This is a genomic window from Lichenifustis flavocetrariae, from assembly GCF_026130545.1.
GTDB lineage: Bacteria > Pseudomonadota > Alphaproteobacteria > Rhizobiales > Beijerinckiaceae > Lichenihabitans > Lichenihabitans flavocetrariae.
The window spans coordinates 54802-111794 of record NZ_JAMOIM010000002.1 but is presented as its reverse complement, the minus strand read 5'-3'; the positions used below and the strand labels follow the sequence as shown (position 1 = coordinate 111794).

Annotated in this window: 53 protein-coding genes (2 of these 53 only partly in view); 29 read left to right on the top strand and 24 right to left on the bottom strand. The window is 63.0% G+C overall.

What is annotated here, in order from left to right:
* Positions 1 to 964, bottom strand: partial view of an acyl-CoA dehydrogenase family protein gene (locus M8523_RS03955; protein WP_282583540.1) — the 5' portion only. The gene continues 785 nt to the left of window position 1, outside the view; 964 of the gene's 1749 nt are visible here — the first part of the coding sequence; its start codon is at positions 962 to 964; its stop codon lies beyond the left edge, outside the window.
* A 78-nt stretch (positions 965 to 1042) separates the two neighbouring features.
* Between M8523_RS03955 and M8523_RS03950 the strand changes: the two genes are divergently transcribed.
* Positions 1043 to 2011: an L-threonylcarbamoyladenylate synthase gene (locus M8523_RS03950; protein ID WP_282583539.1), complete on the top strand. Its 969-nt coding sequence runs from the start codon at positions 1043 to 1045 to the stop codon at positions 2009 to 2011.
* Between the two features lie 2 nt (positions 2012 to 2013).
* On the opposite strand, the gene acuI is transcribed toward M8523_RS03950, so the two are convergent.
* Positions 2014 to 3000, bottom strand: a complete 987-nt coding sequence (gene acuI / locus M8523_RS03945) for an acrylyl-CoA reductase (NADPH) (RefSeq protein ID WP_282583538.1) — start codon at positions 2998 to 3000, stop codon at positions 2014 to 2016.
* 171 nt (positions 3001 to 3171) lie between these two features.
* Here acuI and M8523_RS03940 point away from each other — a divergent pair, with 171 nt between their 5' ends.
* A complete protein-coding gene (locus M8523_RS03940; RefSeq protein ID WP_282583537.1) occupies positions 3172 to 3678 on the top strand; it encodes a hypothetical protein in 507 nt (168 codons plus the stop codon).
* A gap of 18 nt (positions 3679 to 3696) precedes the next feature.
* Here the strand turns inward: M8523_RS03940 and M8523_RS03935 are convergent, their stop codons facing one another.
* Entirely contained in the window at positions 3697 to 4263 is a 567-nt protein-coding gene (locus tag M8523_RS03935; RefSeq protein ID WP_282583536.1) for a DUF4337 domain-containing protein, read from the bottom strand.
* Between the two features lie 212 nt (positions 4264 to 4475).
* On the opposite strand from M8523_RS03935, the gene M8523_RS03930 reads away from it, so the two are divergent.
* The 8 genes from M8523_RS03930 (at position 4476) to M8523_RS03895 (ending at position 14849) form a co-directional block, all read left to right on the top strand.
* Positions 4476 to 5174, top strand: coding sequence for a protein-L-isoaspartate O-methyltransferase family protein (locus M8523_RS03930; RefSeq protein ID WP_282583535.1), 699 nt, complete (start codon positions 4476 to 4478; stop codon positions 5172 to 5174).
* A gap of 251 nt (positions 5175 to 5425) precedes the next feature.
* Positions 5426 to 6991 (top strand): TolC family outer membrane protein, encoded by a 1566-nt coding sequence (locus M8523_RS03925; protein ID WP_282583534.1) that lies wholly within the window; start codon positions 5426 to 5428, stop codon positions 6989 to 6991.
* A 257-nt stretch (positions 6992 to 7248) separates the two neighbouring features.
* On the top strand, positions 7249 to 7893 hold the full coding sequence (locus M8523_RS03920) for a PopZ family protein (RefSeq protein ID WP_282583533.1): 645 nt from the start codon (positions 7249 to 7251) through the stop codon (positions 7891 to 7893).
* 11 nt (positions 7894 to 7904) lie between these two features.
* On the top strand, positions 7905 to 10619 hold the full coding sequence (locus tag M8523_RS03915) for a valine--tRNA ligase (RefSeq protein ID WP_282583532.1): 2715 nt from the start codon (positions 7905 to 7907) through the stop codon (positions 10617 to 10619).
* A gap of 743 nt (positions 10620 to 11362) precedes the next feature.
* Entirely contained in the window at positions 11363 to 12187 is an 825-nt protein-coding gene (locus M8523_RS03910; protein WP_282583531.1) for a tetratricopeptide repeat protein, read from the top strand.
* A gap of 52 nt (positions 12188 to 12239) precedes the next feature.
* Positions 12240 to 12938 carry a GNAT family N-acetyltransferase gene (locus tag M8523_RS03905; RefSeq protein WP_282583530.1) on the top strand — a complete coding sequence of 233 codons (699 nt, stop codon included), beginning with the start codon at positions 12240 to 12242 and terminating at the stop codon, positions 12936 to 12938.
* A gap of 153 nt (positions 12939 to 13091) precedes the next feature.
* Positions 13092 to 14096, top strand: coding sequence for a WD40 repeat domain-containing protein (locus M8523_RS03900; protein ID WP_282583529.1), 1005 nt, complete (start codon positions 13092 to 13094; stop codon positions 14094 to 14096).
* 12 nt (positions 14097 to 14108) lie between these two features.
* Positions 14109 to 14849, top strand: coding sequence for an aspartate/glutamate racemase family protein (locus tag M8523_RS03895; protein ID WP_282583528.1), 741 nt, complete (start codon positions 14109 to 14111; stop codon positions 14847 to 14849).
* A gap of 40 nt (positions 14850 to 14889) precedes the next feature.
* Here M8523_RS03895 and accC read toward each other — a convergent pair whose 3' ends face one another.
* The 3 genes from accC to M8523_RS03880 form a co-directional block, all read right to left on the bottom strand.
* Entirely contained in the window at positions 14890 to 16251 is a 1362-nt protein-coding gene (gene accC, locus M8523_RS03890; protein WP_282583527.1) for an acetyl-CoA carboxylase biotin carboxylase subunit, read from the bottom strand.
* 37 nt (positions 16252 to 16288) lie between these two features.
* Entirely contained in the window at positions 16289 to 16798 is a 510-nt protein-coding gene (gene accB, locus M8523_RS03885) for an acetyl-CoA carboxylase biotin carboxyl carrier protein (protein ID WP_282583526.1), read from the bottom strand.
* A gap of 257 nt (positions 16799 to 17055) precedes the next feature.
* Positions 17056 to 17844: a DsbA family protein gene (locus M8523_RS03880; protein ID WP_282583525.1), complete on the bottom strand. Its 789-nt coding sequence runs from the start codon at positions 17842 to 17844 to the stop codon at positions 17056 to 17058.
* A gap of 185 nt (positions 17845 to 18029) precedes the next feature.
* Here M8523_RS03880 and M8523_RS03875 point away from each other — a divergent pair, with 185 nt between their 5' ends.
* Positions 18030 to 19196, top strand: coding sequence for a pyridoxal phosphate-dependent aminotransferase (locus M8523_RS03875; RefSeq protein ID WP_282583524.1), 1167 nt, complete (start codon positions 18030 to 18032; stop codon positions 19194 to 19196).
* A 57-nt stretch (positions 19197 to 19253) separates the two neighbouring features.
* Here M8523_RS03875 and M8523_RS03870 read toward each other — a convergent pair whose 3' ends face one another.
* The gene (locus M8523_RS03870; RefSeq protein WP_282583523.1) at positions 19254 to 22247 is read right to left on the bottom strand and encodes an Rne/Rng family ribonuclease; all 2994 of its coding nucleotides are present in this window, start codon (positions 22245 to 22247) and stop codon (positions 19254 to 19256) included.
* An 864-nt stretch (positions 22248 to 23111) separates the two neighbouring features.
* Here M8523_RS03870 and M8523_RS03865 point away from each other — a divergent pair.
* Positions 23112 to 25079: a peptidoglycan DD-metalloendopeptidase family protein gene (locus tag M8523_RS03865; RefSeq protein WP_428349762.1), complete on the top strand. Its 1968-nt coding sequence runs from the start codon at positions 23112 to 23114 to the stop codon at positions 25077 to 25079.
* Between the two features lie 66 nt (positions 25080 to 25145).
* Positions 25146 to 26102, top strand: a complete 957-nt coding sequence (locus tag M8523_RS03860; RefSeq protein ID WP_282583521.1) for an aminoglycoside phosphotransferase family protein — start codon at positions 25146 to 25148, stop codon at positions 26100 to 26102.
* A 57-nt stretch (positions 26103 to 26159) separates the two neighbouring features.
* Here the strand turns inward: M8523_RS03860 and M8523_RS03855 are convergent, their stop codons facing one another.
* From M8523_RS03855 to M8523_RS03835, 5 genes are all read right to left on the bottom strand, one after another.
* On the bottom strand, positions 26160 to 26645 hold the full coding sequence (locus M8523_RS03855; RefSeq protein ID WP_282583520.1) for a F0F1 ATP synthase subunit B family protein: 486 nt from the start codon (positions 26643 to 26645) through the stop codon (positions 26160 to 26162).
* A 9-nt stretch (positions 26646 to 26654) separates the two neighbouring features.
* Complete coding sequence (locus tag M8523_RS03850) at positions 26655 to 27239, bottom strand: F0F1 ATP synthase subunit B (RefSeq protein ID WP_282583519.1); 585 nt, start codon at positions 27237 to 27239, stop codon at positions 26655 to 26657.
* A 61-nt stretch (positions 27240 to 27300) separates the two neighbouring features.
* Entirely contained in the window at positions 27301 to 27561 is a 261-nt protein-coding gene (locus M8523_RS03845) for a F0F1 ATP synthase subunit C (RefSeq protein ID WP_428349759.1), read from the bottom strand.
* Positions 27562 to 27608: 47 nt separating this feature from the next.
* Positions 27609 to 28367, bottom strand: coding sequence for a F0F1 ATP synthase subunit A (locus tag M8523_RS03840; protein WP_282583518.1), 759 nt, complete (start codon positions 28365 to 28367; stop codon positions 27609 to 27611).
* A 192-nt stretch (positions 28368 to 28559) separates the two neighbouring features.
* A complete protein-coding gene (locus tag M8523_RS03835) occupies positions 28560 to 28880 on the bottom strand; it encodes an AtpZ/AtpI family protein (protein ID WP_282583517.1) in 321 nt (106 codons plus the stop codon).
* Between the two features lie 112 nt (positions 28881 to 28992).
* Here M8523_RS03835 and M8523_RS03830 point away from each other — a divergent pair, with 112 nt between their 5' ends.
* Entirely contained in the window at positions 28993 to 29814 is an 822-nt protein-coding gene (locus tag M8523_RS03830; protein ID WP_282583516.1) for a C13 family peptidase, read from the top strand.
* A 39-nt stretch (positions 29815 to 29853) separates the two neighbouring features.
* Here the strand turns inward: M8523_RS03830 and M8523_RS03825 are convergent, their stop codons facing one another.
* On the bottom strand, positions 29854 to 30486 hold the full coding sequence (locus M8523_RS03825) for an OmpW/AlkL family protein (RefSeq protein WP_282583515.1): 633 nt from the start codon (positions 30484 to 30486) through the stop codon (positions 29854 to 29856).
* Positions 30487 to 30842: 356 nt separating this feature from the next.
* Between M8523_RS03825 and gyrB the strand changes: the two genes are divergently transcribed.
* Both gyrB and M8523_RS03815 read left to right on the top strand, forming a co-directional pair.
* The gene (gene gyrB, locus M8523_RS03820; protein WP_282583514.1) at positions 30843 to 33296 is read left to right on the top strand and encodes a DNA topoisomerase (ATP-hydrolyzing) subunit B; all 2454 of its coding nucleotides are present in this window, start codon (positions 30843 to 30845) and stop codon (positions 33294 to 33296) included.
* A gap of 292 nt (positions 33297 to 33588) precedes the next feature.
* The gene (locus M8523_RS03815) at positions 33589 to 34728 is read left to right on the top strand and encodes an OpgC family protein (protein WP_282583513.1); all 1140 of its coding nucleotides are present in this window, start codon (positions 33589 to 33591) and stop codon (positions 34726 to 34728) included.
* A gap of 37 nt (positions 34729 to 34765) precedes the next feature.
* On the opposite strand, the gene M8523_RS03810 is transcribed toward M8523_RS03815, so the two are convergent.
* The 6 genes from M8523_RS03810 to M8523_RS03785 all read right to left on the bottom strand — a co-directional run bounded on the left by M8523_RS03810 (position 34766) and on the right by M8523_RS03785 (position 40446).
* Positions 34766 to 35989 carry an oxalate decarboxylase family bicupin gene (locus M8523_RS03810; protein ID WP_282583512.1) on the bottom strand — a complete coding sequence of 408 codons (1224 nt, stop codon included), beginning with the start codon at positions 35987 to 35989 and terminating at the stop codon, positions 34766 to 34768.
* A gap of 225 nt (positions 35990 to 36214) precedes the next feature.
* Complete coding sequence (gene lpxK / locus M8523_RS03805; protein WP_282583511.1) at positions 36215 to 37246, bottom strand: tetraacyldisaccharide 4'-kinase; 1032 nt, start codon at positions 37244 to 37246, stop codon at positions 36215 to 36217.
* A complete protein-coding gene (locus M8523_RS03800) occupies positions 37243 to 38547 on the bottom strand; it encodes a 3-deoxy-D-manno-octulosonic acid transferase (RefSeq protein ID WP_282583510.1) in 1305 nt (434 codons plus the stop codon). Before M8523_RS03800 ends, lpxK begins: the two co-directional genes overlap by 4 nt.
* Positions 38544 to 39260, bottom strand: coding sequence for a lysophospholipid acyltransferase family protein (locus tag M8523_RS03795; protein ID WP_282583509.1), 717 nt, complete (start codon positions 39258 to 39260; stop codon positions 38544 to 38546). Before M8523_RS03795 ends, M8523_RS03800 begins: the two co-directional genes overlap by 4 nt.
* 25 nt (positions 39261 to 39285) lie before the next feature.
* On the bottom strand, positions 39286 to 39555 hold the full coding sequence (locus M8523_RS03790) for a DUF4170 domain-containing protein (RefSeq protein ID WP_282583508.1): 270 nt from the start codon (positions 39553 to 39555) through the stop codon (positions 39286 to 39288).
* A gap of 69 nt (positions 39556 to 39624) precedes the next feature.
* Positions 39625 to 40446: a 3'(2'),5'-bisphosphate nucleotidase CysQ gene (locus M8523_RS03785; protein ID WP_282583507.1), complete on the bottom strand. Its 822-nt coding sequence runs from the start codon at positions 40444 to 40446 to the stop codon at positions 39625 to 39627.
* Between the two features lie 303 nt (positions 40447 to 40749).
* On the opposite strand from M8523_RS03785, the gene M8523_RS03780 reads away from it, so the two are divergent.
* Positions 40750 to 41277, top strand: coding sequence for a DUF6101 family protein (locus tag M8523_RS03780; protein WP_282583506.1), 528 nt, complete (start codon positions 40750 to 40752; stop codon positions 41275 to 41277).
* A gap of 31 nt (positions 41278 to 41308) precedes the next feature.
* On the opposite strand, the gene M8523_RS03775 is transcribed toward M8523_RS03780, so the two are convergent.
* The 3 genes from M8523_RS03775 to M8523_RS03765 form a co-directional block, all read right to left on the bottom strand.
* Positions 41309 to 42394, bottom strand: a complete 1086-nt coding sequence (locus tag M8523_RS03775; RefSeq protein ID WP_282583505.1) for an alkene reductase — start codon at positions 42392 to 42394, stop codon at positions 41309 to 41311.
* An 86-nt stretch (positions 42395 to 42480) separates the two neighbouring features.
* Entirely contained in the window at positions 42481 to 44274 is a 1794-nt protein-coding gene (locus M8523_RS03770) for a chloride channel protein (RefSeq protein ID WP_282583504.1), read from the bottom strand.
* A 286-nt stretch (positions 44275 to 44560) separates the two neighbouring features.
* A complete protein-coding gene (locus M8523_RS03765; protein WP_282583503.1) occupies positions 44561 to 45436 on the bottom strand; it encodes an MBL fold metallo-hydrolase in 876 nt (291 codons plus the stop codon).
* Positions 45437 to 45909: 473 nt separating this feature from the next.
* Here M8523_RS03765 and M8523_RS03760 point away from each other — a divergent pair, with 473 nt between their 5' ends.
* Together M8523_RS03760 and M8523_RS03755 are read left to right on the top strand one after the other, a co-directional pair.
* Positions 45910 to 46779, top strand: a complete 870-nt coding sequence (locus M8523_RS03760; protein ID WP_282583502.1) for a 4-(cytidine 5'-diphospho)-2-C-methyl-D-erythritol kinase — start codon at positions 45910 to 45912, stop codon at positions 46777 to 46779.
* A 4-nt stretch (positions 46780 to 46783) separates the two neighbouring features.
* Positions 46784 to 47491, top strand: a complete 708-nt coding sequence (locus tag M8523_RS03755) for an HAD family hydrolase (protein WP_282583501.1) — start codon at positions 46784 to 46786, stop codon at positions 47489 to 47491.
* Positions 47492 to 47565: 74 nt separating this feature from the next.
* Here M8523_RS03755 and M8523_RS03750 read toward each other — a convergent pair whose 3' ends face one another.
* Positions 47566 to 48579 (bottom strand): polyprenyl synthetase family protein, encoded by a 1014-nt coding sequence (locus tag M8523_RS03750; protein WP_282583500.1) that lies wholly within the window; start codon positions 48577 to 48579, stop codon positions 47566 to 47568.
* A gap of 111 nt (positions 48580 to 48690) precedes the next feature.
* Here M8523_RS03750 and M8523_RS03745 point away from each other — a divergent pair, with 111 nt between their 5' ends.
* A complete protein-coding gene (locus M8523_RS03745; protein WP_282583499.1) occupies positions 48691 to 48912 on the top strand; it encodes a putative signal transducing protein in 222 nt (73 codons plus the stop codon).
* Positions 48909 to 49679 carry a tRNA1(Val) (adenine(37)-N6)-methyltransferase gene (locus M8523_RS03740; protein WP_282583498.1) on the top strand — a complete coding sequence of 257 codons (771 nt, stop codon included), beginning with the start codon at positions 48909 to 48911 and terminating at the stop codon, positions 49677 to 49679. Before M8523_RS03745 ends, M8523_RS03740 begins: the two co-directional genes overlap by 4 nt.
* A gap of 37 nt (positions 49680 to 49716) precedes the next feature.
* Here the strand turns inward: M8523_RS03740 and M8523_RS03735 are convergent, their stop codons facing one another.
* Positions 49717 to 50178: a hypothetical protein gene (locus M8523_RS03735; protein ID WP_282583497.1), complete on the bottom strand. Its 462-nt coding sequence runs from the start codon at positions 50176 to 50178 to the stop codon at positions 49717 to 49719.
* 139 nt (positions 50179 to 50317) lie between these two features.
* Here M8523_RS03735 and M8523_RS03730 point away from each other — a divergent pair, with 139 nt between their 5' ends.
* The 8 genes from M8523_RS03730 to M8523_RS03695 all read left to right on the top strand — a co-directional run.
* Positions 50318 to 50758 carry a VOC family protein gene (locus M8523_RS03730; RefSeq protein ID WP_282583496.1) on the top strand — a complete coding sequence of 147 codons (441 nt, stop codon included), beginning with the start codon at positions 50318 to 50320 and terminating at the stop codon, positions 50756 to 50758.
* Positions 50759 to 50847: 89 nt separating this feature from the next.
* Entirely contained in the window at positions 50848 to 51456 is a 609-nt protein-coding gene (locus M8523_RS03725; protein WP_282583495.1) for a TenA family protein, read from the top strand.
* 75 nt (positions 51457 to 51531) lie between these two features.
* Positions 51532 to 52167: a DedA family protein gene (locus tag M8523_RS03720; protein ID WP_282583494.1), complete on the top strand. Its 636-nt coding sequence runs from the start codon at positions 51532 to 51534 to the stop codon at positions 52165 to 52167.
* A gap of 130 nt (positions 52168 to 52297) precedes the next feature.
* Positions 52298 to 53227: an arginase gene (gene rocF, locus M8523_RS03715; RefSeq protein WP_282583493.1), complete on the top strand. Its 930-nt coding sequence runs from the start codon at positions 52298 to 52300 to the stop codon at positions 53225 to 53227.
* 3 nt (positions 53228 to 53230) lie between these two features.
* Positions 53231 to 54292, top strand: a complete 1062-nt coding sequence (gene ocd / locus M8523_RS03710; RefSeq protein ID WP_282583492.1) for an ornithine cyclodeaminase — start codon at positions 53231 to 53233, stop codon at positions 54290 to 54292.
* A gap of 144 nt (positions 54293 to 54436) precedes the next feature.
* Positions 54437 to 55312, top strand: coding sequence for a D-amino-acid transaminase (locus tag M8523_RS03705; RefSeq protein WP_282583491.1), 876 nt, complete (start codon positions 54437 to 54439; stop codon positions 55310 to 55312).
* A gap of 168 nt (positions 55313 to 55480) precedes the next feature.
* The gene (gene osmF, locus M8523_RS03700) at positions 55481 to 56398 is read left to right on the top strand and encodes a glycine betaine ABC transporter substrate-binding protein OsmF (protein WP_282583490.1); all 918 of its coding nucleotides are present in this window, start codon (positions 55481 to 55483) and stop codon (positions 56396 to 56398) included.
* 53 nt (positions 56399 to 56451) lie between these two features.
* Positions 56452 to 56993, top strand: the 5' portion of a protein-coding gene (locus M8523_RS03695; RefSeq protein WP_510182671.1) for an ABC transporter permease. The gene runs 640 nt beyond the window's last position; 542 of the gene's 1182 nt are visible here — the first part of the coding sequence; its start codon is at positions 56452 to 56454; its stop codon lies off the right edge, out of view.

Here is a 56993-nt window from a genome sequence, read left to right as displayed (position 1 = left end):
GTCGGCCACGTCCCTGGCGCCGCTCCCGCGCGAAGGCGAGCGCCTTCTGTGTGGCGTTTTCGGCGGCTGCCACACCTTCCAACCCGACGGCCAGCCGGGCATTGTTCATCATGGTGAACATACAGGCGAGGCCCCTGTGCTCCTCGCCGATCAGAAAGCCCACGGCCCCGCCGGCATCGCCGAACGACATGGTACAGGTCGGGGCGGCATGCATGCCGAGTTTCGACTCGAGCCCGACGCAACGGAGATCGTTGTGCCCGCCAAGCCGGCCCTCGTGGTCGACGAGAACCTTGGGCACTAGAAACAGCGAGATGCCGCGTGTGCCGGCGGGCGCGTCCGGCAGACGGGCGAGCACGAGATGAAGGATGTTCTCCGTCATGTCGTGGTCGCCGTAGGTGATGTAGATTTTCTGACCGAAGATCCTATAGGAGCCGTCCGGTGCCCGCTCGGCGCGGCATCGGAGCGCGCCGAGGTCGGAGCCCGCCTGTGGTTCCGTCAGATTCATTGTTCCGGGCCACGTGCCGGAGACGAGCTTCGGCAGAAATCGCGCCTTGAGGTCATCCGACGCATGTCGGTGCACCGCCTCGATGGCGCCGCTCGTCAACAGACCGGCCAGCGCGAAGGCGAGGTTCGCGCCCGACCAGATCTCGAAACAGGCCGCGCCGAGGGATTGCGAAAGGCCGGAGCCACCCGACTCCTCGGGGGCCGTGAGCCCGTTCCAGCCCCCTGCCGTCCAGGTCTCGTAGGCTTCCCGCCATCCCGGTGCGGTGCGGACCCCTTCGGGGCCTAGAGATACGCCATGCCGGTCGCCCACCCGATCGAGTGGCGCCAGCACCTCCTGGGCGAGTGCCGCGGCCTGCTCCAGCACGGGTTCCGCCTCCTCGGTCTCGGCCGGAAGATTGTTGGCGGCTCTCGTCTGGCTCATCGTGGCCAGGAGATCTGCAATCGGGGCGCGGTAGGTCACGCGAGGTCCTCATTTGCGTTTTGCCGCATCATAGCGTCTTTACCGGCGCGACTTGAGGATTTGGCGAGCGCTGCGACAATGAAGATGGCAACCCGCCACTGGCCGGCCAGTCCTGACACGATCGCGGCGGCGGCGGTTCTGCTGCGCCAGGGACGGCTCGTGGCATTTCCGACCGAAACGGTCTATGGCCTGGGCGCCGATGCGTGCTCAGGCGAGGCCGTCGCGCGCATCTATGAGGCGAAGGGTCGACCACGTTTCAACCCGCTGATCGCCCACGTGGCCGATCTCGATCAGGCGCTGGGGCAGGGGCGCTTTGACCGAGATGCCTTGGCTCTCGCGCAAGCGTTCTGGCCCGGCCCCCTGACGCTTATCGTGCCGGTTGCCGCGACCTGCACGGTCAGCCACCTCGCGCGATCCGGACTCGATAGCGTGGCGCTGCGCGTGCCCGATCATCCGGTTGCCATGAGCCTTCTGCGCGAGGCCGGCGTGCCGGTCGCCGCGCCCTCCGCCAACCGGTCCGGCAGGATCAGCCCGACATCGGCGGATCATGTCATGGGGGATCTCAAGGGCCGCATTGACGTCGTGCTCGACGGTGGGGTGACGGCGGTGGGGCTCGAATCGACCATTCTGGCATGTCTTGGCGATGGCATCCGCTTGCTTCGGCCAGGCGGCCTCAAGCGCGCCGCCATCGAAGCCGTGCTGGGACGGGCCTTGAATGTGCCGACGGATCTGGATCCCGTGGTGGCGCCCGGCATGATGGCGTCGCATTACGCGCCCCAAGCGGCTGTCCGACTCGACGCGGTCTCGGTCGGCGTCGGCGAAGCCGTGCTTGATTTCGGCGGCAGATTCTCTGGCGTCACGACCGGCCTGCGCCTCGATCTGTCGGATCGCGGCGATCTCACCGAGGCGGCCGCAAACCTGTTCTGCCATCTGCATCGGCTGGACGATGCCGGCGCCACCCGGATTGCCGTGGCGCCGGTGCCGGTTGACGGCCTCGGCGAAGCCATCAACGATCGGCTGCGTCGGGCCGCCGCGCCCCGGCCCTGATCTCACCCGATCTCGACCACGACACGCCCGCGCACGCCGCCTTCGACGATCCGATGGGCGGTCGGAACGATGTCGTCGAAACCGATCGTCGTTGTCATGGTCGCGAGGGTGCCGAGACTAAGGTCGGCTCCGAGCCTTTCCCAGGCCGCGATGCGTCGTTCGCGCGGCACCGTCACACTGTCGATCCCGAGCAGGGAGACGCCGCGCAGGATGAAGGGAGCCACTGTGCCGGGCAGATCCATGCCGGCCGCGAGCCCGCACGCCGCGATGGCGCCCTCGGCTTTCGTCTGGCTTAAAACATTGACGAGGATGTGGGAGCCGACTGAATCGACGCCAGCCGTCCAACGCTCCTTGCCGAGCGGCCTCCCGGGGGAGGAAAGTGCGGCGCGATCGAGGATCTCGGCAGCTCCGAGGCTTTTAAGATATTCCGATTCCTCAGCGCGACCGGTCGATGCAATCACGCGCCAGCCGAGTTTGGCCAGCAGCGCCACTGCCACTGAGCCGACGCCGCCCGCGGCCCCGGTGACGATCGCGGCCCCTTGCGCGGGTGTCAGGCCGTGCCGTTCGAGCGCCATCACGGCCAGCATCGCAGTATAGCCGGCGGTGCCGATCGCCATGGCCTGCGCCGGCGTGAACGCCGTGGGCAGGGGGATCAGCCAGTCTGCCGGCACCCGCGCCAGTTCAGCATAGGCGCCCCAGTGGGTTTCTCCGACGCCCCAGCCGTTGAGGATCACGGCGTCGCCCGGCGCATAGCGCGGGTCGGTCGTCTCCTCGATCACACCGGCGAAGTCGATGCCAGGCACCAGGGGAAAACGCCGAACGACAGGCGACCGCCCGGTGATGGCAAGGCCATCCTTGTAATTGATGGTCGAATGCGTCACCCGGACCAAGGTATCGCCGGCCATCATCTCCGATCGATCGACGGTTCGAACCTGAACCGATTGCGCCTCTCCGGTCTTGTCGATCACGAGGGCTTTGAAGCGGGACATCGGCGTCTCCAATTGATCCTTGTCGGGAACTGTAATGGTGATGCGGTCGGATCAGCGCCCTGATTGAGGATTGACGGAGGCTGACGATTCGAGGACGCTCCGGCGCCGCCTTGCTCTCGTCATATCTAGGGCGGACGCGGTCGACGAGCGGCCGAATCTGAGGGGATGTTAATGGATCGCCGGTCGAAGAGTCTCGTTTTGTCGTTGTCCATGGTGGCAGCTCTGGGCTTCGGCATCTCGTCCGGGCACGCCGTGACGGTGATGCAGCAGTGCGGGCAGCAATATCAGGCCGCCAAGGCAGCCGGGACCCTCAACGGCATGAACTGGAATCAGTATCGGACCGACTGCGCCGCGAAGCTCAAGGCCGACCCGGCGGCGGCATCGACCGCAACACCCGCCACGGCACCAGCGGCGCCAGCCGTTCAGACCGCCAATCCACTGAATCCGGCGCCGGCCGCTCCCCCGCCTGCAGCGGCTCCCGTCATTCCCGCACCCACCAAGGCAGCGACCGCTGGCGCCCCGGCGACAGGCGGCCGGGCCGCCTTCATCGCTCGTGAAAAGCAATGCGGTGCCGAGTGGCGGGCCAACAAAGCAACCCTCACGACCCAGACGCCCGGCCTGACCTGGCCGAAATATCTGAGCCAGTGCAACACGCGTCTCAAAGCAGCAGGAAAATAGACCGCGCGAGACGGCCGGCTACATCAGATAGGCGTAGCCGGCGATGAGCGTACCGATAGCGCCCAGGATCATCGAAGCGTGCCAAGGCCAACGCCGGCCCCGCATAATGATGGAGATGGTCGCGACCGCGATCGCGACGTGAATCAGAGTGACGCCGACGGTCAGCGTATGGTGCCGATGTTCGTGCCGCATGCTGTCTTCGAGCTTGGCATCCCGCTCATGTTCGAGCGTCTCGGCTTCCTTTCGGGCGCCGCTCTGTTGGGCCTCGTATTCCTTCGACTTGGCCAGGTAACCGTCGGCTTTCGGACCGCCGGCAGCGGCCGCGATGTCGAACATGTTCTTCTTGATGGAATTGGCCTGAAAGAACGCCCAGGTGTCGGCGGTCTTGTTCTGGATCAAAACCGATTCGTTCTTGTCCGAAATGGCTTGGCCGCTCTCCAGGGTCTCGAAACTGCCGACGGTGGCGGCAACCACGGCCAGGATCGCGATCGTCACCGAGACCGTGCTGAGAAAGCTGTCGCCGCTATGAGCAGCATGCTCGGCATGTTCGGCGTGTTCGAATTGTTCGGTGGGCGACTCGCTCATGATTTGGCTCTCTCGGGATGCCCCGTGGCGACGCCATAGCGGTTTTGGGATCCACCAGGAAGCGACTTGCGACAGGGCCAACTGTTGCGGCGTGCTCAATGGACATGGACATGCGGATTTTTGACCCGCTATAAGCGCGGTCGCAGCCGTCCGCATCCTTGCGCGAGATGTCGGTTGGGCGAGCGACGAACATTCAGGGAACGAGTGCTGCAATGGATCAGAGGATCGGCCGAGACCCGGCTGCAACGCTGCCGGCGCGTCGTGCAATGGTCGACAACCAGATCAGAACATTCGACGTCACGGACCAGCCGTTGCTCGACCGCTTCTACACGATCCCCCGAGAGTTTTTCTTGCCTCCTGAATTGGCGGATCTCGCCTATTCCGACGCGGTGTTAACGGTGGGGAGCGGCACGAAGCGGGCTCAACTCGCCCCGATGGTTCTGGCCCGGATGCTTCAAGGTGCAAAGCTTGAACTGACGGATCGCGTGCTCGTGGTCGGTGGCGGGACCGGCTATGCGGCAGCGATCGTTGCCGGCCTTGTCGCGAACGTCGTGGCGCTTGAGTCAGACGCGGCTTTGTCGGAGCAAGCCGCGGCGGCGTTTCAGGTTCTAGGCCTCGTGAATGTCACGGCGAAGACGGGACCGCTGATTGCGGGTGACCCCGCGGGCGCACCTTTCGATCTGATCGTCGTGCCCGGCGCGGTCGAGTCACATTGCGACACCCTGCTGGCCCAACTCGCAGCGCGAGGCCGGATGGCGGCGATCCAGAAGACTGTATTCGATGGCGTGCGCCGCAGCGGCAAGGCGGTGCTCTTCGAGCGGTTTGGCGCCGACGTCAGCACCCGGAGCCTCTTCGACAGTTCCGCACCCGTTCTCGAAGAGTTCCGCGTGGCTGAAACCTTCGCCTTCTGAACCGCACAGGCCAGCGCCTGGCCTGCTTGGGCACCGAGGTGCCGGGTTTTGTTCAACTTCTCGTTGTGTCGCTTTTTTGCGCCACCAGGGAACTTTATCCCGTTTCGTTAATGAGAATCGGCGCCACTCAACCTTGTTCGCGATAGACTGAAGCCAACCTGCGGCCGCGAGGGATGCGCGATTCGTCTCCCATCTCGCGCGTAGATGTGCCGCATCAGGGTCGAGGTCGATTGATGGATGGTGTGAGCGGGATGCGATCTGCGTCTGTGAGGAGGCATCCCAATGGCAATCGCGACCTTCGTGGTCGTCGAAGCCTGGCGGTTCTTCTGGCTGGCGTTGCCCTGACGGGCAGCGTCGTTCCCACGTTCGCGGAAACGCTGAATGGAGCCTTGGTCAAGGCCTACTACAACAACCCCTCGCTGAATGCGCAGCGTGCCGGTACGCGTGCGGCCGACGAGAACGTGCCGATCGCGACCTCCGGCTACCTGCCGCATGTGGCAGCCACGGGCGATGTCGGTTATCAATATTCCAACGCGTCGGGCGCTGGCACAACGGCTTCAAGCGCCGTTTCGGCCGCGACTGGAGCGACCGGAAACACAGGCTCGACCGGGGTCGGCGGGGCAACGGGGGTCGGCGGTACGGCGGGTTCGACTGGAACCACAACCGGGTTAGGATCGACGACCAGCTCGGGTGCAGCCGGAGTCGCCGATACTGTGCCGCGAGGCGTGGGCCTGCAGGTCTCGCAAACTCTGTTCGATGGCCTTCGGACCACAAACTCGGTCCGTCAGGCCGAGTCGAATGTGTTCGGCTCGCGAGAAACCCTGCGCAACACGGTTCAGAGCGTGCTGCAGAGTGCGGCCCAGTCCTACATGGACGTGCTCCGCGATACCGCGACGCTCGAATTGCGCAACAGCAACATCAAGGTTTTGGACGAACAGCTCCGCCAGACCAATGATCGGTTCAAGGTCGGCGAGGTGACGCGTACCGACGTGGCACAGGCCGAATCCGGGCTCGCGGGCGCACGGGCTGATTATTACACCGCCCAGGCCAACCTCCAGAATTCGATTGCCAGCTTTCGGCAGGTCGTCGGTGAGCAGCCGACCCGGCTCGAGCCGGCGCAACCCCTGACGCGAGGCTTGCCGACGTCACTCGCGCAGGCGATCACGGTGTCCCAGGTCGAACATCCCAACGTGCAAGCGGCCCTGCACAATGTCGACGTTGCCGAGCTCCAGGTGAAGATCGCCGAGGGTGCTCTGCTTCCGACCGTCAGCCTCTCCGGCTCCGTGGCCCAGCGCTACGACGTTTCGAACGTGGCGGGCAGCAGCGCCTTTGTGGGCTTCGTGGGCGGCGCTATCAACGTGCCAATTTATGAGGGGAGCGCCCCTTATGCGACCATTCGCCAGGCCAAGGAAAGTCTCGGGCAGGCTCGGTTCCAGGTCGATGTCGTGCGCGATCAGGTTCGCGCGGCGGTGATTTCAGCTTGGGGCTTGCTCGAAAGTTCGAGGATCGTGGTGCAGTCCGACCAGTCCGCCGTGAATGCATCTGAGATCGCTCTCAATGGCGTCCGCGAGGAGGCGCGCGTTGGACAGCGGACGACCCTCGATGTGCTCAATGCGCAGCAGACACTGCTCAATGCTCGCGTGGCTCTCGTTGGGGCGCAGCGTGATCGTGTGGTCGCGACCTACGCGGTGCTGTCCTCGATCGGCCGACTCTCGACCGGCATCCTCAGTCTGAACGTCAAGGAATACAATCCTGTCGTGCATTTCGAGCAAGTGAAGGACAAATGGGTCGGCTTGCGGACCCCCGACGGCAGGTAAGTTGCAGTCGCGGCCGGCCTAAGATGGCTGGCGGGTGGCGCGATCGCGTGGGAAAACCTCCGCGGACTCTTGCCTAGTGGGAAAGAGCCGCGCAAATTACGTTGGCGAAGAAAGAGATCGGCATTCGGCGGCGGATGCCGATGTTCTGTTTCGACGACACACCATTAGGGACGCTTCGAGGCATGGCAGTATCAACCACCACTTCGGCCCGCGCGTCGGAGGCTGAAGGCTCGCACACGGATCTTAACGAACCTTCGATGGAAGATATTTTGGCGTCGATCCGTCGGATCATCGCCGAGGATCAATCGAACAGCCTTGGCCGGTCGGGTCTGGGCGGCCTGACGCGGCGGACGCCACCGGTCGCCCCGCACGAGCCGGACGTTGCACCTGCCCAGGCGTCAGAAGACCTCTCCGCGCCCACAGATGACATGTCATCCTCGATCGCACTTCAGGAGACTCCTGAACATGTCGAGGCATCGCATGGTGACATGCTGCGCGGCTCATATGCTGCGGCCCCGGAGACACTCTACGAGGCGGCGGAGCCGGCGCATGAAATCGAGCCTCCGGTGGACACGGATGCGGCCGAATCCCATGACGTGGGGGATCAAGGCGTGGATCATCGACCGACCTTCGCGTTGAGCGCATCCGATCATGATGACGACTATCAGGACGACGTCGAGCCATTGATATCGCCTGTGGCGGGCGCTTCGATTACATCTTCGTTCCAGACCCTGGCCGAAAGCGTGATGCTGCAGGATCCAGGCCTCGTCGAACGCATTATGCGGGAAACCCTCCGGCCAATGCTGAAGACGTGGCTCGACGATCATTTGCCGAGCATCGTCGAGCGGTTGGTGCGGGCGGAGATTGAACGCGTGGCGCGTGGCGGGCGCAGCCGGGATTAAACTGAATCGTGATGGAAAAGACGTTTGCGGCCGGAGAGGTCGAGCCGCGCATTGAGCGGGTATGGGACGAAACCGGCGCGTTTCGCGCCGGTCGTCCTGAACGCGCGGGCGCCGCACCCTATTGCGTGATGATTCCGCCGCCCAATGTCACCGGTTCGCTGCACATCGGTCATGCGCTGAACAATACGCTGCAGGATGTGCTCTGCCGGTTTGAGCGGATGCGCGGCAAGGATGTCCTCTGGCAGCCCGGTATGGACCACGCCGGCATCGCCACCCAGATGGTGGTCGAACGGCAATTGATGGAGCGTCAGGAACCGGGCCGGCGCGAAATGGGCCGAGAGGCTTTCGTGAACCGTGTCTGGGCCTGGAAGGAGGAATCCGGCGGGCAGATCATCGGGCAATTGCGTCGGCTCGGCGCATCCTGTGACTGGTCGCGCACGCGCTTCACCATGGACGAAGGCCTGAGTGTAGCGGTCCTGAAAGTGTTCGTGACCCTCTATCGCCAGGGGTTGATCTACAAGGACAAGCGGCTGGTCAATTGGGACCCCAAGTTCCTGACCGCGATTTCCGATCTCGAAGTCATTCCTGTCGAGACCAAGGGAAGCCTATGGCATTTCCGATATCCGATCGTCGATGCTGCCGGTCAGGACACGGGTGACTTCATAACAGTCGCGACGACTCGGCCGGAAACGATGCTGGGCGACACGGCCGTGGCCGTGCATCCGGACGACGAGCGTTACCGACATTTGCAAGGCCAGCGCGTCCGCTTGCCCCTCGTCGGCCGATTGATCCCGATCGTGCCCGACAGCTACAGCGATCCCGAAAAGGGCTCGGGCGCGGTCAAGATCACGCCGGCGCATGACTTCAACGATTTCGAGGTCGGCAAGCGGCACAACCTGCCTTTGATCAATATCTTCGATGCCGAGGCAAAGCTGACGCTTCAGGACAACGAAGGCTTTCTGGCGGGCGTCGATCCGGCGGCGTCTGCCTGGGCGCTCGACCTGCATGGCCAGGACAGGTTCGTCGCACGCAAGCGGATCGTGGCCCGTATGGAAGAGCTTGGGCTCCTCGACAAGATCGAGCCGCATGCGCTCACGGTGCCGCACGGCGATCGCTCCAATGTCGTGATCGAGCCCTGGTTGACGGACCAGTGGTATGTGGATGCGGCGACGCTGGCACGTCCAGCCCTTGAAGCCGTGCGCAACGGCCAAGCGACCTTCATTCCCAAAAATTGGGAAAAGACCTATTTCGAATGGCTGGAGAACATCCAGCCCTGGTGCGTGTCGCGTCAGCTTTGGTGGGGCCATCAGATCCCGGCCTGGTATGGGCCAGACAACAAGGTGTTCGTGGCCTTCTCCGAAGCGGAAGCCGAGGCGGAGGCCGCGTCGCATTATGGCAAGCCGGTCGCGCTGACCAGAGACGAAGACGTTCTCGATACTTGGTTCTCGTCTGCGCTGTGGCCCTTCTCGACGCTCGGCTGGCCGGAGGAGACGCCCGAGCTCAGGCGCTTTTATCCGACCTCGACGCTCGTAACCGGCTTCGACATCATCTTCTTCTGGGTCGCCCGCATGATGATGATGGGGCTGCATTTCACCGGGGAAGTCCCGTTCAAGGATATCTACATGCATGCCCTCGTGCGGGACGAGAAGGGGCAGAAGATGTCGAAATCCAAGGGGAACGTCGTTGATCCCCTGGTGCTCATCGATCAATATGGCGCCGATGCCGTCCGGTTCACGCTGGCCGCCATGGCGGCGCAGGGACGCGACATCAAGCTCGCGACGTCCCGCATCGAAGGGTACCGCAACTTCGGCACAAAGCTCTGGAATGCGGCGCGCTTTGCCGAGATCAACGGCTGCGCCCGGGTGGCCGGGTTCGAACCCCGCGGGGTTCAATCCACCCTCAACCGTTGGGTGCTGAGCGCCTTTGCCGAGGCCGTTGCCGAAGTGACTTCGGCTCTGGAGGCGTTCCGGTTCAACGATGCGGCGGGAGCTGCCTATCGTTTCGTCTGGAACCTGTTTTGCGACTGGTATCTGGAATTTGCAAAGCCGGTTTTCGCCGGCGAGGATGCGGCGGCACGAAGCGAGACCCAGGCCACTACCGCCTATGTGCTCGACGGAATTTGCGCGCTCCTGCATCCCTTCATGCCATTCATCACGGAAGAGCTCTGGTCCATCACGGGACAGGCGGGGCCGGCACGAGAGACGATCCTGGCGCTCGGCCGCTGGCCCGAGACAACAGGTCTCGGGGCCGCCGAGGCGCAGGCCGAACTCGATTGGGTCATCGACCTGATCTCTACGGTCCGTTCAATCCGCTCGGAGTTGAACGTCCCGGCCGGTGCTCTTATTCCCATGACCCTTGTCCCGAGCGATCCGATTGCCTGGGACCGTTCCGAACGCTGGGCCGACACGGTGAAGCGCCTCGGCCGGTTCTCATCGATCGATCGGGCCGATCATGCTCCTCGCGGGTCGGTACAGGCCCCTGTAGTGGGCGCAGTCGCGGCCCTGGCGCTCGCCGATGTGATCGATGTCGCGACCGAAGCGGCGCGATTGCGCAAGGAAGCCGCCAAGCTTCAGGGGGAGGCCGGCAAGCTCGACGCCAAGCTCGCAAATCCGGGCTTCCTGGCCAAAGCCACGGAAGAGGTGATCGAGGAAACCCGGACACGTGTGGACGAGACCCGCGTCCGGATCAACAAGCTCGAGGACGCGCTTCGCCAGATCGGGGGATAAGGTGGGCGAGGCTGGAGAGGCTGCGCCAGTTTGTCTCTTGTCGATCCTGCTCGAAGGTACGCGTCCACGAACCTGGACGATGCGTCGGCCTCCACACGCATTCCTACGTTGGGCTCGATCTTGGCGGTGGTTGCGATGCTCGGTCCAAGTATTCGCTACTCAGAGTTCAGTTGGAGAAATTGACATGGTAGTCGCTCTCTAAGCCACCCTTTCGAAGGGCATGCCGCTTCCAGCCTGTCGCGACGGGCTGCAGGACTTAGACGTCCCCCTGTCGGACATCGCCTGTGTGTAACAATCAGGTTACAACAAAGACCTTTTCGTTGTAGATGCGGCTTGTACCTAGCGGTAACCTTGCCAAACTGAGAACAGGCAAGTCATTCACTGGTACCTGGCGGGATCGTGCTGTTTCAGACACACCCATTTTCGTTTCGAAACCTCTCGGTCTGCCTGCTGACGGGTGCCGCTATTGCGCCATAAACGCCGCGCTAATCTGACCTACCTAGAACAGTTCTGATTGCTTGGTTCTTCATCGGTCGTTCAGATCGGGAAGTTCGACGCTAGCCGGAAGGTTCGGGGGTCGCGATCCTCGCAGTATGGGGCCGGGTCTCTGGGAAGATCACGGTGCCGCGGGGCGCGGTTGTGATGGTTGAGTGGGGCGGATCACCAGATGGTCGGGACACACGGCATCGTAGGGATTGGGGCGTCACGTTCCCGTCGGACCGATCGTATGGAGAGCGGTCTCGATGCGTGATCGTGCCCTTTGCCTCACTGTTGCATTGATGGTCGGGTGTGCGACCACTCAGGCTTTTGCGCTCGATGGATCGGCAGAGACGCCGGCTGACGCGAAAACGCCGCTGTCGAATTTCACTAATCCTTTGCAGGCGCTTCGCCAGGGCATTGCGGGCTATCGGGCCGGAGACGTCAAGTCGTCGGTGGAAGCCTTCAAATATGCGGCCGCGAATGGCAATCCGCTGGCGCGGTGGAAGCTCGGCAAGATGTATGCCGACGGCGATGGTGTGCCGCAGGATGATGCCAAAGCCTTCGAGTACTTCACGCAGATCATCCAGAGCTATGATGAAGACAATCGAAGCATCCGCGATATGTCGGTCGTATCGAATGCCTTCGTGGCGCTCGGCGTCTACGATCTGAACGGCATCGCCAATACGGACATCAAACCGGATCCCGAACGGGCGCTGGAGATGTTCCAATATGCTGCGCTTAATTTCGGCAGCGCAGACGCCCAATATAATCTTGCCAGGCTCTATCTCGACGGCGCGAACAGCATCCCGAAAGATGTCCGTCAGGCAGTGCGCTGGATGGCGCTGGCCGCCGAGAAAAACCATAAGGAGGCCGAAGCCCTTCTCGGGCACATGCTGTTCAACGGCTTCGACGGCGTTGCCCGGCAGCGCGCCCGTGGTCTGATGTGGCTAATGCTTGCCAAAGATGCCGCTACCGATCAGCGCGACGCCTGGATCATCGATCTCTATAACAAGGCAGCCGCTTCGGCGACCGAGGCTGACCGGCAGGTCGCCATCCTCTATGCTGATGACAAGCGCCACAGGAATTAGGACCTGAGGCGTTCCGCTCCGGCGGGAGATCGGGTGATCGAGGATGGACGCAATGGTGCTGGGACATGAACGCCCGCTCGGCTCGATCGTCCAACCGGGTCACGCGACCCGTCCCGAACCCGGTACCCTGACCGGCGGTTTCGTCAGGCTTGTTCCCCTCGCCGCCGCCCATGCCGACGATCTGTTTCCGATCGCGGGCGGGGCCGAGAATGCGTGGCTCTGGGACTACATGCCCGATGGTCCCTTTCCGGATCTCGCGGGTTTTCGCGAGCATATCGCCCGAAAGGCTGCGTCGGCGGACCCGCTCTTCTTCGCGATCTTGGACAAGGGGAGCGGAAAGGCCATCGGCCACACGACCTTGATGCGGATCGACACTGCGAACCGGGCAATCGAGACCGGCAACATCCTGTTCTCACCGCTGCTGCAGCGCACGCCAGGCGCGACGGAGAGCATGTATCTCCTGGCTCGCCATGCCTTCGACGACCTCGGCTATCGTCGCTATGAATGGAAGTGCAACGCGCTCAACATGCCGTCGCGACGGGCTGCGGAGCGGTTCGGCTTCACTTTCGAGGGTGTGTTCCGCCAGCACATGATCGTGAAGGGCCGCAATCGCGATACGGCCTGGTATTCCATGCTGGACACCGAATGGCCGGCTGTGAAAAACGGATTCGAGGCTTGGCTCGCGCCTGGCAATTTCGACGCGGAAGGACGGCAGAAGGCGTCCCTGGCGTCTTTCCGCAATCCAAAATAGATCGCGGCGCCTGATTTTTCGGGTTCGTCTCATGGTGATCGGGGATTGTTTCCTGCGCTCAAGGTTGCTTGGCTTGACAGGGTAGAACCCGGCGTCTGAAACATCAGCCCCGCCGGCCCTTGCGCGGCATGTGTTGAACGAGCGGTAGTCCCTATGGCGTTAGCCTCTGCCACCTCCCTGATCGACAGCGTCGTGCCGATCAGCGCCGGTGCCCATGTCACTGCGGCGGCCTTTCTGGGCGCGACGCCGGTTCTGGCCCTCGGGGATGGTGCGGTGTTTTTCGCCGAGGATCCGGGCCGACGCGTCGAGGCGCACCCGGATGCCGGCATTCTGGTCGCGGCGACAAACGGCGATCTTCTGCTGACGGGTGGCGATGACGGCCGGGTCGTGGCGACGGATGCGAAGGGCACTTTGACGGTTCTCGGCGACGAGAAAGGTCAGTGGATCGACGCCGTGGCACTCCGCTCCGATGGGGCAGCGGCCTGGTCGGCAGGCAAAACGGTGCGGTCCCGCTCCGCCAAGGGCGAGGTAAAGACGATAGCTATGGCCTCGACGGCGCGGGGACTTGCCTTCGCGCCCAAGGGCTATCGCTTGGCGATCGCGCACTACAATGGCGCTTCGCTATGGTTTCCCAATACCGCGGAGGCTCCGGACTCCTTGACCTGGAAGGGTTCGCATCTCGACGTCACCTGGTCGCCCGATGGGCGGTTCCTGGTGACGTCGATGCAGGAAAATTCCATGCACGGGTGGCGCCTTGCCGATGGCGGCAACATGCGCATGTCCGGCTATCCGGCAAAGCCGCGCTCCTTCAGTTGGTCGCGCGATGGCAATTGGCTTGCGACATCCGGTGCCGAAGCCTGTGTGGTTTGGCCCTTCGAGGGCAAGACCGGTCCCATGGGCAAGCAGCCACGCGAATGCGGCGTCAGAACCGCCAAGATCACACAGGTGGCTTTCCACCCCAAAGCCATGGTGCTGGCCATGGGTTATGACGACGGTTTTGTCCTCATGTGTCGGCTGTCGGATGCGTCCGAGCTTCCGGTGCGCTTGGAGCGGTCCGAAGGGGGGGCCGTTTCAGCCCTGGCCTGGGACGACAAAGGCGAGCGACTGCTGTTCGGAACACGGGGCGGCGATGCCGGTCTTATCCGACTTCCAACCTGACGCGAGCCCTTCATGAGAATCAAGGTCATCAATCCGAACACCACCGCGTCCATGACCCAGACCATCGTGGCCGCCGCCAAGGCAGCCGCGGCGCCGGGAACCGAGATCGTCGGCGCCACATCCCCAACGGGTCCCGTCTCGATCGAGGGGCACTACGACGAGGCCGTGAGCGTCATCGGTCTGCTTGAGGAGATCAGGGCGGGAGAGCGCGAGGGCTGCGACGGCTATGTGATTGCCTGTTTCGGCGACCCCGGCCTTCTCGCCGCCCGCGAGGCCGCGCGAGGCCCGGTGCTCGGGATCGCGGAAGCCGCCATGCATGCCGCGAGTTTCGTTGCGACCGGGTTCAGTGTCGTGACGACCCTCGGGCGGACGCGGATCATCGCCGAGCATCTCGTGCATGCCTATGGCATGGAGCGGCACTGCCGTCGCGTGCGGGCCACCGAACTGGCTGTTCTGGAACTGGAAGATCCCGCCTCGGATGCGCGCCGCAAGATCGTCGACGAGTGCCGCCGGGCCCTTGATGAGGACGGATCGGGTGCCATCGTGCTCGGCTGCGGCGGCATGGCCGACCTCGCACGCGACCTGACCCATGAACTCGGCGTCCCGGTGATCGATGGTGTCGGCGTGGCGGTGAAATTCATCGAGGCACTGGCCGGCCTTGGCATCAACACCAGCAAACGAGGTGACCTCGCTTTCCCGTTGCCGAAGCCCTATACCGGCATGCTTGCCGGGATGGCCTTTCGGTCAAAATAGTCCTTTAGGAGCGGGTGCGGAGGTGTCGCTGGATAGACGCTTAAACTTGTCCGCCAGCGATCTCTTCGTCTGCCAGATACCGCTCCAGCCAGTGAATATCGTAATCCCCGTTCTGGACGTCGACATTGCGCACAAGGCGTCGGAACAACGGCAGCGTGGTCTCGATCCCATCGACGATAAACTCATCGAGGGCGCGTCGCAGCCGCAAGAGCGCCTCGGTGCGAGTGCGCCCGTGGACGATCAGCTTGCCGACGAGGGAATCGTAGTTGGGCGGGATCGAATAGCCCTGGTAGACCGCGCTGTCGACACGCACGCCAAGACCTCCGGGTGGGTGGTAATAGGCGATACGTCCCGGTGAGGGCCGAAAGGTCGTCGGGTTCTCCGCATTGACCCGGCACTCGATGGCGTGACCCGAAAATCGGACATCTGCTTGCGTCAGTCCGAGCGGCGCACCGGCGGCGATCTTGATCTGCTCGTTCACCAGATCGATGCCGGTGATCATCTCGGTTACCGGATGCTCGACCTGAATCCGGGTGTTCATCTCGATGAAGTAGAATTCGCCGTTCTCGTAGAGGAACTCGATCGTGCCGACCCCAAGATAGCCGAGCCGGCGCATCGCCTCTGCACAAATGTTGCCGATTTCGAGCCGCTGATCCGCATTGAGAGCCGGCGACAGCCCTTCCTCCCAGACCTTCTGATGGCGGCGCTGCAGCGAACAGTCACGCTCACCGAGATGGATCGCGGCGCCACGGCCATCGCCGAGCACCTGGACTTCGATGTGTCTCGGGCGCTCGAGGTACTTTTCGAGATAAACCGCGTCATCGCCAAAGGCCGCCTTGGCTTCCGTGCGGGCGCTGGAAAGCGCCTCTGACAGGTCTTCCGGGGTCCGGGCGACCTTCATGCCGCGTCCGCCGCCACCCGCCGCCGCCTTGACCAGAACCGGATAGCCGATCTCCGCTGCGACCCGCGCCGCCTCGACATCGTCCGTCACCCCGCCTTCCGATCCCGGAACGCACGGAATACCAAGCGCGCGCGCGGTCTTCTTGGCCTCGATCTTGTCGCCCATGATCCGGATATGTTCGGCCTTGGGGCCGATGAACGCGATGTCGTGTTCCGCCAGGATCTCGGCGAAACGGGCGTTCTCGGACAGGAAGCCATAGCCGGGATGGATCGCATCCGCGCCGGTGATCTCGCAGGCCGACAGCAGCGCCGGAATGTTGAGGTAGCTGTCCCGTGCGGGCGGTGGCCCGATGCACACGCTCTCGTCAGCCAATTTGACGTGCATCGCGTCGGCATCGGCCGTCGAGTGCACCGCCACAGTCGCGATGCCGAGCTCTTTCGCGGCCCGCAGGACTCGCAATGCGATCTCGCCGCGGTTGGCGATCAGTATCTTGTCGAACATGATCATCAATCTCCGGAGTGTCGACGCGCGCCGCGACTCACGCGATGACGATCAGGGGTTCGCCGTATTCGACTGGTTGGCCGTCTTCGACCAAAATGGCCGAGACCGTCCCCGACTTATGCGCCACGATATCGTTAAAGGTCTTCATGGCCTCAACGAGCAGGACCCGGTCGCCGGCCTTAACGCTTGCGCCGAGTTCAACGAACGGCTTCGATTCAGGGTTCGAACGCCGATAGACGGTGCCAACCATCGGTGACTTCACAAGCGAGGCCGGGTCGATCTCTGCCGAGGCGGCCGGCGCCGCCAAAGTTGCCGGGGTGGGCTGTGCCACTGGAACGGCGGCAGTCTGCGCGAATGGAACTGCCGCTGGAGAGGCCTTGCCCCGATGGTGCCGCGTGAGACGAATGCGAAGATCGCCTTTTTCGATTTCGATTTCCGCGAGATCGCTTTCGCTGACCAGTTGAGCGAGTTCCCGCACCAGGTCGGCGTCGATTGGCGAGGGGTCTCTCTCCTCACCGGCGACGGAAGGATCTGTTTTGGCGCGCACGCGTAGTCCGTTTCGGATCATTGTTGAAGTGTCTCTCGGCGCATGGCGGCAACCTTGGAAAAGGCGACGCCGCGCGTTGGCGCAAACAGCCTGTTTCGGCCAGCCACTCGGCTCGGGGTCATCGGATAATACAGGTCATAAATGCGGAGGCCGAAACGACGACCTCGGCAGGGTGAAGACGCAAAGCCATGATCCGCCCTCATTAAACCCACCTCCGAGGGAAGGAAAGGTTTGCGACGGTGTGAAGCCAGCTTTTGTCAGGAGCAGGACGCCTTCCCGCACTTCACCACATTGTCGAGCCGACCCTTGAGCTCGTCGTAGCCGACGGCTCCGACCACGACCTCCGGGCCGAGAACGTAGGAGGGCGTGCCGGTGAGGCTGAGTGAATCCGCAAGCTGCATATTCTGCTCGATGCCGGCTTTCACCGCCGGACTACCGAGGTCCTTCGACAACTGGTCCATATCCACGCCAGAGTCTTTCGCGGCCGCCAGCGCCTGGGCCTTGCCGACCGGACCATGGGTGGAAAGGAGCTTATAGTGGAAGGCCCAGAATTTCTCGCCCTTGAGTTGGTTGCGCACGGCACCGGCCACTTGCGCGGCTTCGACGGACCCCGGTCCGAGGACAGGGAAATCCTTGAGCACGACCCGAAGCTCAGGTTCGGTCTTCAGGAGCTTGGCCATGTCGTCCAGCGCCCGTTTGCAGTAGCCACAATTATAGTCGAAGAACTCGACCAGCGTGACTTTGCCGTTTGGGTTGCCCAACTCTTCCCCATAGGGCGAGTTCAGCAAAAGCGCCGATTGGTCCCGAACGTTCGTCTCACGCTTCTGCGCTTCCTGCGCCTTGTCGCGCTTGTCGAGTTCCACCATCGCGTCGCGCAAGACTTCGGGATTCTGCAGCAGATAGGTTTTGACGAGTTGACCGATCTCGGTTTTCTGGGCGTCGCTGAATTCGGCCGCCATGGCCGGTGCGCTCATGAGGAGTGCCAGACCAAGGGCGCCGACGAAACGACGTCGCAATCCCTTGCAAGCTGACGCAAACACGGACATGGGAAGCTCCTGAAACGAGAAGGGCGGTCGGCGACGGCGTGCGCTTGAAACGAGTTGAGCATGGACCTTGCGATTATGTCCATCTCGGGGCTGCGGCGGAGAGATCTCGAACGCCATTGACGTTCTACGGCCGAACGCCAGCCCCGACGCAGACTGAGCCTCGCATTTAACCGCCTTCAACCACGATGGTCACCATGTTGCATCCCTCCCGACGTAGCGCCGTGGCACCTTTTCTTGCCATGGACGTGATGAGTGCCGCCGCTTCGCGTGAGCGGGACGGCGCCCGGATCATCCACATGGAGGTTGGCGAACCGGGGGCTCCCGCGCCCTTGAGCGTCAGGGCGGTGGCCGCCCGCGCGATCGAGCAGGGCAGGATCGGCTACACGGAGGCTCTCGGCATGCCGGCGTTGCGGGCCAGGATCGCGCGCCACTATGGCGAGTGGTATCGGCAGACGATCGACCCTGAGCGCGTCATTGTCACGACGGGCTCCTCCGGCGGTTTTATCCTCGCCTTTCTGGCTTTGTTTGACGCTGGAGCACGGGTGGCCATCGCGGCGCCGGGGTACCCGGCCTATCGCAACATCCTCCAAGCCCTCGGGATCGAAGTCGTGTCGCTGCCGACCAGCCGGGCGAGCCGCTATGTCGTGGATGCGGCGGCGATCCGCCGTGCTCACGCGGAATGCCGAATCGACGGCGTCCTTTTGATGAGCCCCGCCAATCCTTCTGGCACCATGATGTCGCCGGAGGATCTCGCCTCAGTGGCTCTGACATGTGACGAGCTCGGCATCCGCTTCATTTCGGACGAGATCTATCACGGCCTGACCTATGAAGAGCCGGCCGAGACGGCCTTGAAGTTCTCGGCGGACGCCGTCGTGGTGAACTCTTTCTCCAAATACTTCTGCATGACGGGTTGGCGGATCGGCTGGCTGATCGTCCCTGACCTGCTTGTACGAACGATGGAGCGGTTGCAGCAGAACCTTTCGATCTCGGTTCCAACCCTGAGCCAGATCGCGGCGCTTGCGGCTTTCGATGCACAGGCCGAGCTGAACGACATAAGACAAGGCTATGCCGCCAGTCGCGCCATCCTCCTGGGAGGATTACCGGAGATGGGCTTTGCCGACATTCATCCTGTTGACGGCGCCTTCTACGTCTATGCCGACATCGGACGCTTCACCAACGATTCGGTGGAATTCTGTCGGCGGATGTTGAACGAAGCCGGGGTCGCGGCGACGCCGGGGGTCGACTTCGACCCGGATCGCGGTCACCGCACGCTACGGTTGTCCTTCGCGGGCCAGACCGCGGAGATCGCGGAAGCCGTGCAGCGCATCGGTGCCTGGCTTCCACCATCTTGATTTCGCATCCGTTTCCGGCAAAGGCCTCCGCCGACCAAACGCGGCGGAGGCGATCTATCACTCGCCCGTGATCGTCGCCTTGGCACGCTGCCACCATCCGGACCGCTTCGGCCGGGGAGGCTCGTTGTCCTGAGGCTCGGGAGCAGGAGCTGCCTGTGTCGGAGGCGCGACCGGAGTCGTGGGTTCGATCGGGAGAGGGGCGTTAGAAGTAGCGGGCTCGGCCATGGTGTCCTCGGCGCTTGCCGGTTGGCTCCTGGCCGTGACTGCTTCGATGTCGCGGTCCGCCGATGGCGACGCCTTGGCGGGCAGATCGAGGTCGAGACTCGGTGCTTCCTCGACCACCCGGCTACGGGAGCGACGTGATCGACGCGGCGCCGCTGGCGCTGCCTCGGCATCGATCGCCTCCGGGGTCTCGGCTATGGCTGCAGCGGATGGAGTTGCCCGACGGCTCCTCCTGCGTCGTGGCGCTGCGGGTTCCTTCACCTCTTCTTCAATGAAAGCAGGCGAAACCACTTCCGCCACAGGCGCGGCATCGACGTCAGCTTCCTCATAAGTGGCCGGGCTGCTGCGAAAGTCCGAAACCTGAGTTTCAGCCTCGACGTCAGACTCTTCGATAGGCTCGTGCGGCAAATCGCCGCCAATGCGCGCCATGGTCTCCATGCCGGAGTCGGAAGGCTGATCAGCATCCGCGTCGATCGGCTGTCCGGATCGAACGTCACGATCCCGGCCGCGCCGCCGCCGACGCCGGCGCTTGCGTCGATCGCTGCCTTCTTGATCGTCGTCCGTGCCATGACTGGCATCTTGGTCGACCGCAACTGCTTCGCCGAACGCCTCAACGACCTCGTCCGAGGCGACATCTTCGTCGCCTTCGACATCGTCGAAGTCCTGATCCTCCACGGCCTCATTGGAGCCCAGGGCGGGACTCTTGCTCTTGGGTACCGCCACAGGCGTGGCCGCTTCCCCTCGCTCGATCGCGTGGTACACCGTCCCGGTCAGCGACGTGTCACACATCACGGTGATGCTTACCCCGAAGCGGCTTTCGAGGTCGTTCAGGTGAGCGCGCTTCTGATTGAGGATATAAAGCGCCACTTCCATGCGGGTTCGCACGATAAGATTATAGGCCGCACTGCGGATCAGGTGATCTTCCAGCACCCGAAGGACATGCAGGGCAATCGATGCCGTCGAGCGAACCGTCCCGGCTCCCGCGCAATGCGGGCAGAGCACGGTCGATCCTTCGAGTACGCCCGTGCGGATCCGCTGCCGCGACATTTCGAGTAGACCGAAATGCGAGATATGGCCGACCTGGATCCGAGCACGGTCATTCTTGAGCGCGTCCTTGATACGCCGCTCGACCGCGCGATTGTTGCGGCCTTCTTCCATATCGATGAAGTCGACCACGATCAGACCGGCGAGATCGCGCAGCCGCAATTGACGGGCAACCTCGTCAGCGGCTTCGAGGTTTGTCCGAAGGGCCGTGTCCTCGATATTATGCTCGCGTGTCGAACGGCCCGAGTTCACGTCGATCGCGACGAGCGCTTCGGTCTGGTTGATGACGAGATAGCCGCCTGACTTCAGCGTCACATGATTCGAGAACATCGCGTCAAGCTGCGCTTCGGCCCCGGCCTTGGCGAAGATCGGTTGCGAGTCGCGATAGGGAACGACGTTGCGGACATGCGTCGGCATGAGCAGGCGCATGAAATCCTTGGCTTCGCGATACCCTTCTTCGCCAGCCACTTGGATTTCGTCGATTTCCTTCGAATAGAGGTCACGGATCGCCCGCTTGATCAGCGATCCTTCCTCGTAGACCAGCATAGGGGCGCTGGAGCGTAACGTCAGTTCGCGCACCGTCTCCCACATGCGCAGCAGATATTCGAAGTCGCGCTTGACCTCTTGCTCGCCGCGGGCGGCGCCGGCTGTGCGCAGGATGATCCCCATGCCCTCCGGGACTTCGAGCTCCTGAGCGATCGCCTTCAGGCGCTTGCGGTCATCGCTATCGGTGATCTTGCGGGAGATGCCGCCACCGCGCGCCGTGTTCGGCATCAGCACCGAATAGCGTCCGGCAAGCGACAGGTAAGTCGTGAGCGCGGCTCCCTTGTTGCCGCGTTCCTCCTTGACCACCTGCACGAGGAGGATCTGGCGGCGCTTGATGACTTCCTGAATCTTGTAATGCTTCCGCAAGCGGGGGGTGCGATGCGGAACGTCTTCGAGCGCGTCGCCGCCCAGTTGCTCGACGACCTCCTCGTCACGCGGCACGCCGTTCTCGTCGCCTTCGCCGGTGTCGCCTTGCTCGACCGTTTCATCCTCGCTTGCGGCTGTATCGCTCTCGGCGGTAACCAGTTCCGCTGTCTCGAAATCGCCGACAAGACGGTTTTCAGGGGATTCGTGAGAGGCCGCCGGGATGGCGTCGCGATGTGACGGGTCGTCGACATCTTGCTCGGACGCCGAGTCCAGGTGAACGGGCACGGTCTCAGAAGCCGAAGAGGATGCTTCGGCGGAGTCTTTCATGCTCTCGTCGGCAAGATCGATAACCGCCGGGGGGTCCGACTGCGTGTCCTCGAAGCCATCGTGCGTCGGCTCGGTCGAAAAGGCGCTGTCGGGCTCATCCGTTGACTGAATGTCCTCGGCATGGGCCTCGGTGTTCTCGAGTTCGGTTTCCTCGCCATCCGCACCTGCGCGCCGCGGCTGCCCAGCGTGACCGTTACTCCTTCGGCGCCGGCTCCGGCGCGGTGCGGTCGGACGTTGTTCGTCGTCCTCCTCCCGATGGGCTCTCGCTTCTTCTTCGAGAAGAGCCTGACGATCCGCGACAGGGATCTGGTAGTAATCGGGATGAATTTCCGAAAAGGCCAGGAACCCGTGCCGGTTGCCGCCATATTCGATGAAAGCGGCCTGAAGCGAGGGTTCGACCCGTGTTACTTTCGCGAGGTAGATGTTACCGCGGAGAGGCTTCTTGGAAGCCGACTCGAAGTCGAAGTCTTCCACGCGATTGCCGCGTAGAACCACAACCCGGGTTTCCTCCGGATGTGCGGCATCGATGAGCATTTTGTTTGCCATAGGGATCTCTTAAGTGGCGGATTGCGCTGCCGCGGTCCCGCGAAGGGGTCCGGCGCCAAGCCGAATCGATCAGGCACCGGCCTGAATCGAACTGCGGCGTCCGCAAAGACAGGGAAACGTAAGGAAGAGGTTTCAGCAGGCCCTGTGCCGAAGATTGGCCGCGAAAGGCCGAACTCACCGGGGAGTGTGGGTTCGTCACGTGGCCCGGAACGGCAGAGCGCGCACAGGGTAAGCCATGCGGGTGGAACGGATAGGCTGCCACGCCGTCAACGAAGGCCGCAGCACCGTGCCGCGATGCGCTTCGTACCGGCGTTTGCAGTCCCCGAACCGGGAGGCACATGGCCTTCAACCCCTTGAGCCAACGGCCTCTTAGGACCGAATTGTTCAGGTGCGCGATCGAGCGACCTTGGGCCGGCGATCAACGCCGAAAGGCACCGCAAACCCTTCATCACAAAGGAGGCGGACCGTGCCCCGGTTTGCATCGCGTGAACGTCGGGCTGTGCCCGTTGTCTTCCACGACTGCTATCATCGGAGCCTGAACGGGTCGCAGATAAACAGCTTATGTCTGGTTTGGCAAGGATCAAGCGGCCTGCCATGTGGTGAGCCCACGCCCCGCTTCGCCTCCATGGCTGCCGGGCCATCGCGGCTCCATACCGGACTGACGAGAGCGAGCCTCATTCGAGCCACGTTCCAGGAGCCTACAGCTCCCGTCTGCCAAATAAAGGATAGGCTTGTCAGGGTGTCGGGGATAGCTACAACACTTGGCCTACAGGGCCGGTCGGCCGAGTTCGCAGCCGTTCCAAACGGGATGGTGGCGTCTTGACCGCCTTCGCGCTTTCTTTTGATCCGAAGCGACAGGATCGCGTGTTGTTGATCGATCTGGGAGTGGAACCGCCGATCGAGGCGAGCGGGCGCCAGCACGCTGCTTTCGACCGTCGTCGTGTGTCCCTCCGTTGGTTGCTTGGAACGGTCATGACAGGCGTCGCGGGCGCGGGTCTCATCGGATCCGCGATTTATGGCGTGCTCGACCGGGGGACAGTCACGCCCCAACAACCCGACTATGTCGCAAATTCTCCCTCCGGCGCCCGCGACTCCGGCGAGGCTCTGAAGCGGGCGGACCGCTTGGTCAAATCGGCCGACATCGTGGCTGAAAAGCAGACCTTTGCGGCGCCCGTGACGATCACGGTGGGCGACAAGCAGGTGCTGCGAACGCAGAACTTCACCCGCGTTTCCACGACACTCACTTTGGCGCCGACCGGCTTTGCCGATCAGGTTCCAGATTTCAATCCGTTGAAGCTCTTGGCCGGCGACGAACAGGCGCCAGCCGACACGCCGATCGATCCCGGTCCGGCGCTCGACGACAGCGATGTCTCCTTCACGACGCATGACCTCGCGAGCATCGACCCGGCGCGCTATGCGGGCGCGCTGGGCAAGGACGAAGTGCAGGCGCAAGTGAGCGAGTATCTGCGGACAACCGGGTCAGGCAGCGATGCTCTGAGCGTTCTCCCGGCGCAATTGCTGCTCATGCGAACGACGCGCGCCACGATGAATTTCGCTGGTACGCTGAGCTATGCGACACCGGAGAACCCGCTCGCCAACCCCTTCTCCTCGATCGAAGTGAAGATGGTGCCCGAGAACGTCACGGTCGTGCAGCAATCGAGCCGGAACCATGACGGGGCCGACAGTTCGGAACGACTGGTGGTTCTGCATCATGGGGAGACGCTCGAAAGCGTGTTGCGCGCCAATGGCGCTGACCCTGATCAAATCCATGCCATCGTCACGGCCTTCGGGGCCAAGCGGGGCGAGGCGCCGGTTGCGGAAGGGCGACGTCTCAAGCTGCTGATCGCCCGTCCCGACGGTAGGGCGGCCGGGCAAATCGTGCGCCTGTCTGTCTATGCTGACGAAACGCTCGAGACGACGGTGGCCATGGAGGACGTCGGCGACTATGTGCAGGTGTCGCGCGTCGACACCAAGCCGCTCTTGAAGGCCGCCCCCAAGGACGATGACGATGACGACGGAGACACCGGCGGCATGCGGCTCTACGAGAGCCTGTATGAGACAGCGCTCAAGCAGAACGTGCCGAAATCGGTGATCGACGACCTCGTTCGCATCTTCGGCAACGATGTCGATTTCCAGCGTTCGGTGTCAGCTGGCGATACGTTCGATGCCTTCTATTCCGATGGAGAGGACCATGACGACCTCCTGTTTGCGTCGATCACGGTCCGCAACGAGGTCTATCGCTATTATCGTTTCCAGGACCCGACAGACGGAACCACAGACTTCTTCGACGAGAACGGACGCTCGACACGGAAGTTCCTGATCCGAAAGCCCGTGCCTGTCGGTGAGGTCACCTCCGGGTTCGGCATGCGGTTCCACCCGATTCTCGGTTACAGCCGACCTCACACGGGCGTGGATTGGGGCGCGCCGATCGGCACACCTATCCTGGCCGCTGGCAGCGGCGTCATCCTGACGGCCGAACGGAGTTCAAGCTACGGCAACCACATCGAGATCCAGCATCCGAACGGTTACGTGACGACTTATTCGCACATGTCGGGCTTCGCGCGGGGCATTGTGGATGGGCTGCACGTGCGTCAGGGCCAGGTGATCGGCTATCTGGGCCAAACCGGTTTGGCGACCGGTCCGCATCTGCACTACGAGGTGATCGTCAATGGCCATTTCGTCGACCCGATGCGCGTGAAGCTTGCGCGGACCCGCGAAATGGACGGCAAGACGCTGGCCAGCTTCAAAAAGGAGCACGATCGCATCGACACGTTGATGGCGAGTGCGCCAAACGCGGTGCCCGAGACGAGCAAGCATGCGGCCGCGAATTGAGGTGGGCAGCCTTTAGGGAAACTCCACGCGGCGTCAGGTGTGATGCCCGAATGCAGGCTTGCGCCAATGGCCGGATTTCCCGACATCAAAACCTGGGACGCTTTCAGCTTATGGCGCGATAATCCCGACAATTGGCTCGCGGAGATCCGGGATATCGCTCGGGCTCATCATGTGCCGCACTCGCGTGCGGAGCGTTTCAACACGGGGACGAACCTCGTCGTCGCCCTCGGCCGCGATCATATCTTGAAAGTGTTTCCGCCGATCCTGCGGCATCAGTTCATCGCAGAGCGGGCCTCGCTCCACCAATTGTCTGGACGGCTTGACGTCGGCATTCAGTCGATCGTCGCCGAAGGGGAGCGGGACACTTGGCCCTATCTCGTCCTGACCCGTCTTGAGGGTCACCTTGGACAGGATGCCTGGCCTGGCCTTCTCGAGAGACAGAAGGGGAGCATTCTCCAGCAGATCGGCGAGACGATCCGACAGGTTGAGGCCGCACCCTTGGGTGAGTTGTCCGGTCTGACACCCGATTGGCCGACCCTTATGGAACGACAGATCCGCGATTGTCGCGATCGGCATATCCGACTTGGACTGCCCGAGAAGTTTTGGGACGAGCTCGATGAATTGATCGGATCGGCGTCGTCGATCATTCCCATGAACCCGCCGCGGGTGATTCTCACGGGGGAGTATATTCCTGAGAATTTCGTGATGCTGCCACATCAAGACGGCTGGCGGCTCTCCGGGCTCTTCGATTTCGGGGATGTCATGACCGGGCTTGGCGAATACGATCTCCTCGGCCCAAGTGCCTTCATGTCAGCGGGTTCGCCCGGCCGCATTGCCAGCCTGTTCAAGGGCTTCGGCTATACAGGCGCCGACATCACCCCCGCTTTGAAGAAGCGGCTTTTGACTCTCATGTTCCTACATCGAGCAAGCGACCCGTTGCGCCACATCCGCATCGAAGGATGGCAGCACAAGGTCGGCACCCTTGGAGACCTCAAAGACCTGTTATGGTCTCCAAGCCTCTAAGATGGAGCTGATCGCGGCTCGCTGCTCGGCCGCCATCAACTTAAGGGTGATATCCCCTCAGTGAGCGCGGCTCTTGAGCATGTCGATCTCGCGCTGCAGAAGGCTCGACGCGCCCGTGCCTTGCGGATCGTTGCGAAGCACGCTTCGGGCCGCTGCCACCGCGGCATCGGCGGCGGCGGCACGGACATCGGCCGCGGCCTGGGTTTCCGCCATGGCGATCTTCTGCTCGGCCTGCTTGGTGCGGCGCACCACGAAGTCCGCCATGCGGGCTTCGGTCTCCTTGGCCAGGGCCTCGGCGTCAGCCCGCGCCTGGGCAACAATGGCCGTGGCCTCTTTTTCGGCTTCCGCAGCCTTGGTCTTGAAGCTTGCCAGCACCGCCGCGGCTTCGTCGCGCAGGCGCTTGGCTTCCGCGAGTTCATCCGAGACCCGCTTGGTGCGGGCATCGAGCGCAACCGTCAGTTTGCTATGGGCGCCCACATAGGCCAACAGGACGAGGAACACCACAAAGCCGAGCGCAACCCAGAATTCAGCGTCGAAATGCATGGCGCGCTCCTAGTTCGCTTTGACGGCCGAAGTGGCGGAAGTCGCAGCGACGGCAGCGCTCACCGACTGACGGTCCGGCCTTCGGCCGGTGAGGTGGTCAACGAGCACCATTGCCGTGTCTTCCGCGATCGACGCGACATTCGTCATCGCACGTGTCCGCATGTCATCGATCTGCCGTTCGGCGGAGGCGAGCTTCGCGTTGAGTTCGGCATCGAGGGCATGACGCTTGGTTTCTGATTCCGCATGAAGCTTGTCATGCGTTTGCTGCGCCATCGTCTGGGCGCGCGCGCGCGCCTCGGCCAGCGTCTTGTCATAGGCCTCGCCGGCAGCCTTGGCCTGTGCCTGCATCTTGGCGGCGTCGTCAAGATCCTTGGCAAGGCGGTGCCGTCTAGCTTCGAGAATGCCCTCGACCCGCGGCAGGGCCACACGGGACATCAGCCAGTAGAGAGCCCCGAAGATGATCACCAGCCAGATGATCTGGGGCAGGAAATTATGGGCGTCGAAAGGAGGGAACACCCCGGCCTGGTGCGTGGCGTCGCCTGCGAGTTCTGTCTTCACGACGGCACTTTCGGCAGCTGTTTGGGGAGAAGCCATCAAAGATCCTGGAAAGCCAAGAAGGCGGGCGGCCGGCGCAAGGCTCCGGCCGCCCGAACCGTTACTTCACGAAGAGCAGCAGAATCGCGACGAGGAATGCGAAAATGCCGAGACCTTCCGCGAGCGCCGCGCCGATGAAGGCCCGGCCGAACTGGCCGTCAGCGGCCGACGGGTTGCGCAACGCGCCCGTCAGGAAGTTGCCGAAAATCGTACCGACGCCGATGGCGGCGGCGCCCATGCCGATGGCGGCAAGGCCGGCGCCGATGTACTTGGCGGCGTCCATATAGCTGGCGGCAAGCGCCTGGGCTGCTTGAGGATCCATTTCAAACTCCGTTCGAGGTAGGGCCAACGTTTGTTGTTGGATATTTATCAGTGGCCCGGATGAATTGCGTCGTTGAGGTAGACGCAAGTGAGGATGGCGAAGACATAGGCCTGCAGCACGGCCACCAGCAGTTCGAACGCCGTCAGGATGACGATGCCGAGAAAGGGCAGGGGAGCGAGCAAGGCCGTCGCGAACCCGCCGCCAAGCAGCAGGACGATGAAGCCGCCAAAGACTTTCAAGGTGATGTGGCCCGCCAGCATGTTGGCGAACAGTCGGACCGAGAGGGAAATCGGCCGCGCCACGAAGGAGATCACTTCGATCAGGACAATAAAGGGAAGGATGATCGGCGATACGCCGGACGGAGCGAAGAGGTTTAGAAAATGCGTCCCGTGCTTGGCGATCCCGTAGATGATCACGACGGCCATGACGAGAGCCGCCAGCGCGAAGGTGACGACGATCTGGCTGGTGACCGTATAGCTGAAGGGCAGAAGGCCTAGCACGTTGGCGAAGAACACGAACATGAACAGGCTGAAAACAAGCGGCATGAACTTCATGCCGGCATCGCCCGCCGTGCCCCGCACCGTGTTGGCCACGAATTCGTAGCTCATCTCGGCCGCCGATTGCAGACGTCCCGGCACCATGGAGCGCTGCGACGTGCCGATGATCATCAACAGCGAAACGAGACCCAGGATGATCAGCATCAGCAGCGACGCATTGGTGAAAGACGCGTCGAGGCCGAGCGGATGGAAGTTGAAGATCCGCTCGATATTGAACTGGTGAATCGGGTCGATTGCGTTTTCCGGCACGCCGATGTCCTCGTCTCCCTGCGCACCCTCATAAGAGGGCGCTTCACGCCATGGTCACTAATGCGGCAACGAGGTGCCGCTTCCATGTCCATGACGGGTGTTGCAGCGGCTCATACCTATTTTGTCAGAGGCTGTGAACCGGAAAAGCGGCAGGCGGGTCATATTGCCGACAAGAATGTGCGGCTGTCCCCCCTAGCGTGGTCCCACCCATCGTGTCGGCTTCGAGGCGATCCGATAGACGGTCCAGAAGCCGGCCGCCGTGCCCAGCGCGAGAAACAGGATCAGCAGAAACGGAGACGTGCCGAACCAGCGATCGCATTGCCAGCCGATCAATCCGCCGACCGCGACCGCGGCGACGAATTCGGACATGACCCGGAAGCCTGTGCTCATCGCGCTGCCGATGCCGTTTGGGCCGGCAAGCCCCTGATCCGCCTTCGGGGCTGACGCAGTGCGCGCTTCAAGATCTTGCGACAGTTTTGCGAGCCTGTCGTGCATGTCGTTGGGGTCTGTCATCCTGGCGCTTCCACTTGCGTCGCAGACCGCCAGCCGCCACTCTGCCGTGAATACGACGCAGGTGGCGCTCCGGTCGTGTTCACCGCGTTTTGGCCACGTTAGGAATCACGCTTTGTCGCTGTCAAGTTTGGCGCCCGTGCTTCGACCGGGGAGCGGTCAAGTTTCGGACGCACAGGTCGTCACAAGGAAGGTCTGGCGGATCAGCAGAGACCTTCGGGCCGGACTGGCCGCAGCCTTCATGGTGTTGGTGGCTTGTCTCACCCAGCCTATTCCTGCGTCGGCAGAGGCGGCGACGCGCGGGGCTATCGTTTCCCTGGCGCTTTGGAGCGACGGCAGCGTGTTCCGCTCCGAGGCCAAGGGAGCGGCTCAGATCGTCAGCAGGCGCTACGGTCATGGTGGTCCGGTGATCGTGCGGGTGAATACGGGTAAGTCTTTCGCGGCCGGGCCTCGTGGCATGGTGCAGGCGCTCGCCGCCGCCGAGCGTGGCATGGATCCCGCCCGGGACGTCCTGTTCCTGATCCTCAGCTCCCATGGCGCCCCGGAAGGGATTGCCGAAAAAGGCGGTCGCGTCGAAGGGCTTCTGTCTCCTCGGTCCCTGGGAGAGGTGCTGGCCCAAAGCGCGTTCAAACATAAGGTTCTGATCGTTTCGGCTTGTTTTGCCGGGATTTTTACGCCGCTGGCGAATGACGACACGTTGGTGATCACCGCGGCGGATGCGACCCATCCCTCGTTCGGCTGCGAAGAAGGCCGGACATGGACCTATTTCGGGGACGCATTCTTCAACGATGCCCTGCGAAAAGCCGGGCCGCTTCCCGAGCGGTTCGAGGCCGCCAAGGCGTTGATTCGTGCGCGGGAGGAGGCGCAGGGGTTCGATCCGTCAAATCCCCAGATCGCTGGAGGTAGCAACGTGCTGCCTTTGATCGACGGACCTTGACCGCGCTGGCGGCTTGAGAGAGGGCAGCCCGAAGCGGGATTAAAATCGAATCGTCACGCCGCCCGTGAGCGCAAGCGGATCGAGTGCCACGGACGTCTTGATCGGCACCGGACCGAATGCTCCACGCGCATTCGTGTGCAAAATACCCTTCTTAAGGTCGACGAAAAGGCCGACGCGCTCGCTGAGCATGATATCCGTGCCGACTTGGCCGAGGACACCAAAGGCTCCGTCGACCCGCAGGTGCGAGAGTGATCCGTCGCGGCTGTTGAAGACGATAAGATAAGACCCGCCGCCGCCGATGTAGGGTTGAAAGGCACCCAACTGTAGAAAATGATAGTGCAACGTCAACGTCGGCGCAGCGGCGACGGTCGAGCCGAGTTTGCCTTCCGCGGCAATCGATCCGCCAGCGTTCAAGATCGAGGTGGGTGGGATGCCGCCCGAGAGGGAAACGGCCCAATTCGGAGTGACACGGTAGCCAAGTTCGAGCGCGGGTGCCACCGTGGCCGGTACCGACATCTTCGAACCAGGAATGACCGTGCCTGCCGCCTTGATCTTGGCGTCGACATCCGCGAACACTCCGACCACGCCGATGTGGGCGTAAAATCGATAAAAAGCCGGCGGAGCCTCGTTGAGCGGTAATGCGTAGGGCGCGCTTGCGATGTCCGCAGCCATCCCAGGACTGCTGAGAGCGGCCGCCGCGAGCTGGAGTGCAACCGCCCATTTCCGAAATGTCAAAAGCCTTCCCATGGCCTACCTCCCGAAGGGAGTGCCTGACAGCTTCTTGTTTGTGTCACCTTAATCTGTTGAGATCGGCGTCCTCCAAATCGGACATGACGGTAATTGCGTTAACGGTTCCGAGGCGCGCCGTCTTTGTCGCGCTGCAGGGCGTCCACCGGACCCTCCCGCTCGCATCATGGCCAGCGCGCTCCTATCTATGTTAGGAAAAGACGCGGCGTGGCCAAACGCAGAACCACCGGCGTCGCGCGCCGCCAAATTTGCGGGTCGTCAAGAGAAAGTCACTGAACAATATGTCTGAATCGCCTTTGCCGTCGGATGCTGCGGCCTCCAATGCCTATGGCGCCGAATCGATCAAAGTGCTGCGTGGGCTCGACGCGGTGCGCAAGCGCCCCGGCATGTATATCGGTGACACGGATGACGGGTCCGGCCTGCATCATATGGTCTACGAGGTTGTGGACAACGCGATCGACGAGGCACTGGCGGGACATGCGACCCGCGTGACGGTGACACTGAACGCGGATGGCTCTGTGACGGTCACGGACAACGGGCGCGGCATTCCGACCGACATTCACAAGGAAGAGGGCGTCTCAGCCGCCGAGGTCATCATGACCCAACTCCACGCGGGCGGGAAGTTCGACCAGAATTCCTATAAGGTTTCGGGCGGGCTGCACGGCGTGGGCGTGTCCGTCGTCAACGCGCTCTCCACCAAGCTTGAACTTCGCATCTGGCGGAACGACCTGGAACACGAGATCACCTTCGCGCATGGCGATGCGGTGTCGCCCCTGCGCGTCGTCGGGCCGGCTGGCGAGGTCGACGGGAAGGCCAAGCGCGGAACGCAAGTGACATTCTGGCCATCGTCAGAGACCTTCACCATGGTCGAGTTCGACTATGGCACGATCGAGCATCGTTTGCGTGAACTCGCCTTCCTGAATTCCGGTGTACGCATCATCCTGACGGATCGCCGTCACGCCGAGCCGAAGCAGGAAGAGCTTTATTACGAGGGTGGCCTCGAAGCCTTCGTGCGCTACCTCGACCGCACCAAGTCGCCACTGCTCGACAAGCCCATCCTGATGAAGGGCGAAAAGGACGGGATGACCGTGGAGGTCGCATTGTGGTGGAACGATTCCTACCACGAGAATGTGCTGCCATTCACCAACAACATCCCGCAGCGCGACGGCGGCACCCATATGGCTGGCTTCCGGGCCGCATTGACCCGGCAGGTCACAGGCTATGCCGACCGCTCCGGCGCGAGCAAGAAGGAGAAGGTCGACGTAACCGGCGACGATTGCCGTGAGGGATTGACCTGCGTGCTCTCCGTCAAGGTGCCGGATCCGAAATTCTCGTCCCAGACCAAGGACAAGCTTGTCTCCTCTGAGGTGCGGCCCGTCGTCGAAAGCATCGTCAACGACACGCTCGGTCAGTGGTTCGAGGAACATCCGAGCGACGCCAAGACGGTCGTGGCCAAGGTGGTGGAAGCCGCCGCAGCCCGTGAGGCCGCCCGCAAGGCACGTGAACTCACCCGTCGCAAGGGCGCGCTCGATATCGCGAATCTTCCCGGCAAGCTCGCCGATTGCCAGGAACGCGACCCCGCCCTCGCGGAGCTTTTCCTCGTTGAGGGCGATTCCGCCGGCGGGTCCGCGAAGCAAGGGCGCAATCGCGAATATCAGGCTGTCCTGCCGCTCCGCGGCAAGATCCTGAATGTCGAGCGTGCGCGTTTCGACCGCATGCTCGGGAGCCAGGAAATCGGCACGCTGATCACGGCGCTCGGCACCGGTATCGGGCGCGACGATTTCAACCCGGACAAGCTGCGGTATCACAAGATCATCATCATGACGGATGCCGATGTCGACGGCTCGCATATCCGCACGCTGCTGCTCACCTTCTTCTTCCGCCAGATGCCGCAACTGATTGATCGCGGCCACATCTACATCGCGCAGCCACCGCTCTACAAAGTGAAGCGCGGCTCATCAGAGCAATATCTGAAGGACGAGCGGGCGCGGGAAGACTATCTCATCGACAATGGCGTCGATGGTGCGGTTCTGCGTCTCGCGACAGGTGAAGAGCGGGCCGCTGGTGATCTGCGGGCGGCCATCGAGGAAGCGCGATTGGTGCAGGCGGTCCTGGCGCAGCTCCATTCCCGCTACAACCGCACCGTGGTCGAGCAGGCCGCCATCGCGGGCGCCCTCAACCCGATGCACATGCGCGACGACGCCGAAAACGACTCCATCGCGACCACGGTCGCCGGGCGCCTCAATGCGCTTGCGGACGAGACGGAGCGCACCTGGGAGGGCCGGGTCGAGAACGGTGGCTTCGTGTTCACCCGCATGGTGCGTGGCGTGCCGGAAGCCCAGATCCTCGATGCCGGCCTCTTGGCTTCGGCGGAGGCGCGACGGCTTGCGGAGCATGGCGTCGCGCTGAACGAGACCTATGCCAAGCCGGCTCTGTTCGTGCGGAAATCCGATACCGTGCAGATCTCGGGGCCGACCGCCCTGTTCGGCGCCATCATGACGGCCGGCGGCAAGGGCATCAGCCAGATGCAGCGCTACAAGGGTCTTGGCGAGATGAACCCCGAACAGCTCTGGGAAACCACCCTCGACCGCAACGTCCGCTCGCTTCTCCAAGTTCGGGTCAAGGAGGTCGACGAGGCCGACAATATGTTCGTCAAGCTGATGGGAGACGTCGTCGAGCCGCGCCGCGAGTTCATTCAGGAGAATGCACTCAGCGTTGCGAACCTGGACGTTTAAGCGGAGCCGGGATCGTAACGAGAGAGCGATGGACAGCACCCTCGCGCTCGTTTGACACGGGCGCGAGGAATAGCCAGGGCCAACGTTTTCGACGCGAGGCGGTTGGGATCCAGGAGTGCAAATCGCAGCGCCTCTGCGAAGAGCCGTTTGACTATCCAAGTGTCGATGGCACATGCATCGATTGCTCAGGCGCCGCGTTGCAGCGTGGAAGGTCTAGCGGGACCATATGGGACCGAGCAGGAGGGTGTTGGCGGTGACCTCTGCGCCTGCAGTGGCGAGACGTGATCCACGTGTGGATTTGCTGCGTGGAATCGCCCTGCTTTCCATCTTCGTCGATCACATCCCGAACAACAGGCTGGCTGACTACACGCTGCACAATTTCGGTTTCAGCGATGCCGCGGAGCTCTTCGTGTTTCTTGCGGGCTACTCGGCCATGTCCGCCTACAGCCGCGTCTTCGAGCGCGACGGGTTGCGCGTAGGGCTCGCCAAGGTCTACGCCCGATGCGTGAAGATTTACGGCGTCCAGGTCGTTCTACTGTTGTTGACGCTCGCGACCGTTGCGCAATGGGAACGGTTCAACGGCACCCAATCGGTGATCGTGGGACCGCTGCTCAGAGATTGGTTGAGGGGTGCCATTCGCGGCGTGACCCTGGAAGCCTTGCCGGCCTATCTCGACATCCTGCCGCTCTACATTGTCCTGCTCGCCATCTTCCCGGTGATCCGCTACGGCCTTGCGAAAAGTGTCGCAGGCACGATGGCGATTTCGGTTGCCCTCCACGCCGCGGCAAATCTCTTTCATTGGGATTTGCCTTCGTTCGTCGATCCGACTGCGGTGACGATTTGGTACTTCAATCCGTTCACGTGGCAATTGGTCTTTGTCTGTGGCGCCGCGTTCGCGGTCTGCGCACGCCGTGACGCCGCCCTCATCGTGGCTCCGCCGAAAGCCTTGAGGCTCCTGTGTTGGGCCTACTTGGCTTTCGCGTTTTGGGCGCTTGATCCCTGGAAACTCTGGCCGCAGCCGTTCGGCGCGGATTTTCCGAGCACGCGGTTCCCCTTTGCGCTCCTCGGCAACGAACCCAAGAGCTTCGTCACCCCTTGGCGCCTGCTGCATGTGCTGGCCCTCACCTATCTGGCCCTCACGTCCCCAGGGCTCTCCACTCTGTCGCGGGCCTGGCTTCTGACACCCATTTTGGCGTGCGGCCGCCAGTCGCTTTATGTCTTTGCCGTCGGCTGCATGCTCGCGCTGTTCGGCCGCCTCATTTTCAAGACTGTCGGCGTCACTGTGACGACCGAAATCCTCGTCAATGTCGTCGGGCTCACCGCGATGCTCGCCTGCGGCCTGTTGCTCGACCGTGACAAACAGCGGCAGAAGGATCCGAACGACAGACGCCATCTGACGCCGGCGCGACCCGGGACCACACCGGTGTCCTGAAGCGCGCGTGCGAGCCGGGGTGCTGCCTCCCCGAAAGTCAGCCCACGACGGGCCTTTTCACTTGGGAGAAACTCTGCAGCACGGCCTTGTCGATGTTCAGATGGGCGACCACCAGTTCGGGCGGCGTCAGAGCCAGCCACTGTGTCAGCGAAAGATCAGCGTAACGGTCGGATTTAAACATCTCCAGAAACCGCAAAGGCGTCGAGCCTGTGTTCTCGATATAGTGACCCATCGCGAACGGGACGTAGCCGACATCTCCCGCCTGATAGTCGAACGTCCGCGCGTCGCCTCCGGATGCGAACACGGTCATTCGCGCTTGGCCCTCGATGAAGAACTGCCACTCCGCCGCGTTGGGATGCCAATGAAGCTCCCGCAAGCCGCCCGGGTTGACATCGACCAACGCCGCCGCCGTTGTCGTGGAGGCCGGGAAGTTGCGGCTATCCGTGATTCGCACCGAGCCCCAATTCGTCTTTATCGGTTCTTGAGCGGTCATGCGATGACTGAAGGTGCGTGGCACACGGCCCGCCGGACCCGGCTGCATGTCGGCATCGGGTCCCGCGGAGGTCGGCAATGGGGCCTCGAAGATGTAGAGTTCTTTCTCGGGCAGTTTGGCGAAGGTGGATTCCGGGAGTCCGAAATTCTTAGCCACGATGTCGCGCGGCGTGTGACTCAACCAGTCGGTCAGCAGGAACGTATTGTCCTCCGAGAAGCTGCCGTCGTCGAAGACGAGCAGGAATTCGCACCCGTCGGGATCAAGGCCCTGGATCGAATGCGGAATACCGGACGGGAAGAACCACAGGTCCCCGGGTCCGACGTCATCGACGAAAGTCCGGCCTTCTTCATCGATCGCCGTGATGCGGGCGCGCCCGGCCAGCATGTAGGACCATTCCGAAGCTTTGTGCCAATGCATCTCCCGCACGCCGCCCTTGTTCAGGCGCATGTTGACCCCGGCCATGGTGTCGGATACCGGCAATTCCCGCACCGTGGTTTGCCGCGCCCAGCCGCCGTTCTCCAACCGCATGTGCGAATCGGCAAAGGACCATTTCAGGTTGGGCAGCGTGCCGTGGTCGGTTTTCGGCGGTACGGTCGTGAAGGGGTTTTCCCGCGTGACGGGGCCGTTCTGCGGCCCCAGGATGCTGCCTCCCATCCCGCTGGGACTGATCGGCTGCGGGTCTCCGGCGTGCGCGACTGCGGGTAGGGTAGAAGCCGCTGCACCGGCCAGCGCCGCCTGCACCATCCTGCGCCGTGAAATCGAATCCATGTCGTGTCCTTTCCGAACGGCGCAGGCTGACCTCCAACGAGCAGCCCCGATTTGGGGTCCGATTCAGACGCGAGAGAAGAAAACAGGTCGCTGTTTCGACGTTGTCGCGTGGCCGTCGATCCGCTGATCGGAAGATCGATGTGCCGAGGTCCGATCGGATCTGACCGTTCCCTGGTGAAACGTGGAGAGAGGCTGGTGGTTCATCCCAAAGGCCACGGGTTGCGATCAGGCGGACCGGCTTCGCGAGGCGAGGCCGTCGCCTGGAGGCAGGCCGTCCAGGAGCAGGCGCTTCACACTCGCCGCATCGTCGAACACGAGCGAGACCGGCAAGCAGAGGGCCGGAAACGATGGCGTCAGGCGGGCTTGATCCTTGGTGGTGGTCACCAAATGAGCGCCGGCGGAGGCGGCCAGTCGCTGGAGACCCGTGAGGTCACTGGACGAAAAACGATGATGATCCGCGAAGGCTCGATGACCCCGGACCTCGAGCCCGCTCGCCGAAAGGGTGGCGAAGAACTTGTCTGGACGTCCAATGCCTGCAAACGCATACAAAGGCTTCCCGCGAAGTTCGTTCAACGCGTCTTCGTCAGGAATGAGCTGACCTCGAAAGATCGGTAGGCGGTGCCGGCGCGCTGCACCGGCCACGTCGTCACCCGGCTTACCCTCGCCGATCAGGCAAACGGCCGTGACGAACGGCCATTGCGCGCCGAGCGGCGCCCGCAAGGGACCGGCCGGGACGCAGAGGCCGTTGCCGATGCCCGACGCGGCGTCGATCACCGCCACCGCGATGGTTTTTCGAAGCGTGGGGTTCTGCAACCCATCGTCGAGCAGGAGAACGGTCGCACCGTCCGCGAAGGCTTGGTGTCCGGCTGCGACCCGATCGGCTGAGACATAGGTCGGCGCGGCACGGGCCAGCAGCAAGGGTTCGTCACCGCTCAGGTCAGCCTCATGGCGCGCGGGGTCGACACGCAGGATCGCACGCCGCTCGTCCTTCGGGACGCGGCGCCCATAGCCGCGAGACAGGAAGGCCGGTCGGTGTCCGGCGGACGCTAGAATGCGCGCGAAAGCCAGCGCCGTCGGGGTCTTTCCCGCGCCGCCGGCCACCAGATTGCCGACGCAGATGACGGGGATCGGTAAAGTCACCCCAGGTTGCGCCATGCGGAGGGCCGTCACAGTGCCATAGAGGGCGCCGACCGGCTGCAGCATGCGGGCCGCCACACCCGGCTCTCCGCGCCACCAGAAGGCGGGTGCCTGTCTCACGATCCGGCCCGAGACCCATCGTGCGGCAGGTAGGGTTGCAGCTGTTCGAAGGTTCTTTCGGTCGCGCCCATCCGGGCTTCGATCACAAGAGCTGCCTTCCGGGCAGCTTGCGTCAGCTTCATCCTGTCGCCGAGCAAGTTCGTCAGAGCGGCGCCAAGGTCGGCCATGTCGGCCACCCGCACGCTCGCGCCCGCCGCGTCGAGGTCAGCATAGACCTCGGCGAAATTGGCGGTGTGCGGACCGTGTAGCACCGCATTGCCGAGTTTGGCCGGTTCGATCGGGTTTTGCCCGCCACCCGCGGGGACCAGCGATTTGCCTACGAAAACCGCTGTCTGCAGGCGATAGAACAATCCAAGCTCACCCATCGTGTCCGCGATGTGGATGTCGGTTTCGGGTTCAATCGCATCGCCACGTGATCGCAAGCCAGCCGAAAGGCCAAGCTGTCCCGCGTGAGCAACGAGCGCGGGTCCCCGGTCGACCTTGCGGGGGACGATGATGGTGAGAAGTCCGGGAAGCCGGTGGCTCAACTCGCGATGCACCGCGCAGCAGTCCTGATCCTCGCCGGCATGGGTTGAAGCCGCGATCCAAACCGGGCGCCCCGCCACCGACCGCTGCAGAGCCGCGAGCTCGGCCGGGTTTGCGGGAGGGGGCGCGGCATCGAACTTGATCGTTCCCGTGCTCGGCACAGGCCGCCCGCTCAAAGCTGTGTACCGCTTCGCATCGGCCTGTGTTTGCGCAAGGACGATATCGAAGTCTCCGAGCAGATCCCGGGCTAGGGCGGGCAGCCGACGCCAGCGGGCGAAGGACCGTGCCGACATGCGTGCGTTGATCAGCGCTGTCGGGATTCTTCGCCGCGTCGCTTCACCCAGAAGATTCGGCCAGAGTTCCGATTCGGCGAAGATCACGAGATCGGGACGCCATTGGTCGAGGAAACGACGCGCCGCCCTGGGACCATCGAGGGGCGCGAATTGGTGGACCGCGCCGGGTGGCATCCGGTTGCCGAGCACGCGGCTCGACGAGACCGTGCCGGTCGTGAGTAGAACCTGTAGGCCCCGGCCGGCGAGACGCTCGATGAGCGGCAGCAGGGCCAGCCCCTCGCCGACACTCGCACCGTGGAGCCAGATGAGTGGGCCCGGAGGGCGGGGGATGGATGTCCGTCCAAGCCGTTCTGGCAAGCGAAGCGCATCTTCCTTGCCGTGTTTGAGGCGCCAATGCAGGAACGGGAGCGCCCCGGCTTCGAGAAGAGCCGTGCCACCACGATAGAGCGCCCGGGCGATTGAGCGCCGCGGGGCGGCACTCACCGGTTCGCCGCCGCAAGAGACGGCGCGGCGCGGCCACCCGGATCCTCGCACCCGACCAGTCCATAGGCGCGGGCATGCACCAGATCGAGGCCGTTTTCGACAGCTTGCCGGGCCTCCTCAAGCGCGGCATCGTCGGCCGTGCGTGCGACCCTGATCGGGTCGCCGAGCACCATGGCACCGCGGCCAAAGGGCTTGCCGAGACTCGCCCGGTCCCAGGAGCGGAAATCGAAGCGCCGGCTCGTCACCACCGCGAGCGGATAGATCGGCCGGCCCGACAGCCTGGCCAGTGTGACGATGCCGAGCCCGGCTCGTCGCGATACCTTTGGGACATCGGCCGTCATCACCACCGTATGGCCTCCGGCGAGCGTGCGGACCATCTCGATCAACGCCGTGACGCCGCCGCGCCGTCGCGCCTTTTCGGCTCGGCCGCCAGAGCCACGAATCGCCTTCACGCCGAGGCGCTTTAAAAGAACGGCGTTGAGCTCAGCATCCCGGTGGCGGGAAATCAGCGCCGCAATCCGGGCCCCCGGGGGCCACGCATAGTGGATCATGAAATGCTGGCCGTGCCACATGGCGACGATGACCGGTAGCTCCGGCGCAATGTTATCGAGGAAGCCCGCTGGCTCCTGCACGAATCGGTTGGTGGCTCGCACCAGGCGCAGGTAGCCGCTGACCAGGAGGCTCGCGCCTTCCAGCACGGGCGCCGATTGCATCAGGCCCTTCAACATGGCAGCGGGTTCAGCGCGTCCCGGCGAGATCGTGCTGAACGGCGGAGTCGGGATCGAGGTAGCGATGCAGATGGACGATAAAATAGCGTATCATCGCATTGTCCACGCTCGCCTGAGCGGCCGCGCGCCATGCCGACTGGGCGGAGGCGAAATCGGGGAAGACGCCGACGAAATGAATCGCTGAGAGATCCTTAAACTCCGTGCCGTCGAGTCGGGTCAGTTCTCCGCCGAAGACGAGGTGGAGCAATTGGGGTTTGGTTTTGGCTGCATCGCTGGACATCGATCCTCCATACGCCAAGCTGTGCGGGCGGACAATCCGCCGCTGATCCTCCACAGTGCGGGTCTTTGCTCAACCCTTGTGTCGCGGGGTTTTGTTCACAAGGTCGAGCAAAGCGGGGTGCAGGGTACGAGACGATCCGAACAAGGGGGGATGACGCGGCACCGCCTTGTTATAGGCCAGCTTGCTGCCGTTGCCGTCGGTCAGAAGTCCGCCTGCCTCTTCGAGGATGAGATCGGCCGCCGCCATGTCCCAATCATGCGCATTCGATGAGGAGATGCCGACGTCGTACAGACCCTCGGCGACGCGGACGAACCGGCAGGCGAGCGACGGCACCTTCTCCACATAGGTCATGCGCCCGCGCGCCGCGAAGCTGCCCACGAAGGTCTGCGGCCCCGCGACCGTCGCGCCGGCGATTTCGGCGCGCTCGCCCGTGGCGAGAACCTCGTCATTGCATGTGGCGCCATGCCCGAGCGTCGCCTGGTAGAGCTTGCCGAGCGCGGGCGCATAGACGACGCCGGAGACCGGCCGCTCGCCAGACACGAGTGCCACCGACACCGCCCATGTGGTGAGCCCAGCGACAAACGCCCGCGTTCCGTCAATCGGATCGATGACGAGCACGTCGTGCTGGGCAAGGCGCGCGGGAGAATCGGCCGTTTCCTCCGAAAGCCATGCGGCTTGGGGCAGGGCCGAGGTCAGGCGCTCATGCAGGAAGCGATCGACGGCATAGTCGGCTTCCGTGACCGGCGACCCCCCGAGCTTCGCATGGACCTCAGCCGTGGTCTGGTGCCCTTCTTGAAAAAACCGCATGGCAATCGAGTCGCCGGCTTCCCGGGCCGCCTCGACAAGAAGGGCCGTGACGGCCGTCAGATCGCGCACATCGATGTGTGGCAATGGCTTCACCTCGCGAAGGTAGGCCGGCTCTATCAGCCAGTTCGGCTCTAGCTTCCAGTCTCCTGCCTTGCAAGCTCCCGAATCGGCGCAGCCCTGTGCAAACCGGACTTCGTCACCTGAATATGCGCAATTTGATTCAATTGGCTCACCCGACGGCATCCATGCGGGAAGACAGCCGGGCAAAACGCCTCCGGTCACCGCTGCTTAACCACCCCTCTTAGCATCTCGCTGGGGGAACGCGGGCCAGTCTCGCGCCAAGAGGACGGGGACCTACAAGGCCTTCGTCAGCAAGGAGCGGAACAGATGACCTTCAGCCCGAGAGCCGCCACCGAGCCTTTTTTCGCGGCGACCCGGCCCGACGCACGCGCCGACAGAGGCCGGCGCGAGATCGCGATCAGCAACACCCATGTGACCATCAACCGGCGTGTCGGCGGCGTCGAAATGCATGTCGCTCTGGCAGTCTCGGCTTACCGGGGCGTCGCCCTGTGCCTGCGCCCCGGTGTGGACGAGGCGCTGGTGTACCAGGTATGTCTCGTGCATCCGGATGCTGACCTGACGGTGGTGCTCGACGAGGCCTTCGACGACCGCAACATCATCGCGGATTGGCGCCTTTGGGCCCGAGTGCTGGGTCTGCCCGCCTTGGTTGAGCGCGAGATCGGTCGTTACGAGGTGGCCGAAGGGACACCGGACAGTTCCGCCGCCGATGTCGCACTTCCGCGCCGGTATCGACCTTCGAAGACGCGACCGAATTTCCTGGCGCGGCGCAAACCCGGACTTACCGGCGAGGCACTGGTGCATGCGGGTGAACGGGAGATCATCGCCCGCGACTGAGCCCGGACAGCTGCAATAACGCGTCCAGACGCTACGACGTCATGGCCGGATAGCTCGTGTATCCTTCTGCGCCACCGCCATACCACGTCTCCTTGTTGTCTCGCGCGAGGGGCGCGCTCTGCCGCAGCCGCTCGGGCAGGTCCGGATTCGCGATGAACGCGCGTCCGAAGGCCACGAGGTCGGCCTTTCCTGTTGAAATCGCATCCGCCGCCATCGCGCCGTCATAGCCGTTATTGGCTATGTAGGTGCCCTTGAATGCTTTCCGCAGCCTCGCGAAATCGAAGGCAGTGGCGTCGCGGGGTCCCTGCGTCTCGCCCTCGATCACGTGCATGTAGCCGATCTTCAGCGCATCGAGTTCCCGGACGAGGTGGTCGAACAGCGGCTGAGGATCGCTATCCTCCAGATCGTTGAGATTGCTCACGGGCGACAAGCGAATGCCAACCCGCTCCTTCGGGAACACGCGGCACAGCGTGAGCAGGACTTCAATTGTCAGGCGTGTGCGATTGTCGATCGATCCGCCATAGGCGTCGTGCCGCTTGTTGGCGCCGTTGCGCAGGAATTGGTCGAGAAGATAACCGTTCGCCGCGTGAAGTTCGACGCCGTCGAAGCCCGCCCGTTCCGCATTCTCGGCCGCATTCAGGTAGTTGCGGACGATGCCGGGGATCTCCTCGGACTCGAGGGCACGGGGCGCAGACACGTCGGCGAAACCAGTTTCGATAAAGGTCTTCACCTTCGCCTGAATGGCCGAGGGTGCAACGGGAGCACCCCCGTTGGGTTGCAGCGACGTGTGGGAAATGCGGCCCACATGCCAGAGCTGAAGATAGATGTGGCCGCCGGCGGCGTGCATGGCCTTCGTGACTTTGCGCCAGCCATCGACCTGTTCGCTCGTGTAGATGCCGGGTGTCCAGGCATAACCCTGGCCTTGCTGTGAGATCTGCGTTGCCTCCGCGACGATAAGGCCGGCACCGGCCCGCTGCCGATAATACTCGGCATTCAAGTCGTTGGGGGCAGCGGTGCCATGCGTGGCACGGTTGCGCGTCAGTGGAGCCATGACGATTCGGTTCTTGAGCGTCAGATCTCCCAGCACATAAGGTTGAAACAAGCTGTCATAGGCCATGGACCAAGTCTCCGACGTCTCTCCTGTCGGCAAGTAGTTGGTTGGGATGAACCGGCAAGGGCCGATGATGCCTGACCGCGGCCGCGTCAGCCACGGAGCCTTTCGCCCTTTGGCTGAAAACTCGTGACATTGTCGGGGCTCTGCCGTTCGAGTTCGCGGCCATAGGCGCGCAGAGCATGCGACTCGCTCAGCGATCCGATGATGTGGCGGCTGGTGGCCCGGTCGACGACCACCAGCGCGTCCGACTCAGAGGATTCGAAAATATCGAGAGCTTCCCGCACCGTCATCGACGGCAGCAAGACCGTATGGCTATGACGCATGACCTTGGTGACGGGATCTTCGGGGTGGACGTCGACCGTATAAAGATCGTCGAGGATCACCAGACCCACATAGCTGTCTGCGGCGTCGACCAGCGCGAAAGTCTTCAACGATCCGAGCGGAAATGCGGCCCTGGCCTGTTCGATTGTCAGCGTCGATGCGGCGGTGCGAATGTCGGTCCGCATCAGCTTGCGGACTGTCAGATCGCGCATCCAGCCGACGTCATGAGGACCGCGAATGGCTTCGCCTCGCAGATGGAAGCGCCAGGTCGCGAACGAATAACCGAAGAGGTCGCGGACGATCAACGATGCGATCGTGGCTGCAATCAGAGCCGCGAGTGTCACGGGGAAGTTCCCTGTCGTCTCCAAGGCGAGCGCCGTCATCGTGATCGGTGCGCCGATGACCCCGGTCGCGAAGGCCGCCATGCCGGCCAGTGCAGCAAGGCCCGGGTCGAGCGGCAATCCCGACGCGAAGGTGGGGATCACCTCGGCATAAAAGCGGCCAACCAGGGCGCCGAGGAGAAGTGACGCATAGAACAATCCGCCGCGGAAGCCGGAGCCGAGCGAAACCGAGGACGCGATACTCTTGAGGGCGAAGAGGATCGCCAGTCCGGCCGGGGTGACGACCGCCGCGAGGTCCAGGCTCAGCGCGCCGTGGCCGGCGCCCAAGACCTGTGGCGTGATGAGGCTCATCAATCCGATGATCAGGCCGCCGATGACCGGACGGAGCCGAAGATCGACCTTGAAGGACGAAAACAGTGCTTCGCTCGCGCCTACTCCCCGCATCAGAACGATGCCGAGGAGAGCCGCCATGAGACTGATCAAACCGATGTGGACGATATCGCCCGGCGCCATCGCGGCCATTGAGTTCGGTGGAATGAGGTAACCTGGGTCCATGAACTGATGCGTGATCAGGCAGGCCACGAGAGAACTGGTGGCCACGGGAGCCAACGCGCCGACCGTGTAGGTGCCGAGTACGACCTCGAAGCCGTAAAACGCGCCTGCAAGGGGCGCGTTGAATGCACCGCCAATCGCACCTGCCGCGCCGCAGGCCACGAGCAGGCGCATGTCGGCACGCCGGGCCGCAAGCGTGATCCCAATGCGAGAGGCGAGCGCCGCACAAATTTGCGTGTAGCCGGCCTCGAGGCCCACCGATCCGCCAAAGCCGCTCGACAGTATGGTTTGCGCGGTCACGAACAGACTGCCGCGCAGCGAGAGCCGTCCGCCGTAGAGGGCATTGGCCTCGATGGCGTCGGCGAGCCGGCCGGCGAGGGGCCGCGCGACCAATGTCAGAATCGCCAACACACATCCACCCATGACAGGGACAAGGACCCCGCGCCAGGGCGTCAACTTGCTGGCTGCACTTAAGTGCTGGTGCCGAGGAAGATCGAACAAGACGATGTGAAGGAATTGAACCACGGTCTCGATCGCCACATCGGCACAACCGGAGAGCACACCCACAAAGGCAGCCACCGCAACGAGGCCAGTGGCGCGGCTTCGCACGAAGTTGCGGACGGCCGCAGGGAGAGTGGCTGGGTATTTGTCACGGAGAAAACGGGACACGCGTAACTCGGATTGGCAACGGTAGGCACGTCTTTGAACGACCGCTTCGCAGCCTAAGATGTCACGCTAGCTGCAGATATCCTTGTCTAATCGCGACGCAAGGCCTCGGCACGCCTTCGAAAGCGAAAGACGCGCTCCCACCAACACCGCACCCCACTCCTACTCGTATCGCAATTGACCAGACCGCAGATTGCATCCGACCAAGTGAATCAACATGATTCATCCTGGAATGCCTGTGAATCGGCAGCCGCTTGAAGATGCGGCATCGGATAAAAGTGAACGGGCCCTAGGCCACGCATTCAGGCACACGCGATTTCAGGCAGACAATCTGCCCCTCACGCGCGACAAAGGACCCCGGCAACGCTGCCCGCACCTGCTGATCGACGGTGTCGAGAATCGCGTCGGTGTGGCGCATGTGATGGTGGGTTGCAGCTAGCGCCCGCGCGCCTGCGGCTTTGCACAATGCCACCCCTGCGTCCCAAGTGGAATGACCCCACCCGCGGCATTCCTTGAATTCCGCCTCGTTGAACATGCTATCGTAGATGACGAGATCCGCGTGTGAGCAAAAATCGACGAGTTTCTCGTCCATAATGCCAGGTCGGTGTTCGATGTCGGAGATGAAACACACGCTACGGCCGCCATATTCGAACCGATAGGCCGTTGCCCCACCAGGATGTTCGAGGCTGCATGTGCCAATCACAATGCCGTCTCCGAAATCCAAGGACGCCCCGGATCTGAATCCCCGATACGAGAAGCGGCAGGGCAGTGCCGAAAGCGAAATTGGGAAGAGCGGCGGGCAAAACATCTGGCCCAAAGCGGCCTCAGGGCTTTCGCCGTTGAGATTTCCGCAATGCAGGCGGATCGAGCAGTCGCGCTTCAGCGCCGGGCTGAAGAAGGGCAGGCCCGAAATGTGATCGTGATGCAGATGGCTGAAAAGAATGTCGAACCCTTGAGGCGCATGTTCCATCAAGGCCTTGCCGGCATCCGCGATGCCGGAACCGGCGTCAACGATAAAAAGACGCGTCCCCAACCTGAATTCCACGCAAGTGGTGTTGCCGCCGTAGCGCAAAAACTCTGGTCCGGGCCTCGGAAGAGAACCCCGGGTGCCCCAAAACCGGACCGTCAATCCGTCGGTTGAAGATGTCCTGTCCTCAAAGACCATGGCAAAACAGTCGTTGCGACGCAGGATACACCTCGGCGATCCAGCTGTGATCCATCGTATCTAACCCCGGCCCGCAACGTCAAAGCACGGCCTGAGTGTATCAAGCTTGTCCTGTGAGAAATGTAAATGACGAAGTGTAGGTTCCCACCATACGTGAGCAATGGTCACCAAATCATGGATGGAATCTTGTGCAACGCACAAAGCCTTGATTGATTTCTGTGCGGCTTCGGCTCTTTACGCGATCGGAACTCATCAAGGCCCCCTCCTTCGCAAACGTGTCGTCGGCACAATTATCCCGGACGTATAATCCTCGGTTGAAGATCAGAAAGCGGGCGTTTCAACGCGCGAATCCCATCGCACCGGTCCATTTCTCTTGGATTCGCGATATGATCCGAGCGCTACCTCAACAAGCCTGCTACAAGGCGGCTGCGTCGTCGCTTGACCCGTGTTGCCGCTTGGGGTGTTTAGCGCGCATGACTCTGATCGCGCGAGCGCCTGCAAAAATCAACCTGTCGCTGCACATCCTCGGGCGGCGCGACGACGGCTATCATGAGCTGGAAAGCCTCGTGGCTTTCGCGGGCTCCGGCGACGTCTTGTCGCTCGACCCTGGCCCCGCACTCTCGCTCACAGTAGCGGGTCCGACTGCGGCGGCGGCTGGCAGCGACAACGACAATCTCGTCCTCCGCGCCGCGCGCGAGTTGGCAGACCGCGTGCCTCGGCTAACTCTCGGCTCCTTTCGGCTCACCAAGCTGCTGCCTGTCGCCGCTGGGATCGGCGGCGGCTCGTCGGATGCCGCGGCGGCGCTGCGACTTCTTGCCGAAGCCAATGGTCTTCCGCTCGATGACGCGCGACTGTTCGCCGCCGCGCAAGCGACCGGCGCGGACGTGCCGGTGTGCCTCCGGCCGAGGGCACGCATGATGCGCGGCATTGGTGAGCGTCTCGGGGACGACCTGATACTGGCACCGCTCGTGGCCCTGCTGGTCAACCCCGGTGTCAAGCTCGAAACCCGCCACGTGTTCGGCCGGATCGGCTTGCAGCCTGGTCAGGCGCATCATGGAGCGGTTCACCCCGAACTCGCGCCCGATCTCTCCACCGAGGCTCTTCTCGCGCGATTGCGACGTGCCAGGAACGATATGGAGGATGCGGCCGGTGTGCTCGCGCCGGTGATCGGCGATGTGCTCGCCGTGCTTGGCGCGGCACGAGGTTGCCGGCTCGCGCGCATGTCGGGCTCGGGCGCCACCTGCTTCGGTCTGTTCGACTCCTGCCGCGCGGCCGCGCGGGCCATGCAGGTCATTCGCCGCGATCACCCTGGATGGTGGATCAAGAGCACTCTACTCCGGTAAGCGCATGACGATTTCCCTGATCGGCCTCGATGCCGACGATACGCTCTGGCACAACGAGACGATCTTTCGTGCGACTCAGAGCCGGTTCGTCGAACTTCTCGCAGGTTACTGTGACGCGGCTCGGGTCGAGCCCGAACTTGAGGCCGTGGAAAGGCGGAACCTCGACCTTTACGGCTATGGCGCCAAAGGCTTCACCTTGTCGATGCTGGAGACGGCATTGGGCCTGAGCGACCATAAGCTGAGAGGCGAGGCTGTCGCTGAAATCCTCGCGATGGGGCGCGACATGATGCGGCATCCGGTCGAGCCGCTTCCGGGCGTCGAGGAGGCCATCGAGGCGCTCGCGCGGTTGGGCCGGGTCGTATTGATCACCAAAGGCGACCTTTTTCATCAGGAAGCCAAGCTCGCGGCCTCGGGGCTTGGCGCCTTTTTCGCCGGGGTTGAGATCGTCAGCGAGAAATCGCCGGAGACTTATCGTCGAATCTTCCGGCGTTATGACGTCTCCGAGAACGAAGCCCTGATGGCGGGGAACTCAGTGAGGTCGGACATCCTGCCGCCGCTTGATATAGGCGGCTACGCGGCGTTGATCCCCTATCCCCTGGTCTGGGCGCACGAGTCCGCCGACGTCCCGCATGGCCACCCACGGTTCAGGGAATTGGACTCATTGGCTGATTTACCAACCTGGATCGAAACTATAAATTCCGTCGGCGCCTGACGGGCACTCGGCTCAGTTTTGCCGGGCTCTACGCAGAGGGGATCGCTCGAAGCGAGGATCCACGACAACAAGCCTCAGTGAGCTCGCTCGATGCAGAACTCGACCACGTCGAGAAGAGCATCCTTCCACTCGGAGGATGGAAACAACCCGAGCGCGTCCCGTGCCATCGCGCCATAATGGCGAGCGCGCTCGATCGTGTCCTCGATGGCGCGGTGCTTGCGCACATGGCCGATCGCGCGCTCCAGATCTCCATCATCGATCCGCCCATCTTCAAGGCACTTCCGCCAGAATGCCCTCTCGCTTTCAGGGCCGCGCCGGAACGACAGCACGACCGGGAGAGTAATCTTGCCCTCCCGGAAATCGTCGCCGGTGTTCTTGCCAAGCTTCTGGCTCGATCCGCCATAATCGAGCGCATCGTCGATGAGCTGAAACGCGATCCCGAGATTGGTGCCATAAGCCCGGCATGCCGCAATCTCAGCTTTCGGACGCCCGGCGATGATCGGGCCGACCTCGCAGGCAGCGGCGAAGAGCGCGGCGGTCTTGGCGCGAATCACCGCGATATAGTCGTCTTCCGTCGTCGTCGTGTCCTTGGCGGCGGCGAGTTGCATCACTTCACCTTCCGCGATCACGGTCGCGGCGGTGGACAGCACGTCCAGGCACGGGATGGATCCAACCTCCACCATCATCCGGAAGGCTTGGCCGAGCAGGAAGTCGCCGACCAACACGCTAGCCTCGTTGCCCCAAAGCATGCGAGCCGCCAGCTTTCCGCGGCGCATGTCGCTATCATCCACAACGTCGTCGTGCAGTAGCGTTGCGGTGTGCATGAACTCGACCGAGGCGGCGAGCTTGACGTGCCCTTGTCCCGGGTAACCGCAAAGTCCCGCGGTCGCGAGCGTCATCATGGGTCGCAGCCGCTTGCCACCCGATTCGATCAGGTGATTGGCAACCTCGGGGATCATCGCCACGCGCGAGTCGGTTCGGGCCATGATCGTTTCATTAACCTTGCCCATGTCGCCGTGAACCAGCGAAACGAGTTTTGCAAGATCGCCGCTTCCTGTGGCTTCCTCGAAAGGGATGACCAGACCCAAATGCGAATTCCTTGTGGTTTCCCGCTGCGCCAACCATAGAGAATGCGCCCGGCGGTCGCAACTGAGGGGCAGTGGTCCCGCGTGCTCACAATGGTGTCACAACCGAACCCCATGATCGAATTGTTGCGGACGAACGACCTCGTTCTTCTTTCCGTCATCGAGGCTATCCTGAACAGCGAGAGGATCGAGTTCCTCATCGCTGACCAACACATGTCGTCGCTCGAAGGCTCCTCGGGCTTCCTGCCCCGACGTCTCTTGGTGCCAAGCGATCGCATCGACCGCGCGCGCCGGTTGCTCCGCGAGGCCGGATTTGGCAGCGAACTCACCACGTGAGCGAGCCCACGATAGAGACACCCGATTGGGAGGACGCTGATTTCCTGGGGGGGCGCTTACGGCTGCGCCAATTCAGGGGCGGTCACAGGGCCGGCACCGACGCTGTTTTGCTGGCGGCCTTTGTTGAGGCGACTCCGAACGAAACATTGATCGATGCCGGTGCGGGCATCGGTGCGGCCGGGCTTGCAGTTCTCTCCCGAGCGCCAGGCGTCAAAGCCATTCTCGTCGAACGCCACCCTGCGACCGCTGCGCTCGCGCGCTACAATGTCACGGCAAACGGCTTCGACACTAACGCGTCGGTTGTAGAAGCTGACATCTTCGACTTGGCGGTGTGCAGATCGGCGGCGCTGACCGGCGTTGCCGATGTCGTCATCTCGAACCCGCCGTTCTTCGAGCCCGGAACCGTGCGGCCATCTAACGACTCGCGGCGAGCAGAGGCTCATGTCCTCGACCGGGGTACGCATGCGGACTGGCTGTTGCGTATCGCGAGCTTCCTCAAGCCGAACGGCCGGCTTGTGATGATTCATCGTCCCGATGCTCTGCCAAGCTTGCTTTCGGCGGCAACGTCCAGATTCGGCGGTATGCGCATCCTTCCCGTCTATCCCCGTGAAGGCCAGGCAGCGATCAGAATTCTGATGTCGATGCGACGCGGCTCTAAGGCACCTCTGTCGCTGCTATCGCCTCTGCCGCTTCACGGCGAAAACGGGTTTTTCACCCCGAAAGTCGAAAGCCTGCATCGAGGCGAATTGGGATTGTGCATTCCATAGAGAAAAGGCCGGCTTGTGGCCGGCCTTCTCGAAACTCTCAGTAGCACACGTTCACCCAGTGTGGCCCATAGGGACCCCACACCCGGCGCAAACAGGCGTCGCCACCATATCCATAGCCCCCGTAGCCCGCACCGTAGTAACCATAACCGCCATAGGGAGAACCATAGGCGCCGTATCCATAGCCAAGGGCGCCGCCCAGGAGCAGGCCTGCGCCTAATCCACCAAGCCCATAGCCATAACCACGCCCACGCCATCCTCCATACCCACCACGGTACCCGCCATAGCCGCCGCGAAAGCCGCCATAGCCTCCTCGGAAGCCACCAAATCCGCCCCCGTGGAAACCGCCACCACCGAAGCCGCCATGCGGAATAAACCGCGGGCCGCCGAAAGCTGCCGCCGGTTCGATCGTCGCAGCCGAAACCCCGGCAAGCGCCAGAGCAGCGACTCCAGCCCGCATCCATTTGCCAGCTGACGCGGTCACGGCCTTCTTCGTTGTCATGACACAAGACCTCACAAAGTTATTTGGATATGAAACGTCTTCGCGCTCTGGTGGTTCCCAATGCACGGGCGCCACCCTGTCATGCGCGTTGCGCAGGCTCACGGGATATGGCAAGGGCCCCCGAGGTGAGGAGAGCAAAATGCAGTACCTGCATACAATGATCCGCGTCACGGATCTCGATCAGTCGTTGGACTTCTTCTGCAACAAGATGGGGTTTGCCGAGGTCCGACGCATCGAAAACGAGAAGGGCCGCTATACGCTCGTCTTCCTCGCGGCGCCCGACGACGAAGGCAAGGCGCGCGAAACATTCGCGCCGACGGTGGAACTGACCTTCAACTGGGATCCGGAGACCTATTCTGGCGGCCGCAACTTCGGCCATCTGGCCTACGCGGTCGACGACATCTACGCGCTCTGCGACCGGCTGATGAAGGCGGGCGTCACGATCAATCGTCCGCCGCGCGATGGGCACATGGCGTTCATTCGAACCCCCGACAACATCTCGATCGAACTGATCCAGAAAAATGGCTCGCTGCCATCGCAAGAACCCTGGGCCTCGATGCCAAACACGGGTGTGTGGTGACAGGCGAAGTACCGGAGCGGACTTCCGGGCCTGTGTTTTCGACGCAGGCCTGGGAGCGCAACTCTGCGCTCTACCCGACAATTCGGGACATGCCCTTCAACAGGGAGCTGATGGCCGGTACCCTGCGGCAGGGCGTGTTCCAGCACTACATGATCCAGGATGCGCATTACCTGATCGTGTTCGCGCAAGCCCTCGCGGTGGCGGCCGCCAAGGCCGACACACCTTCCCTGATCCTGCAGCTGTCGGAAAGCGCCGCCACGGCAGTCGCGGTAGAGCGCGACCTGCATGATCGCTACTTTCGACAATTCGGACTGAACGCCGAGCAGGTGACGCAGACTGAAATGTCGCCGACCTGCCACCATTACTGTGCCTTTCTGCTGGCCACCGCATTTCGGGAGCCCTTGCCGGTGCTTCTGGCGGCTTTGCTCCCTTGTTTCTGGATCTATCGCGAGGTGGGCCGGCATATTTTTGGCAGCGCCGCGCCTGATAATCCCTACAGGGCCTGGATCGACACATATGCGAGCCCTGAGTTCGCAACTGCGGTCGACAGGATGATCGAGGCCACGGACCTTCTAGCCGCGCCAGCTTCGGCAGCCATTCGCGAATCGATGGATCGCGTCTTTACGCGAGCGGTTCAATTCGAATGGATGTTCTGGGATTCTGCCTATCGGCTGGAGCAATGGCCGGTATCGCTCTGATCTTGCCAGGTCACCTGCGTGGGGCGGCCCCGCGCAGGCACTTGTCGCGGCATCTCGCACTTTTCTGGTGGCGTCATGCATTTTCTCGCCCCTGACACCCTTGCTGCCTTTGTTCACAGCTGGGGATTGCTGGCAGTCTTCGTGATCATCGCACTCGAAAGCACCGGCATTCCATTGCCGGGCGAAGCCACGCTGGTGTCAGCGGCGCTGGTGGCGACCACGACGCATGAGCTTTCGATCGTGGCCGTCGTTGCCGTGGCGGCGGCAGGTGCCATCATCGGCGACAACCTGGGCTACCTGATCGGCCGACGCTTCGGAACCACCCTTCTGGTGCGCTACGGCGCCCATATAGGGCTCGGCCCCGCACGACTGAGGCTCGGCCGCTATCTGTTCCAGAAGCATGGCGGCAAGCTCGTCTTTTTCGGCCGCTTCGTGGCATTCCTGCGCGCCTTCGCGGCCGTGCTGGCGGGGGCCACTTTCTATCCGTGGCCACAGTTTCTCATCTTCAATGCCGCCGGAGGATTGGTCTGGGCCGCGCTCTATGGCTTCGGCGCCTATGAACTCGGCGATACGATCCATCGCGTGGCGGCACCGGCCGGCGTCGCCATCCTGGTCGCGGCCGTCATCGTCGTTGCGTTCGGATGGCTCACGCTGAAGCGCCAGGAGGCGCAATTGCAGACTGAAGCGGACGCGGCGTTTCCAACGGCTTGAGGCTGGGAGCATGTCTCCCGCCAGGCCGCTAGGGTCGTGGGCCAGGACTGTGCGACGGCCGAATTGCCGCGGGTTATGCGTTCCATCAGCGGTGCCTCCGTCGTAGCGTGTCCAGAACGGGGGAGCGGGTATGATCGACAAGCGCTGTATTCTGATCGGCGTCCCGGTGCAGGAGGGCACGGGGCGGCTCGGTTGTGACATGGGGCCGAGTGCCTTCCGGGCCGCGGGGATCGTCCCGGCATTGGCCGATCTCGGCTTCGAAGTCGTCGATCGGGGCAACGTACTACCGGGCGCGTCCTCCGTCATCACGCATCCGAATCCCGTCCTCAAACATCTCGGTGCCGTTGCGGCCTGGACCGAGATGCTCGCCGACACGGCCTATCAGGTCAGCGGCGAAGGCTTGCCGATCTTCCTCGGCGGCGACCACAGCCTGTCGGCGGGTACGATGACCGGCATGAGCCGTCGAGCCTCGCGGGAAGGCCGCGATCTCTTCGTGCTCTGGCTCGATTCGCATCCCGATCTTCATACGCTCGATTCCACGACGAGCGGCAACCTCCACGGCGTCCCGATGGCCTATGCGACCGGACAGCCGGGCTTTGCGGGATTTTTCCCGCCATTGCCGCATCCCGTGCGGCCCGAGAACGTCTGCATGATCGGGCTCCGGAGCGTCGACCCGGCGGAAGGCATGCGGCTCCGCGAGGGCGGGTTCGAGGTGCACGACATGCGGGCGATCGACGAGAATGGCATCGTGTCGCTCATCGCGGGTTTCCTGCGTCGCGTAACGGCCGCGAACGGCATGCTGCACGTCAGCCTGGACGTCGACTTTCTCGATCCCGGCATAGCCCCGGGTGTCGGTACCACTGTCCCGGGCGGCGCGACCTTCCGGGAGGCCCATCTCGCCATGGAGATGTTGCACGACAGCGGGCTCGTCCGCAGCCTCGATCTCGTCGAGCTCAATCCCTTCCTGGATGAACGGGGTCGCACCGCGATCCTGATGGTGGATCTCGCCGCAAGTCTCATGGGCCGCCGTGTGCTCGACCGGCCGACTCGGAGCTTTTAGGTGATGGCGGCTCTCCTGAACATCGTCCCCTTCGTCAGCGTCGACAACATGATGAAGCTCGTCCTGAATGTGGGCGTCGAGCGCTTTCTGTGTGAATTGGCGGAGGCGATCGAGGAGGATTTTCGCCGCTGGGACTTGTTCGACAAGACACCTCGCATCGCCTCGCACAGCCGGGACGGCGTCATCGAGCTGATGCCGACCAGCGACGGCACGACCTATGGCTTCAAATACGTCACCGGGCATCCGAAGAACACGAAAGATGGCCGCCAGACCGTGACGGCCTTCGGGGTGCTGGCCGATGTCGGCAACGGCTATCCGATGCTGCTGACCGAGATGACGATCCTGACCGCATTGCGCACCGCGGCGACCTCTGCCCTCGCGGCCCGGTATCTCGCGCCGAAAGATGCGCGCACGATGGCGATCATCGGCAACGGCGCCCAAGCTGAATTTCAGGCGCTCGCGTTTAAGGCCCTGCTCGGGATCGACCAGTTGCGGCTTTATGACATCGACCCGGCCGCCAGTGCCAAATGCGTGCGCAATCTCGCCGGACTCGGCCTGACGATCCGCACCTGCACCAGCGTGGCCGAGGCCGTCGAAGGAGCCGAGATCGTCACGACCGTGACGGCCGACAAGCAGAATGCCACCATCCTCACCGACAATCTCGTCGGCTCCGGCGTCCACATCAATGCGGTCGGCGGCGACTGCCCTGGCAAGACGGAGTTGCATCCCGATATCCTGTTGCGCTCGGACATTTTCGTGGAATACCCGCCCCAGACCCGCATCGAAGGCGAGATCCAGCAATTGCCGTCCGACCATCCCGTGACCGAATTGTGGGAGGTGATCGCGGGGCGCAAACCTGGGCGGAGGGAGGGCCGGCAGGTGACGTTGTTCGATTCCGTCGGCTTCGCGATCGAGGATTTTTCGGCACTTCGCTATGTGCGGGCCAAGCTGGCCACCCTGCCATTCTTCGAGGACCTCGATCTGCTCGCCGATCCCGACGAACCGCGCGATCTCTTCGGCATGCTGCTGCGCGCCGGCAAACCGAATGCGTCGGCAACGGGGTAGAGCCGCGTCTGGACCGCGATAACGGCACATGCTTACGGCGGTCCTTCGCAGGCACACATGGGTCAACCCGAAGGGCCAAATCTTTTGGCGCGGTGACTCTGCTGTAAGGAAGGGGCTGACACTGCCGAACGTCACGGATCGCCTATGGACCGCATCGTCTTTCTGAATGGAAGCTTCATCCCCTATGACGAGGCCCGTATCCCGATCATGGATCGCGGCTTCCTGTTCGCCGACGCCATTTACGAGGTCAGCGCCGTCCTTGACGGTGAACTCGTCGACAACGAGGCACATCTTTCCCGCCTCGACCGCTCCCTCACCGAAATCGGTATCGCTTCACCCTATTCCCATGCCGAATGGGTCGTGCGTCAGGTCGAACTCGTCCGGCGCAATCGTCTGGTCGAGGGTATCGTCTACATCCAGGTCACGCGCGGCGTCGCCGAGCGCGACTTCGGATTTGCGGACGCGATGTCGCCGACCGTCGTCATGTTCACCCAGGTCAAGACCATCCTGGAGTCGCGCCTTGCTGTCGCTGGCGCCGCGGTGATTACCGTTCCGGATCTCCGCTGGGCGCGTCGCGACATCAAGTCGGTCGGGCTCCTGGCTCAGGTCCTGGCCAAGCGGCAGGCTGCCGAAGCCGGCGCTGCCGAGGCCTTCATGGTCGAGGATGGTTTCGTGACCGAGGGAGGCTCCTCGACGGCCTTCATCATCACGCAGGACGGGGTCATCGTCACGCGTCCGCTGTCCAGCGATATCCTGCCCGGGATCACGCGTCTGGCCGTGCTGCGCCTCGCCGCCGAAGCAGGGCTCCGGGTCGAGGAGCGCGCCTTCACGGTGCAGGAGGCTCTCCGGGCCGCCGAGGTATTTTACACCAGTGCTTCGACTTTCGTGGCGCCCGTCGTTTCCCTTGACGGGCAACCTATCGGGTCAGGGCGTCCCGGCCCACATGCGCGAAAGCTCCGTACGCTGTATATCGAACTCGCGCGAGCCTCGGGTCGTGACGTGTCTGCCGCTTGCTCTTGAGCCTCACCGCGAGCGCGCCGAGCTCCCGTCGCACCGCGAACCGGGGCATGGAATGGCCGCGCTGCTTCAAATTGTCTGTTGGCCGCCGATGACGCCTCTCACTTCGGCCTTGATCGTCGACCCATCCACTCTACTAATCAGACTCCAAGATTTTGAATTGGATCGATCATGCGCTTCTCATTCAAGGTGCTCGCCCTAGCGGTCGCGAGTGTCACGGCTACCGCAGGGGGAGCGGCGGCAGCCGACGTCGTCGTGTCGTCGAAGATCGACACCGAGGGGGCGCTGCTTGGCAACATCATCTCGCAGGCCTTGAAGGCCAATGGGATCTCGACATCGGACCGGATTTCCCTGGGCAGCACGCCGATCCTCCGCAAAGCCATCGTGGCGGGGGAAATCGATATCTACCCGGAATATACCGGAAATGCGGGCTTCTTCTTCAACAAGGCCGACGATAGCGCCTGGAAAGATGCCGCGAAGGGCTACGAATTAGCAAAGACGCTCGATTATGCCGCGAACAAGATCGTGTGGCTGACGCCGGCACCCGCGAATAACACCTGGGCGATCGGGCTGCGCAGCGATGTCGCGACAGGCAACAAGCTCAAGAGCCTTACGGATTTTGGCAAATGGGTCTCGGGCGGCGGGAAGGTGAAGCTCGCGGCCTCGTCGGAATTTGTGAACAGCGCGGCGGCGCTTCCGGCCTTCCAGAAGACCTATGGCTTCGTCTTGACGCCCGACCAGATCCTGAACCTGTCGGGCGGCGACACCTCAGCCACCATCAAGGCCGCGGCCGACCAGACGGATGGCGTGAACGCCGCGATGGTCTATGGGACCGACGGCGGCATCGTGGCGGCGGATCTGGTGGTTCTCGATGACGACAAGGGCGTGCAGCCGGTCTATGCCCCGGCTCCGATCATCCGCGATGCTGTTCTGAAGGCGAACCCGAAGATTGCCGACGTGCTGAAGCCCGTCTTCGCCGGTCTCGATCTCAAGACCCTTCAGGACCTCAACGCACGCATCCAGGTCAATGGCGAACCTGCCGCCGATGTCGCGAAGGACTATCTGAAAACCAAAAGCCTGGTAAAATGACCAGCGGCTTCGGGGAGGGCCGTTCAACTCGAGTTCAGCCCACCTCGGACCGTCTGCGTTCGCCCACCAACCTTTTTTCGTCCCTTTTGGGGCGCTTCGATCGTGTCGGGTGTGTGTTTGGGGCGATGGCGGCGATCGCGCTGGTTCTTCAGCCCTTCGTGACCTACCGCCCCAACCGGATTGCTTCGGGCAAGAGCGTGAGCTTCCTTGCCGCGCTGCCGCAAACGACGGGACTCGTGGGGGGCGCGATCATCTGTACTGCGATCCTCGTAGCCTTTAGCCGAACGCCGATCTTATGGCGGGCGATCGCGGCCTTTGCGGCCCTTGCGGTTCTGATTGGCCTGATCGGTCTGGTGCCTTTGCACCTTGTGCCGCCGAGCAACACATTCGCGCGGGTATCCCCATCGAGCGGCTTTTGGCTTCTCATTCTCGCCTTTGCGTTGCTTGCCGCAGACACGCTCGCCAAGCTGAAACCCGGCCCTTGGGTGCGCCTTTTGGCGCTCGCCGGTGTTGCGGCCGCGTCGGCCCTCATCCTCTGCTCCGGTTGGCTCCGTGGGATTTCAATCCTCAAGGAATATGCTTCGCATGCCGACAC

What these genes read in the sequence shown, in the direction of transcription:
- M8523_RS03950 (WP_282583539.1), top strand. Translation starts at nt 1,043, where the DNA reads ATGAAGATGGCAACCCGCCACTGGCCGGCCAGTCCTGACACGATCGCG.
- acuI (WP_282583538.1), bottom strand. Translation starts at nt 3,000, where the DNA reads ATGTCCCGCTTCAAAGCCCTCGTGATCGACAAGACCGGAGAGGCGCAA.
- M8523_RS03940 (WP_282583537.1), top strand. Translation starts at nt 3,172, where the DNA reads ATGGATCGCCGGTCGAAGAGTCTCGTTTTGTCGTTGTCCATGGTGGCA.
- M8523_RS03935 (WP_282583536.1), bottom strand. Translation starts at nt 4,263, where the DNA reads ATGAGCGAGTCGCCCACCGAACAATTCGAACACGCCGAACATGCCGAG.
- M8523_RS03930 (WP_282583535.1), top strand. Translation starts at nt 4,476, where the DNA reads ATGGATCAGAGGATCGGCCGAGACCCGGCTGCAACGCTGCCGGCGCGT.
- M8523_RS03925 (WP_282583534.1), top strand. Translation starts at nt 5,426, where the DNA reads ATGCGATCTGCGTCTGTGAGGAGGCATCCCAATGGCAATCGCGACCTT.
- M8523_RS03920 (WP_282583533.1), top strand. Translation starts at nt 7,249, where the DNA reads ATGGAAGATATTTTGGCGTCGATCCGTCGGATCATCGCCGAGGATCAA.
- M8523_RS03915 (WP_282583532.1), top strand. Translation starts at nt 7,905, where the DNA reads ATGGAAAAGACGTTTGCGGCCGGAGAGGTCGAGCCGCGCATTGAGCGG.
- M8523_RS03910 (WP_282583531.1), top strand. Translation starts at nt 11,363, where the DNA reads ATGCGTGATCGTGCCCTTTGCCTCACTGTTGCATTGATGGTCGGGTGT.
- M8523_RS03905 (WP_282583530.1), top strand. Translation starts at nt 12,240, where the DNA reads ATGGTGCTGGGACATGAACGCCCGCTCGGCTCGATCGTCCAACCGGGT.
- M8523_RS03900 (WP_282583529.1), top strand. Translation starts at nt 13,092, where the DNA reads ATGGCGTTAGCCTCTGCCACCTCCCTGATCGACAGCGTCGTGCCGATC.
- M8523_RS03895 (WP_282583528.1), top strand. Translation starts at nt 14,109, where the DNA reads ATGAGAATCAAGGTCATCAATCCGAACACCACCGCGTCCATGACCCAG.
- accC (WP_282583527.1), bottom strand. Translation starts at nt 16,251, where the DNA reads ATGTTCGACAAGATACTGATCGCCAACCGCGGCGAGATCGCATTGCGA.
- M8523_RS03880 (WP_282583525.1), bottom strand. Translation starts at nt 17,844, where the DNA reads ATGTCCGTGTTTGCGTCAGCTTGCAAGGGATTGCGACGTCGTTTCGTC.
- M8523_RS03875 (WP_282583524.1), top strand. Translation starts at nt 18,030, where the DNA reads ATGGTCACCATGTTGCATCCCTCCCGACGTAGCGCCGTGGCACCTTTT.
- M8523_RS03870 (WP_282583523.1), bottom strand. Translation starts at nt 22,247, where the DNA reads ATGGCAAACAAAATGCTCATCGATGCCGCACATCCGGAGGAAACCCGG.
- M8523_RS03860 (WP_282583521.1), top strand. Translation starts at nt 25,146, where the DNA reads ATGGCCGGATTTCCCGACATCAAAACCTGGGACGCTTTCAGCTTATGG.
- M8523_RS03855 (WP_282583520.1), bottom strand. Translation starts at nt 26,645, where the DNA reads ATGCATTTCGACGCTGAATTCTGGGTTGCGCTCGGCTTTGTGGTGTTC.
- M8523_RS03850 (WP_282583519.1), bottom strand. Translation starts at nt 27,239, where the DNA reads ATGGCTTCTCCCCAAACAGCTGCCGAAAGTGCCGTCGTGAAGACAGAA.
- M8523_RS03845 (WP_428349759.1), bottom strand. Translation starts at nt 27,561, where the DNA reads ATGGATCCTCAAGCAGCCCAGGCGCTTGCCGCCAGCTATATGGACGCC.
- M8523_RS03835 (WP_282583517.1), bottom strand. Translation starts at nt 28,880, where the DNA reads ATGACAGACCCCAACGACATGCACGACAGGCTCGCAAAACTGTCGCAA.
- M8523_RS03825 (WP_282583515.1), bottom strand. Translation starts at nt 30,486, where the DNA reads ATGGCTGCGGACATCGCAAGCGCGCCCTACGCATTACCGCTCAACGAG.
- gyrB (WP_282583514.1), top strand. Translation starts at nt 30,843, where the DNA reads ATGTCTGAATCGCCTTTGCCGTCGGATGCTGCGGCCTCCAATGCCTAT.
- M8523_RS03810 (WP_282583512.1), bottom strand. Translation starts at nt 35,989, where the DNA reads ATGGATTCGATTTCACGGCGCAGGATGGTGCAGGCGGCGCTGGCCGGT.
- M8523_RS03795 (WP_282583509.1), bottom strand. Translation starts at nt 39,260, where the DNA reads ATGCAATCGGCGCCCGTGCTGGAAGGCGCGAGCCTCCTGGTCAGCGGC.
- M8523_RS03790 (WP_282583508.1), bottom strand. Translation starts at nt 39,555, where the DNA reads ATGTCCAGCGATGCAGCCAAAACCAAACCCCAATTGCTCCACCTCGTC.
- M8523_RS03780 (WP_282583506.1), top strand. Translation starts at nt 40,750, where the DNA reads ATGACCTTCAGCCCGAGAGCCGCCACCGAGCCTTTTTTCGCGGCGACC.
- M8523_RS03775 (WP_282583505.1), bottom strand. Translation starts at nt 42,394, where the DNA reads ATGGCCTATGACAGCTTGTTTCAACCTTATGTGCTGGGAGATCTGACG.
- M8523_RS03765 (WP_282583503.1), bottom strand. Translation starts at nt 45,436, where the DNA reads ATGGTCTTTGAGGACAGGACATCTTCAACCGACGGATTGACGGTCCGG.
- M8523_RS03760 (WP_282583502.1), top strand. Translation starts at nt 45,910, where the DNA reads ATGACTCTGATCGCGCGAGCGCCTGCAAAAATCAACCTGTCGCTGCAC.
- M8523_RS03755 (WP_282583501.1), top strand. Translation starts at nt 46,784, where the DNA reads ATGACGATTTCCCTGATCGGCCTCGATGCCGACGATACGCTCTGGCAC.
- M8523_RS03745 (WP_282583499.1), top strand. Translation starts at nt 48,691, where the DNA reads ATGATCGAATTGTTGCGGACGAACGACCTCGTTCTTCTTTCCGTCATC.
- M8523_RS03735 (WP_282583497.1), bottom strand. Translation starts at nt 50,178, where the DNA reads ATGACAACGAAGAAGGCCGTGACCGCGTCAGCTGGCAAATGGATGCGG.
- M8523_RS03730 (WP_282583496.1), top strand. Translation starts at nt 50,318, where the DNA reads ATGCAGTACCTGCATACAATGATCCGCGTCACGGATCTCGATCAGTCG.
- M8523_RS03725 (WP_282583495.1), top strand. Translation starts at nt 50,848, where the DNA reads ATGCCCTTCAACAGGGAGCTGATGGCCGGTACCCTGCGGCAGGGCGTG.
- M8523_RS03720 (WP_282583494.1), top strand. Translation starts at nt 51,532, where the DNA reads ATGCATTTTCTCGCCCCTGACACCCTTGCTGCCTTTGTTCACAGCTGG.
- rocF (WP_282583493.1), top strand. Translation starts at nt 52,298, where the DNA reads ATGATCGACAAGCGCTGTATTCTGATCGGCGTCCCGGTGCAGGAGGGC.
- ocd (WP_282583492.1), top strand. Translation starts at nt 53,231, where the DNA reads ATGGCGGCTCTCCTGAACATCGTCCCCTTCGTCAGCGTCGACAACATG.
- M8523_RS03705 (WP_282583491.1), top strand. Translation starts at nt 54,437, where the DNA reads ATGGACCGCATCGTCTTTCTGAATGGAAGCTTCATCCCCTATGACGAG.
- osmF (WP_282583490.1), top strand. Translation starts at nt 55,481, where the DNA reads ATGCGCTTCTCATTCAAGGTGCTCGCCCTAGCGGTCGCGAGTGTCACG.